General features: G+C 61.8%; 45 protein-coding genes, 6 tRNA genes and 1 rRNA gene (1 of these 52 running past the window's edge). 32 read left to right on the top strand and 20 right to left on the bottom strand.

The window, feature by feature from the left end:
* Positions 1 to 191 precede the first annotated feature (191 nt).
* The 4 genes from rrf to ACYCCG_RS08860 all read left to right on the top strand — a co-directional run bounded on the left by rrf (position 192) and on the right by ACYCCG_RS08860 (position 4169).
* Positions 192 to 307 (top strand): 5S ribosomal RNA (rrf, locus tag ACYCCG_RS08875).
* Between the two features lie 299 nt (positions 308 to 606).
* Complete coding sequence (locus ACYCCG_RS08870; protein ID WP_209968147.1) at positions 607 to 1266, top strand: paraquat-inducible protein A; 660 nt, start codon at positions 607 to 609, stop codon at positions 1264 to 1266.
* Positions 1253 to 1876 (top strand): paraquat-inducible protein A, encoded by a 624-nt coding sequence (locus ACYCCG_RS08865; RefSeq protein WP_209968145.1) that lies wholly within the window; start codon positions 1253 to 1255, stop codon positions 1874 to 1876. The genes ACYCCG_RS08870 and ACYCCG_RS08865 overlap by 14 nt, the downstream gene beginning before the upstream one ends.
* Complete coding sequence (locus tag ACYCCG_RS08860) at positions 1869 to 4169, top strand: PqiB family protein (RefSeq protein WP_209968143.1); 2301 nt, start codon at positions 1869 to 1871, stop codon at positions 4167 to 4169. The genes ACYCCG_RS08865 and ACYCCG_RS08860 overlap by 8 nt, the downstream gene beginning before the upstream one ends.
* Before the next feature lie 247 nt (positions 4170 to 4416).
* On the opposite strand, the gene rpsT is transcribed toward ACYCCG_RS08860, so the two are convergent.
* Entirely contained in the window at positions 4417 to 4695 is a 279-nt protein-coding gene (gene rpsT / locus ACYCCG_RS08855) for a 30S ribosomal protein S20 (RefSeq protein WP_003247625.1), read from the bottom strand.
* 250 nt (positions 4696 to 4945) lie between these two features.
* Between rpsT and murJ the strand changes: the two genes are divergently transcribed.
* The 6 genes from murJ (at position 4946) to ispH (ending at position 12281) form a co-directional block, all read left to right on the top strand.
* On the top strand, positions 4946 to 6484 hold the full coding sequence (gene murJ / locus ACYCCG_RS08850; protein ID WP_129933645.1) for a murein biosynthesis integral membrane protein MurJ: 1539 nt from the start codon (positions 4946 to 4948) through the stop codon (positions 6482 to 6484).
* 118 nt (positions 6485 to 6602) lie between these two features.
* Positions 6603 to 7553 (top strand): bifunctional riboflavin kinase/FAD synthetase, encoded by a 951-nt coding sequence (gene ribF, locus ACYCCG_RS08845; protein ID WP_339444556.1) that lies wholly within the window; start codon positions 6603 to 6605, stop codon positions 7551 to 7553.
* Positions 7550 to 10381 (top strand): isoleucine--tRNA ligase, encoded by a 2832-nt coding sequence (gene ileS, locus ACYCCG_RS08840; protein WP_339444555.1) that lies wholly within the window; start codon positions 7550 to 7552, stop codon positions 10379 to 10381. The genes ribF and ileS overlap by 4 nt, the downstream gene beginning before the upstream one ends.
* The gene (lspA, locus tag ACYCCG_RS08835; RefSeq protein ID WP_176685739.1) at positions 10374 to 10889 is read left to right on the top strand and encodes a signal peptidase II; all 516 of its coding nucleotides are present in this window, start codon (positions 10374 to 10376) and stop codon (positions 10887 to 10889) included. Before ileS ends, lspA begins: the two co-directional genes overlap by 8 nt.
* Positions 10882 to 11319, top strand: coding sequence for an FKBP-type peptidyl-prolyl cis-trans isomerase (fkpB, locus tag ACYCCG_RS08830; protein ID WP_010951871.1), 438 nt, complete (start codon positions 10882 to 10884; stop codon positions 11317 to 11319). The genes lspA and fkpB overlap by 8 nt, the downstream gene beginning before the upstream one ends.
* A gap of 14 nt (positions 11320 to 11333) precedes the next feature.
* Positions 11334 to 12281 carry a 4-hydroxy-3-methylbut-2-enyl diphosphate reductase gene (gene ispH, locus ACYCCG_RS08825; protein WP_401102169.1) on the top strand — a complete coding sequence of 316 codons (948 nt, stop codon included), beginning with the start codon at positions 11334 to 11336 and terminating at the stop codon, positions 12279 to 12281.
* Positions 12282 to 12357: 76 nt separating this feature from the next.
* Here the strand turns inward: ispH and ACYCCG_RS08820 are convergent, their stop codons facing one another.
* Positions 12358 to 12840: a GspH/FimT family pseudopilin gene (locus ACYCCG_RS08820; RefSeq protein ID WP_339444553.1), complete on the bottom strand. Its 483-nt coding sequence runs from the start codon at positions 12838 to 12840 to the stop codon at positions 12358 to 12360.
* Between the two features lie 109 nt (positions 12841 to 12949).
* Here ACYCCG_RS08820 and ACYCCG_RS08815 point away from each other — a divergent pair, with 109 nt between their 5' ends.
* The 5 genes from ACYCCG_RS08815 to thiO are packed head-to-tail and all read left to right on the top strand — an operon-like array spanning position 12950 to position 15777.
* Entirely contained in the window at positions 12950 to 13132 is a 183-nt protein-coding gene (locus ACYCCG_RS08815) for a prepilin-type N-terminal cleavage/methylation domain-containing protein (RefSeq protein WP_014589583.1), read from the top strand.
* Positions 13129 to 13773, top strand: coding sequence for a PilW family protein (locus ACYCCG_RS08810; protein ID WP_176685741.1), 645 nt, complete (start codon positions 13129 to 13131; stop codon positions 13771 to 13773). The genes ACYCCG_RS08815 and ACYCCG_RS08810 overlap by 4 nt, the downstream gene beginning before the upstream one ends.
* A complete protein-coding gene (locus tag ACYCCG_RS08805; protein ID WP_176685742.1) occupies positions 13770 to 14234 on the top strand; it encodes a hypothetical protein in 465 nt (154 codons plus the stop codon). Before ACYCCG_RS08810 ends, ACYCCG_RS08805 begins: the two co-directional genes overlap by 4 nt.
* 1 nt (position 14235) lies before the next feature.
* Positions 14236 to 14625, top strand: coding sequence for a type IV pilin protein (locus ACYCCG_RS08800; protein ID WP_176685743.1), 390 nt, complete (start codon positions 14236 to 14238; stop codon positions 14623 to 14625).
* Between the two features lie 54 nt (positions 14626 to 14679).
* The gene (thiO, locus tag ACYCCG_RS08795) at positions 14680 to 15777 is read left to right on the top strand and encodes a glycine oxidase ThiO (protein WP_176685744.1); all 1098 of its coding nucleotides are present in this window, start codon (positions 14680 to 14682) and stop codon (positions 15775 to 15777) included.
* Between the two features lie 76 nt (positions 15778 to 15853).
* On the opposite strand, the gene ACYCCG_RS08790 is transcribed toward thiO, so the two are convergent.
* From ACYCCG_RS08790 to ACYCCG_RS08745, 10 genes are all read right to left on the bottom strand, one after another.
* Entirely contained in the window at positions 15854 to 17263 is a 1410-nt protein-coding gene (locus ACYCCG_RS08790) for an amidase (protein ID WP_339444552.1), read from the bottom strand.
* Position 17264: 1 nt separating this feature from the next.
* Positions 17265 to 18542: a Zn-dependent hydrolase gene (locus ACYCCG_RS08785; protein WP_392461573.1), complete on the bottom strand. Its 1278-nt coding sequence runs from the start codon at positions 18540 to 18542 to the stop codon at positions 17265 to 17267.
* Between the two features lie 152 nt (positions 18543 to 18694).
* The gene (locus ACYCCG_RS08780) at positions 18695 to 19390 is read right to left on the bottom strand and encodes an ABC transporter ATP-binding protein (RefSeq protein WP_020192256.1); all 696 of its coding nucleotides are present in this window, start codon (positions 19388 to 19390) and stop codon (positions 18695 to 18697) included.
* The gene (locus ACYCCG_RS08775; RefSeq protein WP_176685540.1) at positions 19390 to 20142 is read right to left on the bottom strand and encodes an ABC transporter ATP-binding protein; all 753 of its coding nucleotides are present in this window, start codon (positions 20140 to 20142) and stop codon (positions 19390 to 19392) included. The genes ACYCCG_RS08780 and ACYCCG_RS08775 overlap by 1 nt, the downstream gene beginning before the upstream one ends.
* On the bottom strand, positions 20142 to 21161 hold the full coding sequence (locus ACYCCG_RS08770; RefSeq protein ID WP_339444550.1) for a branched-chain amino acid ABC transporter permease: 1020 nt from the start codon (positions 21159 to 21161) through the stop codon (positions 20142 to 20144). The genes ACYCCG_RS08775 and ACYCCG_RS08770 overlap by 1 nt, the downstream gene beginning before the upstream one ends.
* Before the next feature lies 1 nt (position 21162).
* Complete coding sequence (locus tag ACYCCG_RS08765; protein WP_176685542.1) at positions 21163 to 22023, bottom strand: branched-chain amino acid ABC transporter permease; 861 nt, start codon at positions 22021 to 22023, stop codon at positions 21163 to 21165.
* 65 nt (positions 22024 to 22088) lie between these two features.
* Entirely contained in the window at positions 22089 to 23291 is a 1203-nt protein-coding gene (locus ACYCCG_RS08760; RefSeq protein ID WP_176685543.1) for an ABC transporter substrate-binding protein, read from the bottom strand.
* Positions 23292 to 23381: 90 nt separating this feature from the next.
* Complete coding sequence (locus ACYCCG_RS08755; RefSeq protein WP_020192253.1) at positions 23382 to 24146, bottom strand: FadR/GntR family transcriptional regulator; 765 nt, start codon at positions 24144 to 24146, stop codon at positions 23382 to 23384.
* A gap of 266 nt (positions 24147 to 24412) precedes the next feature.
* A complete protein-coding gene (locus ACYCCG_RS08750) occupies positions 24413 to 24643 on the bottom strand; it encodes a PP0621 family protein (RefSeq protein ID WP_014589594.1) in 231 nt (76 codons plus the stop codon).
* 92 nt (positions 24644 to 24735) lie between these two features.
* Positions 24736 to 25755 carry an outer membrane protein assembly factor BamD gene (locus tag ACYCCG_RS08745; protein ID WP_004577276.1) on the bottom strand — a complete coding sequence of 340 codons (1020 nt, stop codon included), beginning with the start codon at positions 25753 to 25755 and terminating at the stop codon, positions 24736 to 24738.
* Between the two features lie 147 nt (positions 25756 to 25902).
* Here ACYCCG_RS08745 and rluD point away from each other — a divergent pair, with 147 nt between their 5' ends.
* The 8 genes from rluD to ACYCCG_RS08705 all read left to right on the top strand — a co-directional run bounded on the left by rluD (position 25903) and on the right by ACYCCG_RS08705 (position 31221).
* Entirely contained in the window at positions 25903 to 26865 is a 963-nt protein-coding gene (gene rluD / locus ACYCCG_RS08740) for a 23S rRNA pseudouridine(1911/1915/1917) synthase RluD (RefSeq protein WP_003247554.1), read from the top strand.
* Positions 26862 to 27602: a peptidoglycan editing factor PgeF gene (gene pgeF / locus ACYCCG_RS08735; protein ID WP_459670057.1), complete on the top strand. Its 741-nt coding sequence runs from the start codon at positions 26862 to 26864 to the stop codon at positions 27600 to 27602. Before rluD ends, pgeF begins: the two co-directional genes overlap by 4 nt.
* 248 nt (positions 27603 to 27850) lie before the next feature.
* Entirely contained in the window at positions 27851 to 30415 is a 2565-nt protein-coding gene (gene clpB / locus ACYCCG_RS08730; RefSeq protein ID WP_176685545.1) for an ATP-dependent chaperone ClpB, read from the top strand.
* Between the two features lie 362 nt (positions 30416 to 30777).
* Positions 30778 to 30853 (top strand) — tRNA-Asn (locus tag ACYCCG_RS08725).
* 4 nt (positions 30854 to 30857) lie between these two features.
* Positions 30858 to 30934 (top strand) — tRNA-Pro (locus tag ACYCCG_RS08720).
* A gap of 6 nt (positions 30935 to 30940) precedes the next feature.
* Positions 30941 to 31016, top strand: a tRNA-Lys gene (locus tag ACYCCG_RS08715).
* Between the two features lie 47 nt (positions 31017 to 31063).
* Positions 31064 to 31140, top strand: a tRNA-Pro gene (locus tag ACYCCG_RS08710).
* Between the two features lie 5 nt (positions 31141 to 31145).
* Positions 31146 to 31221, top strand: a tRNA-Lys gene (locus ACYCCG_RS08705).
* A 187-nt stretch (positions 31222 to 31408) separates the two neighbouring features.
* Here the strand turns inward: ACYCCG_RS08705 and ACYCCG_RS08700 are convergent.
* From ACYCCG_RS08700 to ACYCCG_RS08685, 4 genes are all read right to left on the bottom strand, one after another.
* Complete coding sequence (locus ACYCCG_RS08700) at positions 31409 to 32704, bottom strand: NAD(P)/FAD-dependent oxidoreductase (protein ID WP_176685546.1); 1296 nt, start codon at positions 32702 to 32704, stop codon at positions 31409 to 31411.
* Positions 32705 to 32788: 84 nt separating this feature from the next.
* Entirely contained in the window at positions 32789 to 32962 is a 174-nt protein-coding gene (locus tag ACYCCG_RS08695) for a DUF3094 family protein (RefSeq protein ID WP_176685547.1), read from the bottom strand.
* Positions 32963 to 33094: 132 nt separating this feature from the next.
* Positions 33095 to 33724 (bottom strand): DUF1780 domain-containing protein, encoded by a 630-nt coding sequence (locus ACYCCG_RS08690; RefSeq protein WP_003247546.1) that lies wholly within the window; start codon positions 33722 to 33724, stop codon positions 33095 to 33097.
* 55 nt (positions 33725 to 33779) lie between these two features.
* Positions 33780 to 34211 (bottom strand): hypothetical protein, encoded by a 432-nt coding sequence (locus ACYCCG_RS08685; RefSeq protein ID WP_459670056.1) that lies wholly within the window; start codon positions 34209 to 34211, stop codon positions 33780 to 33782.
* An 86-nt stretch (positions 34212 to 34297) separates the two neighbouring features.
* On the opposite strand from ACYCCG_RS08685, the gene ACYCCG_RS08680 reads away from it, so the two are divergent.
* The gene (locus ACYCCG_RS08680; RefSeq protein WP_021784188.1) at positions 34298 to 35005 is read left to right on the top strand and encodes an energy-coupling factor ABC transporter permease; all 708 of its coding nucleotides are present in this window, start codon (positions 34298 to 34300) and stop codon (positions 35003 to 35005) included.
* Between the two features lie 193 nt (positions 35006 to 35198).
* On the opposite strand, the gene yacG is transcribed toward ACYCCG_RS08680, so the two are convergent.
* The 4 genes from yacG to ACYCCG_RS08660 are packed head-to-tail and all read right to left on the bottom strand — an operon-like array spanning position 35199 to position 38096.
* Positions 35199 to 35399 carry a DNA gyrase inhibitor YacG gene (gene yacG / locus ACYCCG_RS08675; protein ID WP_010951889.1) on the bottom strand — a complete coding sequence of 67 codons (201 nt, stop codon included), beginning with the start codon at positions 35397 to 35399 and terminating at the stop codon, positions 35199 to 35201.
* Complete coding sequence (gene coaE / locus ACYCCG_RS08670; protein ID WP_004575721.1) at positions 35396 to 36019, bottom strand: dephospho-CoA kinase; 624 nt, start codon at positions 36017 to 36019, stop codon at positions 35396 to 35398. The genes yacG and coaE overlap by 4 nt, the downstream gene beginning before the upstream one ends.
* Positions 36019 to 36885: a prepilin peptidase gene (locus ACYCCG_RS08665; RefSeq protein ID WP_459670054.1), complete on the bottom strand. Its 867-nt coding sequence runs from the start codon at positions 36883 to 36885 to the stop codon at positions 36019 to 36021. Before ACYCCG_RS08665 ends, coaE begins: the two co-directional genes overlap by 1 nt.
* Before the next feature lie 2 nt (positions 36886 to 36887).
* Positions 36888 to 38096, bottom strand: a complete 1209-nt coding sequence (locus tag ACYCCG_RS08660; protein WP_176685550.1) for a type II secretion system F family protein — start codon at positions 38094 to 38096, stop codon at positions 36888 to 36890.
* Between the two features lie 216 nt (positions 38097 to 38312).
* On the opposite strand from ACYCCG_RS08660, the gene ACYCCG_RS08655 reads away from it, so the two are divergent.
* The 8 genes from ACYCCG_RS08655 to ACYCCG_RS08620 form a co-directional block, all read left to right on the top strand.
* The gene (locus ACYCCG_RS08655) at positions 38313 to 38723 is read left to right on the top strand and encodes a pilin (protein ID WP_176685551.1); all 411 of its coding nucleotides are present in this window, start codon (positions 38313 to 38315) and stop codon (positions 38721 to 38723) included.
* Between the two features lie 71 nt (positions 38724 to 38794).
* Positions 38795 to 38870: transfer RNA gene (locus ACYCCG_RS08650), tRNA-Thr, on the top strand.
* A gap of 222 nt (positions 38871 to 39092) precedes the next feature.
* A complete protein-coding gene (locus ACYCCG_RS08645; protein ID WP_121160981.1) occupies positions 39093 to 40493 on the top strand; it encodes a PAAR domain-containing protein in 1401 nt (466 codons plus the stop codon).
* Complete coding sequence (locus tag ACYCCG_RS08640; RefSeq protein ID WP_003247529.1) at positions 40486 to 40875, top strand: hypothetical protein; 390 nt, start codon at positions 40486 to 40488, stop codon at positions 40873 to 40875. Before ACYCCG_RS08645 ends, ACYCCG_RS08640 begins: the two co-directional genes overlap by 8 nt.
* Positions 40876 to 41421: 546 nt before the next feature.
* A complete protein-coding gene (locus ACYCCG_RS08635; protein ID WP_209968113.1) occupies positions 41422 to 41649 on the top strand; it encodes a hypothetical protein in 228 nt (75 codons plus the stop codon).
* 417 nt (positions 41650 to 42066) lie between these two features.
* Positions 42067 to 42996 carry a malate dehydrogenase gene (locus ACYCCG_RS08630; RefSeq protein WP_209968111.1) on the top strand — a complete coding sequence of 310 codons (930 nt, stop codon included), beginning with the start codon at positions 42067 to 42069 and terminating at the stop codon, positions 42994 to 42996.
* Between the two features lie 118 nt (positions 42997 to 43114).
* A complete protein-coding gene (locus ACYCCG_RS08625) occupies positions 43115 to 43603 on the top strand; it encodes an Hcp family type VI secretion system effector (RefSeq protein ID WP_047605116.1) in 489 nt (162 codons plus the stop codon).
* A gap of 9 nt (positions 43604 to 43612) precedes the next feature.
* Positions 43613 to 44163, top strand: partial view of a hypothetical protein gene (locus tag ACYCCG_RS08620; RefSeq protein ID WP_209968109.1) — the 5' portion only. 427 nt of this gene lie beyond the right edge of the window; the window shows 551 of its 978 coding nt (coding positions 1-551); it begins with the start codon at positions 43613 to 43615; the stop codon falls past the right edge of the window.

The raw sequence follows: 44163 nt of genomic DNA, 5'->3' as shown, positions 1-44163 counted from the left end.
TGTGTAAGCGCTGTGAGGCGTTGAGCTAACCAATACTAATTGCCCGTGAGGCTTGACCATATAACACCCAAGCAATTTGCTGACGCAGATTGCGGTGGTGAAGACGAAAGACCCGAAAATTCGTAAGGCCACAAATATCGCATATCCGGATTCGCTGGGCTGTCCATCTGGACATTCTGGCTACAGAATTTCTTGACGACCATAGAGCATTGGAACCACCTGATCCCATCCCGAACTCAGTAGTGAAACGATGCATCGCCGATGGTAGTGTGGGGTTTCCCCATGTGAGAGTAGGTCATCGTCAAGATTCATTTCGCAAAACCCCTATCTGCGCATGCAGGTAGGGGTTTTGTCTTTGTGGGAAAAAAAGCCAGGGCTTGTTTGAATCACTGTGGGCATGCCGTGAAGCAGGCAACTCGGTGGAGGGCACCGGCTTCGCCGGTGTTCGCGGGTAAACCCGCTCCTACAGGGTTCGCGGGTAAACCCGTTCCTACAGGGAAGGGTGCAACGCCAGGCAGGGGCGCATACCCTCCAGGCCAACGTCGCCTCCCATAATTCGAGCCAGAACACTAGAATAGCCCTCACGCACCTATTCAGAAGCGCCCTATGTCCAATTCTGTCGAACCTGAAACCCTGGCCCAGCTGCCGTTGGACGAGCTTGTCGCCTGCCATGAATGCGACCTGCTGCTGCGCAAGCCAGTGCTGCAGCACGATGAGAAGGCCCAATGCCCGCGCTGCGGCTACGAGCTCTATGCCCACCGGCACAATGTGGTCAATCGCAGCCTGGCCCTGGTACTGGCAGCCCTTTTGCTGTTCGTGCCGGCCAATTTTCTGCCGATCATGCAGTTGCACCTGCTTGGTCAGACTTCGGACGATACCGTCTGGAGTGGCGTGCTCGGCTTGTACAACTCGGGAATGCGCGGTGTTGCCGTGGTGGTGTTGCTCTGCAGCATGGTCATTCCACTGGCGAAACTGCTCTGCCAACTGGCCGTCCTGTTGAGCATCCGCCTGAACTTCGGGCGTGACTACGGCCTGGTCTTCTACCGCATCTATCACCACCTGCGTGACTGGGGCATGCTCGAGGTCTATTTCATGGGGGTGCTGGTGGCCATCGTCAAACTGGTGGATCTGGCCGAACTCACCGTGGGCCTGGGGCTGTTCTGTTTCATCAGTCTGTTATTGATCCAGGTGTGGCTCGAGGTGGTGATGTCGCCCCACCAGATCTGGAGTGCGTTATCAGGGGAGGACCTGCATGCGGGCGATTGACGCAGGCATTCTTGTCTGCAATGAGTGTCACGAACTGAACAGGCGAGAGGACGGCAGTACTGCGCAAACCTGCACACGCTGCGGCGCTATTGTGCATGCACGCCGGCCGAACAGTATTGTGCGTACCTGGGCGTTGCTGATTGCGGCGTCGATCCTCTACATCCCGGCCAACATACTGCCGATCATGACCGTGAGCACCCTCGGTCAGGGCAGTCCGGACACCATCATGTCCGGTGTCATCACCCTGCTCAAGCACGGCATGGTGCCCATTGCGGCTGTGGTGTTCATTGCCAGTATCCTGGTCCCCACCTTCAAGCTGGTGGGCATCGGCCTGCTGTTGTACTCCGTTCAGCGGCGGCAACCGCTTTCAGCCCGACAGCGGATATTGATGTACCGCTTCATCGAATTCATTGGGCGCTGGTCCATGCTGGACATCTTCGTCATTGCCATCCTGGTGGCAGTGGTGAATTTTGGCCGAATAGCCAGTGTCGAAGCCAACCTGGGTGCTGTCGCCTTCGCAACTGTGGTGATCCTGACAATGCTTGCCGCTTTAACTTTCGATCCCCGACTGATTTGGGATAACACGGAGTCGGATGACGACCATGAGTGACCTGCCAACGGCTAAAACCCGCCCAGCCTCGAACTGGTCGGCCATCTGGATCCTGCCCTTGATTGCACTGATGATCGGTGGCTGGCTCGCGTGGCAGGCCTACCGCGACGCTGGCGTGGAAATTGAAGTCCGCTTCGAGTCGGGAGAGGGTATCGTCGCCAACAAGACCGAGGTCATCTACAAGGGTATGCCAGTTGGCAAGGTGAAAAGCCTGGTGCTCGACGCCAAGGGCGACACGCAGGGGGTGATCGCCACCATCGAGATGAACAAAGCCGCCGAGCCCCATCTGAACAAAGGCACGCGTTTCTGGCTGGTGAAGCCGAGTGTCAGTCTGGCCGGTATATCTGGCCTTGAAACACTGGTGTCGGGTAACTACATCGCCGTTAGTCCGGGGGAGGGGGAGCGTACCAAGCGCTTCATTGCATTGGAGGTGGCGCCACCGCTCTCGGACTCGGAACCAGGCCTGCACCTGACCCTCAAGGCCGACAGGCTGGGCTCGCTCAACCGGGACAGCCCGGTGTTCTACAAGCAGATTCAGGTTGGCCGGGTGAAAAGCTACCGCCTGTCCGAGGACCAGAGCACCGTAGAGGTGAAAGTCTTCATCGAGCCGGCCTACGCCAGCCTGGTGCGTAAGCACACGCGTTTCTGGAACGCCAGCGGTGTCAGCATCGATGCTTCACTTTCGGGTGTGAAGGTGCGCAGTGAGTCGTTGTCGAGCATTGTGGCGGGTGGTATCGCCTTCGCCACGCCGGAGTACCGCAAGGACAGCCCACCCACCGATCCGAGCCTGCCGTTCCGCCTGTACGAGGACTTCGATGCCGCCCAGGCGGGTATCCGGGTAAAAGTGAAGCTGAACGATTATGAGGGGCTGCAGGCGGGTCGCACGCCCGTCATGTACAAAGGCATCCAGGTGGGCTCGCTGAAAGCCCTGAAGATGGAAGACAACCTGGCCAGCGCTTCGGCTGAGCTGACACTCGACCCGCTGGCCGAGGACTACCTGGTAGAGGGGACGCAGTTCTGGGTGGTCAAGCCGTCGATTTCCCTGGCGGGAATCACTGGCCTGGAAGCGCTGGTCAAAGGTAACTACATCGCCATTCGTCCAGGTGAGAAGGGCGCACGGCCAGAGCGTGAGTTCGAGGCGCGTGCCAAGGCGCCGCCGCTCGACCTCAAGGCGCCGGGCCTGCACATGGTGTTGTTCGCCGACACCTTGGGTTCGCTGGAAATCGGCAGCCCGGTGATGTATCGCCAGGTGAAGGTGGGTAGCGTGCAGAGCTATCAGTTCGCCCGTAACAGCAACCGCATCTTGATCGGTGTGCATATCGAGAAGGAGTACGAGAAGCTGGTCAATGGTTCGTCGCGCTTCTGGAATGTCAGTGGGATCACCCTGACCGGCGGCCTGTCGGGCATCAAGATCAAGAGTGAGTCGCTGCAAACACTGATGGCCGGCGGTATTGCGTTCGATACGCCACGGCCCGATGTACCGCTGAAGCGACACATTCCACGCTTCCGCCTGCATGACAGTCAGGAGGCGGTAAACCGTGCGGGTACGTTGATCACCATCCGTGTAGAGCGTGCCGATGGCCTGAAGCCGGGCACGGCCATCCGCTTCCGCGGCCTGGATGTGGGCAGTATCGAGAGTGTCGACCTCACCGATGACCTGCAGGCGGTGCTGCTGCGGGCGCGGATTACCGAAGCGGCGGATCGTATTGCCCGTGCCGGGACGCAGTTCTGGGTGGTCAAGCCGGCCCTGGGCCTGGTGCGCACTGAAAACCTCGACACTCTGATTGGTGGGCAGTACCTGGAGGTGCAGCCAGCAGCCAAGGACCGTGGGCCACAGCGCGATTTCATCGCCTTGGCAGATGCCCCGCAGGTAGCAGGGCCAGAGGTCGGCCTGCCATTGACGCTCAGTGCGCCACGCCGCGGCTCGATCAAGCCGGGTGTGCCGGTTACTTATCGTGAGGTCAAGGTGGGCAAGGTGACAGGCTTCGAGCTGGGCCAGAGCGCTGACCGCGTGCTGATTCATATCCTCATCGAGCCGCGCTATGCCGCCTTGGTGCGCAGCGGTAGCCGCTTCTGGAACAGCAGTGGTTTCGGTTTCGACTGGGGGCTGTTCAAGGGGGCTACAGTGCATACCGAGTCGGTGGAAACCCTGATCGATGGCGGTATCGCCTTCGCAACGCCAGATGGCGAGCAGATGGGTAACCCGGCACGGCCGCGGCAGACCTTTGCCTTGTTCGACAAGGCCGAGGATGAATGGCTGCAGTGGGCACCGAAGATTCAGATCGCCAAGTGATGTAAAAGTAGGGCCGCCAAGCGCGGCCCCGCTTTTTTGTGGGAGCGGCCTTGCGTCGCGAAAGGGGCGCGTAGCGGCCCCTCGGTTTCAGCGCAGAAGCTGAGATTGCCGGGGCTGCTCCGCAGCCCTTTCGCGACACAAGGCCGCTCCCACAGAGATCGAGTCCCACATGGAGCTGTGCCTGCAAGCATAAATCGCAGGCAACAAAAAGCCGACCCTAGGGTCGGCTTTTCGACTTGCACGTCGCTTAGGCAGCTGCAGCTTCTTTCAGCGCCTTGATGTGGCCATTCAGACGGCCTTTGTGACGAGCAGCCTTGTTCTTGTGGATGATACCCTTGTCGGCCATACGGTCGATTACAGGTACAGCCAGAACGTAAGCGGCTTGCGCTTTTTCGGCGTCTTTTGCGTCGATGGCTTTGACTACATTCTTGATGTAGGTGCGAACCATGGAACGCAGGCTGGCGTTGTGGCTGCGACGCTTCTCAGCCTGTTTTGCACGTTTCTTGGCGGAAGGTGTGTTGGCCACCGTCGAGCTCCTCGAAAGACTTTAGGTAAATAGCAAACAAAATAGGCCGCGAATCATGCCGATCAGTCGAGCGGATGTCAAGGCCACCTGCAAGGTTCCGCCGAGCGGTGCGCCAACAGGTAGGAAAGATTCCTTTCTGCTGCGCGACCTGTACACTCGGGAATTTTTGGCTCCCCTGCGAAGGCGCGGGAGTATCGCACATTCGGACGCTGTCTGGCAGCGTCCTCTGTCATTGGCGTGAATCTTTTCGATGAACCTGCTCAAATCCCTGGCTGCAGTAAGCTCGATCACCATGATTTCGCGGGTGCTGGGCTTTGTTCGCGACACCATCCTGGCCCGTATCTTCGGTGCTGGTGTCGCTACCGACGCCTTCTTCATCGCGTTCAAACTGCCCAACCTGTTGCGGCGCATCTTCGCCGAAGGTGCATTCTCCCAGGCCTTCGTGCCGATTCTGGCCGAGTACAAGACCCAGCAGGGCGAGGAGGCGACGCGAACCTTCATTGCCTATGTCAGCGGCCTTCTGACCCTGGTGCTGGCCCTGGTGACCGCCATCGGCATCCTCGCTGCACCGTGGGTGGTGTGGGCGACTGCCCCGGGTTTTGTCGACAGCACCGAAAAATACGAGCTGACCACCGACCTGTTGCGGGTGACGTTTCCTTATATATTCCTGATCTCGCTGTCTTCCCTGGCCGGCGCGATCCTCAATACCTGGAACCGCTTTTCGGTGCCGGCCTTTACGCCCACCCTGCTGAACGTGGCGATGATCGCCTTCGCCGTGTTGCTGACGCCGTACTTCAACCCGCCAATCATGGCGTTGGCCTGGGGCGTGCTGGCGGGTGGCCTGGCGCAGTTGCTGTACCAGCTGCCAGCGCTGAAGAAGATCGGCATGCTCGTGCTGCCGCGTCTGAATCTCAAGGACGCGGGTGTGTGGCGGGTACTGAAGCAGATGCTGCCGGCGATCCTGGGGGTGTCGGTGAGCCAGATCTCGCTGATCATCAACACCATCTTTGCCTCCTTCCTGGTGGCCGGCTCGGTGTCGTGGATGTACTACGCCGACCGCCTCATGGAGCTGCCTTCGGGCGTGCTGGGCGTGGCCCTGGGCACCATCCTGCTGCCCACCCTGGCCAAGACCTACGCCAACAAGGATCGCGAGGAGTACTCGCGGATTCTCGACTGGGGCCTGCGCCTGTGCTTCTTGCTGGTGCTGCCCTGCACACTGGCTTTGGCCATTCTTGCCGAACCGCTGACCGTTGCTTTGTTTCAATATGGCAAGTTCAGCGCGTTTGATGCGGCAATGACCCAGCGAGCGCTGATCGCCTATTCCGTGGGCTTGCTGGCGATCATTCTGATCAAGGTACTGGCACCTGGCTTCTACGCGCAGCAGAATATCCGCACGCCGGTGAAGATCGCAGTCTTTACCCTGGTCTGCACCCAGCTGTTCAACCTTGCCCTGGTCGGCCCGCTTGCACATGCCGGCCTGGCATTGGCGATCAGCCTCGGTGCCTGCCTGAATGCCGGTTTGCTGTTCTGGAAGCTGCGCAGTCAGCAGCTGTTCGAGCCTCAGCCAGGCTGGGCAGTGTTCCTGCTCAAGCTTGTGTTGGCGGTGGCACTGATGTCGGCAGTACTGCTGGCGGGCATGCATTATATGCCGGCCTGGGAGCAGGGCATCATGCTTGAGCGCTTCCTGCGGCTTGGGGCGCTGATCCTGGCGGGTGTCGTGACGTATTTTGGCTGCCTGTACCTGTGCGGCTTCCGGCCCCGGCATTTCGCTCGCAAGGCCTTGCACTGAGGCTTTGGGCGGGTCAGGCGTCGGTTTTTCGCATTCCACGCCGCCCTTGGGCGCTGCTGCCTGTCACCAGCGCCCGGGTGTGGTTATAATCGGCCACTTTATGAGCAAGAAGCGCGTTATGCAGCTGGTTCGAGGTCTTCACAACCTGCGCCCCGAGCACCGGGGCTGTGTCGCCACCATTGGCAACTTCGACGGGGTTCACCGCGGCCACCAGGCAATCCTGGCGCGCCTGCGCGAGCGCGGTCAGGCCTTGGGCCTGCCGACCTGCGTGGTGATCTTCGAACCGCAACCACGCGAGTACTTCGCACCCGATACCGCGCCGGCACGCCTGGCTCGGCTGCGCGACAAGATCGAGCTGCTGGCGACCGAAGGCATCGACCGGGTGCTGTGCCTGGCGTTCAACCAGCGTCTGAGCAAGCTCAGCGCCGATGCCTTCGTCAAGGCCATTCTGGTCGACGGTCTGGGCGTGCGTCATCTCGAAGTGGGCGATGACTTCCGCTTCGGCTGCGATCGCGCTGGCGACTTCGTTTTCCTGGTCGAGGCCGGCAACGCGTACGGCTTTACCGTCGAGGCCGCCAACACGGTCATCCAGGATGGCCTGCGGGTCAGCAGCACCGAAGTGCGCAAGGCCTTGTCCGAGGGCGACTTCGAGCTGGCCGAACACCTGCTGGGCCGCCCGTACCGCATTACAGGCCGCGTGCTGCACGGCCAGAAGCTGGCCCGCCAGCTCGGCACACCAACCGCCAACATCCAGCTCAAGCGCCGCCGCGTGCCGCTGTCCGGGGTATACCTGGCCAGCATCGTGATCGACGGCAAAGCTTGGCCGGGTGTCGGCAATATCGGCGTGCGCCCCACCGTTGCCGGTGATGGGCGCCCGCACCTGGAGATTCATCTTCTGGACTTTGCCGGCGATCTTTACGGCCGGCGCCTGACGGTGGAGTTCCACCACAAGCTGCGTGAAGAGCAGCGATTCGCCTCCCTGGAGGCGCTGAAGTCGGCGATCGATGCGGATATCGCCGCCGCACGTGCACATTGGCACGCTCAACCGCTAACGAAGAGCCTGAAATGACCGACTACAAAGCCACGCTTAACCTTCCGGACACCGCCTTCCCCATGAAGGCCGGCCTGCCTCAGCGCGAACCGCAGATCCTGCAGCGCTGGGACAGCATTGGCCTGTACCAGAAGCTGCGCGAAATTGGCAAGGATCGTCCCAAGTTCGTCCTGCACGACGGCCCGCCCTATGCCAACGGCAAGATTCATATCGGTCATGCGTTGAACAAGATCCTCAAGGACATGATCGTCCGTTCCAAGACCCTGGCCGGCTTCGATGCGCCGTACGTGCCAGGCTGGGACTGCCACGGCCTGCCGATCGAGCACAAGGTCGAGGTTACCCACGGCAAGCACCTTTCCGCTGATCGTACCCGCGAGCTGTGCCGCGAGTACGCTGCCGAGCAGATCGAAGGGCAGAAGACCGAGTTCATCCGCCTGGGCGTACTGGGTGACTGGGACAACCCATACAAGACCATGAACTTCGCCAACGAGGCCGGTGAAATCCGCGCCTTGGCCGAAATGGTCAAGCAAGGCTTCGTGTTCAAGGGCCTGAAGCCGGTGAACTGGTGCTTTGACTGCGGTTCGGCGCTGGCTGAAGCGGAAGTCGAGTACGCCGACAAGAAGTCGCAGACCATCGACGTGGCCTTCCCGGTTGCCGATGACGCCAAGCTCGCCGCCGCCTTCGGTCTGGCCTCGCTGGCCAAGCCGGCCGCCATCGTGATCTGGACCACCACCCCGTGGACCATCCCGGCCAACCAGGCCCTGAATATCCACCCGGAGTTCACGTACGCCCTGGTCGACACCGGCGAGCGCCTGCTGGTGCTGGCTGAAGAGCTGGTCGAGTCGTGCCTGAAACGCTACAACCTGGAAGGCTCGGTCCTGGCCACCGCCCAAGGTTCGGCGCTGGAACTGATCAACTTCCGCCATCCGTTCTACGATCGCCTGTCGCCAATCTACCTGGCCGACTACGTCGAGCTGGGCGCCGGTACCGGCGTGGTGCATTCCTCGCCAGCCTACGGTGAAGACGACTTCGTCACCTGCAAGCGCTACGGCATGGTCAATGACGACATCCTCACCCCGGTGCAGAGCAACGGCGTGTATGTCGATTCGCTGCCCTTCTTCGGCGGCCAGTTCATCTGGAAGGCCAACCCGGCCATCGTCGAGAAGCTGAGCGAAGTCGGTGCGCTGATGCACACCGAAACCATCAGCCACAGCTACATGCACTGCTGGCGCCACAAGACCCCGCTGATCTACCGCGCCACCGCGCAGTGGTTCGTGGGCATGGACAAGCAGCCGACCACCGGCGAGCCGCTGCGTGAGCGTGCGCTTAAAGCCATCGAAGACACCAAGTTCGTTCCGGCCTGGGGCCAGGCGCGCCTGCACGCGATGATCGCCAACCGCCCGGACTGGTGCATCTCGCGTCAGCGCAACTGGGGTGTGCCGATCCCGTTCTTCCTGCACAAGCAGACCGGCGAGCTGCATCCACGCACTGTCGAGCTGATGGAGGAAGTGGCCAAGCGTGTCGAGCAGCAAGGCATCGAGGCCTGGTTCAAGCTGGACGCCGCTGAACTGCTGGGTGCTGAAGCCGACCAGTACGACAAGATCGCCGACACCCTCGACGTGTGGTTCGACTCGGGCACCACCCACTGGCATGTGCTGCGTGGCTCGCACGACATTGGCCACACTACCGGCCCGCGCGCCGACCTGTACCTGGAAGGTTCGGACCAGCACCGCGGCTGGTTCCACTCTTCCTTGCTGACCGGTTGTGCCATCGATAACCATGCGCCATATCGCGAGCTGCTGACCCACGGCTTCACCGTGGATGAAAACGGCCGCAAGATGTCCAAGTCGCTGGGCAACACCATCGAACCGGAGAAGGTCAACAACACCCTGGGTGCCGATATCCTGCGCCTGTGGGTTTCGGCCACCGACTATTCCGGTGAAATGGCCGTTTCCGAGCAGATCCTGCAGCGCAGTGCCGACGCCTACCGGCGTATCCGCAATACCGCACGCTTCCTGCTGTCCAACCTGTCCGGCTTCGACCCGGCCCGCGACCTGCTGGCCCCGGAAGACATGCTGGCGCTGGACCGCTGGGCCGTGGACCGTACCCTGCTGCTGCAACGCGAGCTGGAAGAGCACTACAGTGAGTACCGTTTCTGGAACGTCTACTCCAAAGTGCACAACTTCTGCGTACAGGAGCTGGGCGGCTTCTACCTCGACATCATCAAGGACCGCCAGTACACCACCGGCGCCAACAGTGTCGCCCGCCGTTCCTGCCAGACTGCGCTGTACCACATCAGCGAAGCGCTGGTGCGCTGGATCGCGCCGATCCTGGCATTCACCGCCGACGAAATCTGGCAGTACCTGCCGGGCGAGCGCAACGAGTCGGTGATGCTCAACGGCTGGTACGAAGGCCTGAGCGAGCTGCCGGAAGGCACCGAGCTGGGCCGCGCTTACTGGGACCGCGTGATGGCGGTGAAGGCATCGGTGAACAAAGAGCTGGAAAACCAGCGTACCGCCAAGGTCATTGGTGGCAACCTGCAGGCTGAAGTTACCCTGTACGCCGACGAAGGCCTGAGTGCCGACCTGGGCAAGCTCGGCGACGAGCTGCGCTTCGTGCTGATCACCTCGGCCGCCAGCGTGGTGCCATTCGCACAGGCGCCGGCCGAAGCCGTAGCCACTGAGGTCGAAGGCCTCAAGCTGAAAGTGGTCAAGTCCGGCCACACCAAGTGCGGCCGTTGCTGGCACTTCCGCGCCGACGTTGGCAGCCATCCGGAACACCCGGAAATCTGCGGCCGTTGTGTCGACAACCTGACCGGCTCGGGTGAGGTACGCCACTATGCCTAACCCTGCAGCGGGGCGCTTCGGGCGCCTTGCATGGCTGTGGCTGAGCTTGCTGGTCCTGGTCGTCGACCAGGCCACCAAGCTGTACTTCAACAACACCCTGACCATGTACCAGCAGATCGTGGTCATTCCTGACTACTTCAGCTGGACCCTGGCCTACAACACCGGTGCTGCGTTCAGCTTCCTGGCTGACGGTGCGGGTTGGCAGCGCTGGTTGTTCGCCCTGATCGCCGTGGTGGTCAGCGCGGTGCTGGTGGTGTGGCTCAAGCGCCTGGGGCGCAACGAGACCTGGCTGGCCGTGGCGCTGGCGCTGGTGCTGGGTGGGGCGATTGGCAACCTGTACGACCGCATCGTGCTGGGCCATGTGGTCGACTTCATCCTGGTGCACTGGCAGAACCGCCATTACTTCCCGGCCTTCAACGTGGCCGACAGCGCCATCACCGTTGGTGCGGTGATGCTGGCGCTGGATATGTTCAAGAGCAAGAAGTCTGAGGATCCGGTCCATGACTGACACCCGTATCGGCCAGAACACCGAAGTCACCCTGCACTTCGCGCTGCACCTGGAAAATGGCGATACCGTCGACAGCACGTTCGATAAAGCCCCGGCCACCTTCAAAGTGGGTGATGGCAACCTGCTGCCGGGCTTTGAAAACGCCCTGTTCGGCTTCAAGGCTGGTGACAAGCGCACCGTGGCAGTGGCCCCGGAGAACGCCTTCGGCCAGCCTAACCCGCAGAACGTGCAGGTCATGCCGAGGTCCAACTTCGAAGGCATGGAGTTGTCCGAAGGGCTGCTGATCATCTTCAACGACGCCGCCAACACCGAGCTGCCGGGTGTGGTCAAAGCGTTCGATGACGACCAGGTCACCATCGACTTCAATCACCCACTGGCTGGCAAGACCCTGACCTTCGAGGTGGAGATCCTCGAGGTGAAGGCCCTGTAAGCCTGGAGCCGAGCATGCAAATCAAACTCGCCAACCCTCGCGGCTTCTGCGCCGGGGTCGACCGGGCGATCGAGATCGTCAACCGCGCGCTGGAAGTCTTCGGCCCGCCGATCTATGTGCGTCACGAAGTGGTGCACAACAAGTTCGTGGTGGAAGACTTGCGTAACCGCGGCGCCATCTTTGTCGAAGAATTGGACCAGGTGCCGGACGATGTCATCGTCATCTTCAGTGCCCACGGTGTTTCCCAGGCTGTGCGCCAGGAAGCTGCTGGCCGTGGCTTGAAAGTGTTCGATGCCACCTGCCCGCTGGTGACCAAGGTTCACATCGAAGTGGCCAAGTACAGCCGCGATGGCCGTGAGTGCATTCTCATCGGCCACGAAGGGCACCCGGAAGTCGAAGGCACCATGGGCCAGTACGATGCCAGCAACGGCGGCGCCATCTACCTTGTCGAAGACGAGGAAGATGTGGCCAACCTGCAGGTGCGCGACCCGGACCACCTGGCTTTCGTCACCCAGACAACACTGTCGATGGACGACACCAGCCGCGTCATTGATGCTCTGCGTGCGCGTTTCCCGAACATCGGTGGCCCGCGCAAGGACGACATCTGCTACGCCACCCAGAACCGCCAGGATGCCGTCAAGCAACTGGCCGGCGAGAGCGACGTGGTGCTGGTGGTGGGCAGCCCGAACAGTTCCAACTCCAACCGTTTGCGCGAGTTGGCTGAGCGCATGGGCACCCCGGCCTACCTGATCGACGGTGCCGAGGACCTGCAACGCAGTTGGTTTGACCAGGCCGCGCGGATCGGCATCACCGCCGGTGCTTCTGCGCCCGAAGTGCTGGTGCGTGGCGTGATCGAACAGCTCAAGGCCTGGGGCGCCACTGGCGCTGAAGAGCTGGACGGGCGCGAAGAGAACATCACCTTTTCAATGCCCAAAGAGCTGCGGGTTCGCTCGCTGATCTGACGGGCAGCACCACCGCCAATGCAGGGGCTGCTTTGCAGCCCCTTCGCGACACAAGACCGCTCCTGCAATGACCGCGCTAGCAGCGGTCATTGCTCTGGTCCTCCGTAAGCAACCTGACTCTGCCGCTTGATGCCAGCGCCACCTGATTTCGGCTGCGAGCAGCGGCGCGTTCGCATATTTCCAGTGTTGCGCCCAACCAGCCGTTGCCCGATATCATTGGCACGCCCAGCGCACTGAATTTGAACTGCTCACCGCGGTTGCTGGTTATTTTCAGCGGCTTTGAAAGGCGCTGTTCGCGCAGCACCTGCCGGTTATGCTCCAGCACTACCCGCCAACCATTCCCCCAATTACCGTCCAGCGCCAGCACCAGCACCGGCTGGCCTTGCAGCATGGCATGGCTGCGTGCACTGCGCAGCGCCTGCGCCAGATCACGGGCAGCCGCCGCCCGGTGTAAGTCATCGCTCATTCTGGCGTAGGCCGGCATGCCCAATTGGGTCAGCAAAACCGCCACGGCCAAGGCCGACAAAATTTGTATCAGTGTTACGCCGCGTTGCTTCACCGTGCATTCCTCCCTGGACGTGCTTGGCTATAGCTTCCTGGCGGTTGGGCAAGAGGTCCAGTCGCCCAAGTTGAAAGCAATGACGGGAAAAGTCGCAGGAGGTGCAGGGATGCACGAAAGGCAAGGGGGCATGACGCTTCTGGAAGTGCTGTTGGCGGTTGTGGTCGTGGCCGTGGGTATGTTCGCCGCAGCGGGGCTGCAACTGCAGGCCTTGCAGGCTGTGGACAGTGCGCGTCGCAATGGGCAGGCGGCAATGGCGGCGCACAGCGAGCATGAACGGGGGCGTCGATGAGGCGCGGCCAACGTGGTTTGGGTTTGGTTGAGCTGATGTTGGCGCTGACGATCGGGTTGATGTTGTTGGCGGCCGCCAGTCAGCTCTTTGCATCGGCTCACCAGGCCTGGCGCCTGCAAAGTACTGCGCTGCGCATGCAGGATGAGGCGCGGCAGGCGTTGCTGCGCATGGCCCAGGATATTCGCATGGCCGGCATGTTTGGCTGTTTGCGCCTGAGACCTTCCGATTTCGATGACCCGGCATTACAGCAGGTCTTCGCTCGCCCCTTGGTGATCGAAGCGTCCACCCTCAGCCTGATCGTGGCGGAGTTGCCTGGGCAAGCTGGCCGACCTGACTGGTTTCTGCACACCGATTGCCTGACCAAAGCGTCTGTCGATGCAGCGCGCAAGGCTGGGGACCCACTGGTGTACCCGGTCAGCAGGTATGTCTACCAGTTCCAGGGCGATAAGCTGAGGTTCAAACGCGGAAACAGCAAATTTCAACCGTTGGTTGATAATGTGCAGGCGATGCGTGTAGAGCGTGTGCAGATGGTGGGGGGGGAACGGGTGGATATCAGCCTGACGCTTTACGAACCCACGCTCAAGGTTCAGCAGCGCCATGAGTTGAGCGTCGCAATCCGCAACCCGGTCCCCGCTTCATGACTCACCAGCGTGGCGTGGTTCTTCTACTGGCCTTGGTCCTGAGCGTCCTGCTGGGCCTGCTTGCCACATCTGCCCTGCGCGACGCGCTGGTGGAAACGCGGATGACCGGCTACCTGAGCGATGGCCTGATGGCGCTGGAAGAGGCTGAGGCCACTTTGCTGGCTGGGGTACGCGAACTTGAACGGGCGCCCCCTGACGTTTGTATCGCGTGCCTGCCACCGCCCAGGCCGCACGATCTGGTTGGGCAGTGGCAAGGTACCCAGACCGGCTTTTTCCAGCTGCAGAACCTGGGTGTCAGCACACGTGCCGCGCACATGCCCGAAGGGCAGCCGGTTAGCCTGTTCCGGATTACCGCCGTCAGCAAGCAAAGCCGCTCACGGCATGTGCTGGAAGCGGTCTACGCCGTGGCCGGCAATCAAACCCAACGCATCACCTGGCGGCAAAGATTGCGAGGAGACTGACATGCAGCAAGGCTTGAGCCTGATCGAGTTGTTGATTGTGCTGGCCGTGACCGGCATTCTGGCAGCCATTGCCTACCCCAGTTACAGCGACCAGCTTCGGCGAGCCGCGCGCAGCGAAGTGGTTGGCCTGCTGCATGATGCCGCCCTGCGCCTTGAGCGCCACCGCGTGCGCACTGGCCAATACGCCGAGGGCGACCTGGTCTTGCCCGAAGGTACCCGCTACTACAGCCTGCAGGCCCAGCGCGACAGTGACACCTTCACGCTGCGCGCCCGGCGGCTACCGCATGGGCTGATGGCGCAGGATGGCTGTGGCGATTTCCAGCTCGACCAGGCTGGCGTGCAGCACAATCCGGGCGCCGTTGAGCACGGCCCGCACTGTTGGGGAAGTTGAAGGTTCAATGATGCCCGGTGCATCGCGGTTTTACTTCAGGTGTTGGATCGACAGATGAGCAAGCAAGTAGTGGTGGTTGGTGGCGGGGTGATCGGCCTGCTGACGGCATTCAACCTGGCAGCCAAGGTCGGCCAGGTGGTGGTGTGCGATCAGGGCGAGGTTGGCCGAGAGTCGTCCTGGGCTGGCGGAGGCATTGTCTCGCCGTTGTACCCGTGGCGTTACAGCCCCGCCGTGACCGCTCTGGCGCACTGGTCGCAGGACTTTTATCCACAGCTGGGCGAGCGTCTGTTCGCCAGCACCGGGGTCGACCCCGAAGTTCACACCACCGGGCTGTACTGGCTCGACCTGGACGACGAGGCCGAAGCATTGGCCTGGGCCGCGCGCGAGCAGCGGCCGCTGAGTGCCGTGGATATTTCCGCGGCCTACGATGCGGTGCCGGTGCTGGGCCCGGGCTTCAAGCACGCCATCTACATGGCTGGCGTGGCCAATGTGCGCAACCCGCGCTTGGTCAAGTCGCTGAAGGCGGCGTTGCTGGCGCTGCCGAACGTGAGCTTGCGCGAACACTGCCAGATCACCGGCTTCGTGCAGGAAAAGGGGCGCGTGGCTGGTGTACAGACGGCTGATGGCGTACTGGCGGCGGATGAGGTTGTGCTCAGCGCAGGCGCCTGGAGTGGCGACCTGTTGCGTACCCTTGGCCTTGAACTGCCGGTGGAGCCCGTGAAGGGCCAGATGATCCTGTTCAAGTGCGCAGAAGACTTCTTGCCGAGCATGGTGCTGGCCAAGGGGCGCTATGCAATCCCGCGACGTGACGGGCACATTCTGGTGGGGAGCACGCTGGAGCATGCCGGGTATGACAAGACCCCGACCGGGGATGCTCTGGAAAGCCTGAAGGCATCGGCAGTGGAGTTGTTGCCTGAGCTTGAAGGCGCCACAGTGGTGGCGCACTGGGCGGGACTGCGGCCGGGGTCGCCAGAAGGCATCCCTTACATTGGGCCTGTGCCGGGGCATGAAGGGTTGTGGCTGAACTGCGGGCATTATCGCAATGGGCTGGTGCTGGCGCCGGCTTCGTGCCAGCTGTTTACCGATTTGCTGACAGGGGCCGAGCCGATTATCGACCCGGCGCCGTATGCGCCAGAAGGGCGTTTGGGCTGAGGACCTTTTCGCGGGTAAACCCGCTCCTGCACGAGCGGGTTCACCCGCGAAAGGGCCGCAGAAGCCAATACAGATTTCAGCCAGTAATCGGTGCTTGCAGGTGCCGGCTCGGATAATGCTGCTCATACACCTTGCACACCCGCAGCACTTGCTCATCGGCAAAGCGCCCGGCCACCACCTGCAGGCCCACCGGCAACCCTTCGCGGGTAAACCCGCAGGGCACCGAGGCTGCCGGCTGTTGGGTCAGGTTGAACGGATAGCTGAACGGCGTCCACTCCATCCATTGCGCCATCCCCGACCCAGGCGGCACGTTGTGTCCGGCTTCGAACGCCACCAACGGCAGCATCGGCGATACCAGCACGTCATATCGCTGATGAAAGGCATTCATCTTCGCAATCAATTCTGCCCGTGCCTCAAGCGCCTGGGTGTATTCGCCAAGGCTGATCTGTGCACCTTGTTCGGCAATCCAGCGCAGCCCCGGGTCAAGCAACGCTTTCTGCTCATCGCTCAAGGCACTGGCCAACCGCGCCGCACCGGCAAACCACAGGGTATTGAAGGTTTCCAGCGGGTCGCTGAAGCCCGGGTCCACTTCCTCTACCTGCGCACCCAGCCGCGCCAGGCGCTGCACCGCTTGCGCCACCAGTGCCTGGATCTGTGGGTCGACCTGCACGTAACCGAAATTGGCACTGTAGGCGATGCGTAGGCCGCTCAGATCTTGCTGCTGGCTGAGCCACGGCGCCTGCCGGGGTGCGCCGGCCAAACCGTCGCGGGCATCGGGGCGCGCTACGCAGTCGAGCATCAGCACCGAGTCGTCCACGGTACGCGTCATCGGCCCCAGGTGCGACAGCACGGTCATGGCGCTGGCCGGCCATTGCGGCACATAGCCGAAGGTCGGTTTGATGCCGAAGGTGCCGGTAAATGCGCAGGGGATGCGAATCGAACCACCGGCATCGCTGCCCTGATGCAGCACCCCCAGATTTAGCGCGGCTGCTGCTGCTGCACCGCCAGACGACCCCCCAGCAGTCAGCCTGGTATCCCACGGGTTGCGGGTAATGCCGTACAGCGGGTTGTCGGTCACGCCTTTCCAGCCGAACTCTGGCGTGGTGGTCTTGCCCACCAGCACTGCACCGGCTTCACGCATGAACGCAGAGACGGGCGCATCGACCTCCCATGGCCCGGTACCCGAGGTCGTACGCGAGCCCTTGCGGGTAGGCATGCCGCGGGTCAGGGTCAGGTCCTTGATCGAGGCGGGTACGCCATCCAGTCGGCCACAGGGCTGGCCGCGCTGCCAGCGTTGTTCGCTGGCGCGGGCGGCGGCGCGGGCACCCTCGTCATCCACATGGCAGTAGGCGTTGACCGCCGGGTTATGCAGGTCGATGCGCGCCAGCACATCGTCGACCACCTCGACGGGTGACAGCTGGCGGCGCTGGTACAGTTCAAGCAGTTCGGCGGCGGTGAGTTCGCCAATCGCGGTTTTCTGGGTCATCTTAACGGGCTCCCGGGTTGGCGGCCTGGAACATGGCGCGCAACAGGACGTCGCAGCCATCGGCCAGGTCCTGGGGCGCGGCATTTTCGATTTCGTTGTGGCTGATGCCACCTTCGCATGGCACGAAGATCATCCCGGCCGGGCCCAGTTCAGCGAGGAAGATCGCATCGTGACCGGCGCCGCTGACGATATCCATGTGGCTCAGGCCCAGCGCGCGCGCCCCCTGGCGCACGGCATCCACGCACTGCTCGGCGAAGTACAGCGGCGGGAAGTCGGCTGTCGGGGTCAGCTGATAGCTCAGGCCATGTTTCACCGTGCTGGTTTCGATGGCTGCGCGCACTTCGCTGACCATGGCGTCGAGGTGCCCAGGGTCGAGGTGGCGCAGGTCGATGGTCATGTGCACCTGGCCGGGGATAACGTTGCGAGAGCCTGGGTGCAAGGTCAGGCAGCCGACCGTGCCACAGGCATGTGGCTGGTGCGCGTGAGCGACGCGGTTGACCGCAGCCACCACCTCGGCAGCGCCGACCAATGCGTCCTTGCGCAGGTGCATGGGCGTGGGGCCAGCATGCGCCTCGACACCGGTCAGTACCAGGTCGAACCATTTCTGCCCCAGGCAGCCTTGGACCACGCCGATGGTGGTGCGTTGGTCTTCCAGCACCGGGCCTTGTTCGATATGGGCTTCGAAGTAGGCGCCCACGGCATGCCCGGTAGGCAGGCGCGCGCCGGCGTAACCGATGCGCTGTAGTTCCGCGCCAACCGACAGGCCTTGGTCGTCTACCTTGTCCAGGGTTTCCTGCAGGCCGAACTTACCGGCAAACACGCCCGAGCCCATCATGCAGGGCGGGAAGCGCGAACCTTCTTCGTTGGTCCATACCACCACTTCCAGCGAGGCCTCGGTGGTCAGGTGCAGGTCGTTGAGCGTACGCATCACTTCGAGGCCGGCCATGACGCCGTAGCAGCCATCGAACTTGCCGCCGGTGGGTTGGGTGTCGATGTGGCTGCCGGTCATGATCGGCGGCAGGGCAGGGTTGCGCCCGGGGCGGCGTGCGAAGATGTTGCCGATGGCGTCGACGCTGACCGTGCAGCCGGCCTCTTCGCACCAGTGGACGAACAGGTCGCGAGCCTGGCGGTCGAGGTCTGTCAGGGCCAGGCGGCATACGCCGCCCTTGGCAGTGGCGCCGAGTTGGGCCAGGTCCATCAATGATTGCCACAGGCGTTCGCGGTTGACCAACGGGCCTTGGCCGAGCAGGTGCTGCGAGGGATCGATGCGGGTGTTCATGGTTCATCTCTCCTGAAATTACGGGGTTGCTTGTACTGGCCTATTCGCGGGTGAACCCGCTCCTATAAAGGCCTCGCAGGGCTGAGGGTGGTGACACCCTTGTAGGAGCGGTTTTACCCGCGAATAGGCCGGTACAGGTAGGCACGGTCGGGTCAGGCGCTAAGGGCCAGGTAACGGTTCTTGATGCTCGGGTCCTCGCGGAACTGTGCCGCACTGCCCTGGTAAGCGACGCGGCCCTGCTCCAGCACATAGTGGCGATCAGCAAGGGCATCGCAGACCATCAGGTTCTGCTCTACCAGCAGGATCGACAGCCCTTCGTCCTTGATCCGTCGCAGGATCTTCACCAGTTCATCGACAATCACCGGGGCCAGGCCCTCGGTGGGCTCGTCGAGGATCAGCAGCCTGGGGCCGTTGAGCAGCGCGCGGGCGATGGCCAACATTTGCTGTTCGCCACCGGACAGGGCGAAACCACCGTTGCGGCGCCGCTCCTTGAGCCGCGGGAACATGCTGTACACGTCCTCCAGCTGCCAGCGACTGGCCTTGCGCACGGCAATCTTCAGGTTCTCCTCCACGCTGAGCTGGCGGAAAATGCCGCGGTGTTCCGGCACCAGAGCAATGCCGAGCCGGGCGATATCGAAAATTTCGCGGCCGACCAATTGCTGGCCGTTGAAGCTGATCTGTCCCTGTCGTGGGCGGACGATGCCGAGGATGCTGCGCAAGGTGGTGGTCTTGCCTGCACCGTTGCGCCCCAGCAGCGTTACCAGTTCGCCTGCCTCGACCTTGAGCGAGACACCTTCGAGCACATGGCTCTTGTCGTAGTAGGAATGGATCGAATCGACGTTGAGCATCAGGCGGCCTCTCCAAGGTAGGCGGTGCGTACGCGCTCGTCGTTGCGCACCTGTTCAGGGGTACCCTCGACCAGGATCTGGCCGTGACTCATCACCGTGATGCGCTGGCTGATCGACATGACAATGCTCATGTTGTGCTCGATCAGCAGCACGGTATGGTCGCGGCCAAGGTCGCGGATCAGGTCGGTCATCACCGGGATGTCGTCGATGCCCATGCCCGAAGTGGGTTCGTCGAGCATCAGCAGGGTGGGCTTGGCGCAGATCGACATGCCCACTTCCAGCACCCTTTGCTGGCCATGCGACAGCTCGCCCGCCAGGGTTTCGGCACGGGCGCTCAGTTTCAGGCGCTCCAGCACCTGGTCGGCGGTGTTCCAGTGGCTGCGCTTGTGCTCGACGCTACGCCAGAAGTTCAGCGCGCCCAGGCCATCACGGCCTTGGGCGGCCAGGCGCAGGTTCTCGCGCACTGAAAGGTTCTGGAACAGGCTGGTGAGCTGAAACGAACGCGCCATGCCAAGCGCCACCCGCCCGTGGGACGGCTTGCGAATGATGTCCTGGCCATTGAACAGGATCTTGCCGGCCGTGGCCTGACGCTCGCCGGTCAGGCAGTGGAACAGGCTGGTCTTGCCGGCGCCGTTGGGGCCAATGACGGTGTGGATGGTGCCGGCTCGCACTTTGAGGTCAACGCCCGCGACCGCCTTGAACGGCCCGTAGGCCAGCTCCAGGTGGCGGGTTTCCAGGAGGTAGTCGCTCATCACAGGGTCTCCTTGGTCTTGGCCTGGGGTTTGTCATGGGCATTGCGGGTGGCCAGCAGGCGCTTGCCCAGTTCGGTCAGGCCGCCCCACAGGCCGCCACGCATGAACACCACCACCAGAATCAGGATCACCCCCAGCAGCATCAGCCAACGTGGCCAAAGTTCCGACAGCACGTCTCCCAGCAGCACGATGGCGCCGGCGCCCAGCAGCGAGCCGAACAGTGAGCCGGTGCCGCCGACGATGGTCATGATCAGGATGTTCTCGCTCATCATCAGGTCGATGTTCGACAGCGGCGCAAAGTGCAGCAGCATGGCGTACAGCGCCCCGGCGATGCCGGTGATGGCGCCCGACAGCATGAACACCAGAATCTTGAAATGGCGGGTGTCGTAGCCGATGGCGGCGGCGCGGGTCTCGTTTTCGCGGATGGCCAGCAGGGTGCTGCCGAATGGCGAACGGATCACCCGCAGGGCTGCGGCGAAGATCAACAGGAACAGCACCGCGACGAATCCATAAAAGTGCCGCGGGTCGGCCAGGTCGACCAGCACATGGCCGGCGATTTCGATATTCGGCCGTGGCACATCGAGCAGGCCGTTGTCACCCCCGGTCCAGTCGCTGAGGGTATAGGCCAGGAAGTAGGCCATCTGGCTGAAGGCCAGGGTCAGCATGACGAAGTAGATGCCCGTGCGACGGATCGCCAGTGCGCCCACCAGCAGCGCGAGGAGTGCGCCGAACACAGCTGCGCCAAGCAGCGCGGCGAACATGCCCCACTGCAGGTGGATCATCAGCAGCGCTGCGCCATAGGCGCCCACGCCAAAGAAGATGCCCTGGCCGAACGACAGCAGTCCGGTGTAGCCGAGCAGCAGGTTGCAGGCCAGTGCGGCCATGGCAAAGATCAGGATCTCGGTGGCCAGGGTGGCCGATGGCAGCAACAGCGGCAGTGCCACCAGGCTGGCAATTACCAGCGACAGCAGTGCCGGGGCGCGGCCCTTGGCGACTGGCAATGGTTTTTTCTCGCTCATCTCAGGCTCTCCCGAACAGGCCGTAGGGACGGACCAGAATCACTGCTGCCATGGCGCCATAGATCATCAGGCTGGCGCCTTGCGGCCAGAGACTGGTCATCATGCTTTGCACCACACCCACCAGCAGGCCGCCAACCAGCGCCCCGCCGAACGACCCCATGCCGCCAATCACCACCACCACGAAGGCAATGCCGAGGATCTCTGGCCCGACGAAGGGCTGGGCGCCCCGTAGCGGCGCGAACAGCACACCCGCCACACCCGCCAGGCCCACGCCCAGGGCGAATGTCAGGGAGAACAGGCGGAAAATGTTGGTGCCCAACAGCGACACGGTTTCGGTGCTTTCGCTACCGGCCCGCACCAATGCGCCGAAACGGGTGCGTTCCAGCAGCAGCCACAGGCCAATACCGATCAGCGCTGCGAAGCCGATCAGGAACAAGCGGTAGTAGGGGTAGATGAAGTCGCCGAGTATCAGCACCCCGCGCAGTTCGGGTGGCACGGCAATGCTCTTGCCCACCGGGCCCCAGATCAGCACCGACGCTTCCTGGATGATCAGCGCGATGCCGAGGGTGACGAGGATCTGGAAGGTGTGTGGCAGGTGGTAGATGCGTTTGATCAACAGGCGCTCGACCGCCCAGGCCAGCGCGGCCACCACCAGTGGCGCAATCAGCAGTGCCAGCCAGAAGTTGCCGGTGACGGCCACGGCGGTGTAGCACAGGTAGGCGCCCAGCAAGAAAAACGCGCCGTGGGCGAAGTTGACGAAGTTGAGCAGGCCGAAAATGATCGTCAGGCCCACGGCGATGAGGAAGTAGATCATCCCCAGGCCCAGGCCGTTGAGCAGTTGGAACAGGTACAAATCGAGCATGAGCGTGCCCTCGACAGCGCGCTGGGCGGCTGCCTGTACAAGTGTTTGTGACTAACGCCGCAGCTTCAGGCCAGGGCGCAACCGGTGTGATCGACCTCGACGAACGAGCGGCCCGAACTGATGACTTCGGCCAGGTCGTCCTCGTCGCGCATCTGCCCCTGGGGCTTGCCTCGCAGCAGGTAGTAGTCCTTGAGCACCTGGTGGTCACCCGGGCGGATCAGTTCTTCGCCGGTCGGGCCCTGGAAACGCATGCCCTGCAATGCCGCAGACACGGCGGCCCCGTCCAGGCTGCCGGCCTTGACGATGGCCTCGAGCATCACCTTGGTGCCGATGTAGTCGGCGGCCAGCGGGTAGTTGGGGTTGATGCCATAGGTCTTGCGGGTGGCGGCGACCAACTGTTTGTTCAGCGGGGTGTCGACCTGGTGCCAGTACTGCGCGCCCAGGTACACGCCCTCGAGCACGTCGCTGCCCAGCTCCTGGAACTGGTCGAGGCCGGCAGACCACACCATCAGCACTTTCATGCGGTCCTTGATGCCGAAGTTGACTGCCTGGCGCAGGGCGTTGGAGGCCTGGCTTCCGAAATTGAGCAGCACCAGCACGTCGGGCTTGGCGGCGATGGCGTTGGTCAGGTAGCCGGAGAATTCCTGCTCCTGCAACGAGTGATAGCTGTTGCCGATGTGTTCTACGCCGAGCTCGGCGAACACTTTGCGGGCGTTGTCCAGCAGGGCATCGCCGAATACGTATTGCGGGGTGATGGTGTACCAGCGCTTGGCCTGGGGCAGTTGGCGGCTCATCGGCACCAGGGTTTCGCGGATGGCACCATAGGTGGGCACCGACCAGCGGAAGGTTGAGGCATTGCAGTCCTTGCCGGTGATTTCATCGGCGCCCACAGGCGTCATGAACACGCCGCCGGCTTTGTGGATCTCCTTGGACACCGCCAGTGCCGAAGACGACAGGGTGCAGCCCTGGAAAAAGCGTGCGCCATCCTGGCCGATGGCTTCCTGTACCTTGCGCACCGCCTTGCCGGCGTTGCCTTCGGTGTCGATGACTTTGTATTTGAGCGGGTGCCCGAGCAACTGTGGGTGCTCGGCGATGGCCAGGCGCGAGCCCATGTCGGCGTACTTGCCGTAGCTGGCGAAGGCGCCCGACATGGACTTGAGCCCATAGAAGGTCAGCGGTTGGTCGGCGAATGCTCGGTGTGCCCCCAAGGGGAGGCTACCTAAGGCACCCAGGGCAAGGCCTGCCTTGAGCAGGGTACGTCTTTGCATGAGTAACTCCTTGTTTGTGGTTATTAGGCAGGAGTGGCAATGACAAAGCGGGTACGGCCGGGCCTGTGTGCAGGCCTCTTTACAGGCGCATCAGTGGTGGTGATCGAACTCCAGCAGGAAGTTACGGGCAACCTCGCCTTCCAGCGCGGTCATGTGGTGCTCGGCGTCGCACATGTGTTCGTGCATCAGCCGGCGTACGGCGGGTTCGTCGCTGGCGCGCAAGGCGGTCAGCAGTTGCTTGTGGTAGTCGATGTTGGCGGCGGCGAACTGCTGGCGCTTGGGCAGGTAGGCCTTTTTCAGCACCACCAGGTCGCGCAGCAGGTCGTTGAGGAACACCGCCATGAAACGCAGCAACGGGTTGGGGCAGCGATTGGCCAGCAGGGTGTGGAATTCAAGCTCCGCCAAGCGCTGCTCACGCTGGCCTTCTTCGCTGTCTTCCGGCGCGCTGCAGAAGTCGATATTGGCCTGCAGCGCGGCGTAATCGGCTTCGCTCAGCTTGCCCATCACCGACACCGCCAGTTCTACCTCGATGACTTTGCGCAGCTGGTACACCTGCTCGCCGTCCAGGTGCTGGAAGTGCAGGTAGTTGCGCAGCGCGCGGCTGGCTGGCTCGGTGCCCACTTCGTTCAGGTAGGCACCCCCGGTCGGGCCGGTGCGGGTGCTGACCAGGCCTTCCACCTCCAGTGCCTTTAGCGCTTCGCGGGCGGTGCCCTTGGAACATTCGAAATGCTCCATCAGCTCCCGCTCGGTAGGCAGGCGGTCGCCGGGGTGCAGCGCTTCGGTGACGATCGAGCGCTTGACTGATTCGACGATCACATCGGACAGCTTCTGGCGCTTGCGTTTGGGTTTGAGCATTTCGCTATTTTTCATATTTATGCGGATAAATAGGATTTAGCGAATTTTGGCCGGATGGGTCAATGCTGGCCGGGGGGAGGGGTCGTAAATGGTGTGAAAGGGTCGGGGAGGGATATGTGGAACACGAAATTGCAGATAAAAACTGTGGGAGCGGGCGTGCCCGCGAACACCGGCGAAGCCGGTGCCATACACCGTGGTGCCTGCTTCGCGGGCAAGCCCGCTCCCACAGATTTCGAATTGGTTTCAGGATTGAACAGACATCGTGTTCAGCCTTGGTGGCCAGGGCCCTGCTGCAGGTGGGCCTGGCTGCAATACCACTCATTGCCCTGCTGCAGCGCCCGGTCGTTGGGCAGGTGCACACCGCAATGGGCACAGCGCACCATCTTCAGCGGCGCATCCAGCTTCGCCTCGGGGTGCGACTGCTGGCTGACTTTGTATTTGCGCCACAGCCAGAACGCGGCGGCGATCAGGGCGATCCAGAAAAGTAGGCGAACCATGATGTCCAGCTTGTCGGTTGAAGAAGCCGACAGTCTAGGACGCGGCCATAAAAAAAGGGAGGCCTGGCCTCCCTTTCATTTACCGCTGTGGGTCAGTCGAACAGACCAAAGGTCATGTAGCTGAACCAGGAACGGTCTTTCTCGGCTTCTTTCGGGCCTTCCGGCACGATAGGGTCGCCGTTCTCGTCTTTAGGCAGCAGCTCTCGCGGCATCTCGTCGCGCGCGTCCTGGAACTGCTTGACCACGTCCTGGTTGGCGCGGGTTTCGCCTGGCGGCAGCGGGGTATCGGTTTCGATCAGGCCCAAGGTGGCCTTGGACAGCCAGCCGCGGCCGTCAGACTCGGTCTGCTTGGGCTGGAACTCGCCATCGACCAGGCTCGGGTGGTCCGGGTAGTTGAGCTTGAGGGTTTCCAGGCTCGTGGCGGCCAGTTCGTCCAGGTGCAGCTTCTGGTACGACTCGACCATCACCGCCAGGCCGTCACCGACGGACGGGGTTTCCTGGAAGTTTTCCACCACGTAACGGCCACGGTTGGCAGCCGCTACATAAGCCTGGCGGCTCAGGTAGTAGTCGGCCACATGGATTTCGTAAGAAGCCAGCAGGTTGCGCAGGTAGATCATGCGCTGCTTGGCGTCTGGCGCGTAGCGGCTGTTGGGGAAACGGCTGGTCAGCTGGGCGAACTCGTTGTACGAGTCGCGGGCGGCGCCCGGGTCACGCTTGGTCATGTCCAGCGGCAGGAAGCGCGCCAGCAGGCCACGGTCCTGGTCGAACGAGGTCAGGCCCTTGAGGTAGTAGGCGTAATCGACGTTCGGGTGCTGCGGGTGCAGGCGGATGAAGCGCTCGGCGGCCGATTTGGCTGCCTCGGGCTCGGAGTTCTTGTAGTTGGCATAGATCAGCTCGAGTTGCGCCTGATCGGCATAGCGGCCGAACGGGTAGCGCGACTCCAGGGCCTTGAGCTTGTTCACGGCGCTGGTGTAGCTGGAGTTGTCCAGATCAGCCTGGGCCTGCTGGTACAGTTCGGCCTCGCTGAGGTTCTCGTCAATGACCTCTTTATTAGAGGAACAGGCCGCGGTAAGCCCGAGGATGGCGATCAGCAGCAGGTGTTTCACTCGCATGGCGGCTTGCGTCCCTTTGACGGCCGCTGTCTTGGGCGGTGCCGTCCTGTTATGATGAGCGCCCCGGCCAACCCCGGGACAAAAGAAGCCGTATTTAACCACAAGCTCGCAGCCGAAACCAAAGGCTGTGCGCCCGCCGAATCGAGCATGTCCGAGATCATTCAACTTAGCGCAGAGGTACCGTCCGAACTGGGCGGCCAACGCCTCGACCAGGTCGCCGCCCAATTGTTCGCCGAGTACTCGCGTTCGCGGCTAACTTCGTGGATCAAAGAGGGCCGCCTGACGGTCGATGGTGCAGTCGTGCGCCCTCGAGACCTTGTTCATGGTGGTTCTCTGCTTGCCCTGGAGGCCGAGCAAGAGGCCCAGGGCGAGTGGATCGCAGAAGATATCGAACTGGATATCGTCTACGAAGACGACCACATCCTGGTGATCAACAAGCCTGCCGGGCTGGTTGTGCACCCGGCGGCCGGGCATGCCAGCGGCACCCTGCTCAACGCGCTGCTGCACCATGTGCCAGACATCGTCAACGTGCCGCGCGCCGGTATCGTGCACCGCCTGGACAAGGACACCACCGGCCTGATGGTGGTGGCCAAGACCCTGCAGGCGCAGACCAAGCTGGTCGAGCAGATGCAGGCCCGCAAGGTCAGCCGCATCTACGAGTGCATCGTGATTGGCGTGGTGACTGCCGGTGGCAAGATCGATGCGCCCATCGGCCGCCACGGCGGCATGCGCCAGCGCATGGCTGTAACTGACGGCGGCAAGCCGGCGGTCAGCCACTACCGCGTACTCAAGCGCTTCCGCTCGCACACCCATGTGCGGGTCAAGCTGGAAACCGGCCGTACCCACCAGATTCGCGTGCACATGGCCCATGTGGGTTTCCCGCTGGTTGGCGACCAGACGTACGGCGGGCGCTTCCGTATTCCGCCCGCTGCCAGCCCGACTATGGTCGAGGCGGTCAAGACCTTCCCGCGCCAGGCGCTGCATGCGCGTTTCCTCGCCTTGGCCCACCCGATTACCGGTGAAGTCATGAAGTGGGAATCGCCACTGCCGGATGACTTCGTCTGGTTGCTGTCGCTGTTGAACCAGGACCGCGAGAGTTTCATCGGATGAGTGACCTGACGCAGGCGTTGCTATTCCCCGACTGGCCGGCCCCGGCCTCGGTTCGCTCCTGTGTCACCACCCGTCAGGGCGGCGTCAGCCTGCCGCCCTATGAAACCTTCAACCTCGGCGACCATGTTGGGGATGACCCTGCCGCAGTCGCCGAGAACCGCCGCCGCCTGAGCGAACAGTTCGCCATCCAACCGGCCTGGCTCAAGCAGGTGCATGGCCTGGTGGTGGCGGATGCCGACCCGGGTGTGGTGGCCGAGGCCGATGCCAGCTGGACCCGCCAGCCAGGCATTGCTTGCACCGTGATGACCGCCGATTGCCTGCCTGCGCTGTTCTGCGACCGCGCGGGCACCCGCGTGGCGGCGGCACATGCGGGCTGGCGCGGGCTGGCGGGTGGCGTGCTGGAAGCCACGCTGGACCGGCTGGCGCTGCCGCCAGAAGAGGTGCTGGTGTGGCTGGGGCCTGCCATCGGCCCGCAAGCGTTCGAAGTGGGGCTGGAAGTGCGTGATGCCTTTACCGCCGTGCACCCGCAAGCAGCTCGGGCATTCGCCGACGGCGAACGGCCAGGCAAGCTGTTGGCGGATATCTATGAGCTGGCGCGTATTCGCCTGGCTGCCCGTGGCGTGACTGCTGTTTATGGCGGTGGCTTGTGCACGGTCAGTGATGCACGGTTCTTCTCCTATCGCCGTACCCCGCAGGGTGGGCGTTTTGCATCGTTGGTCTGGCTGGACCCGCGCTAGCCGGTACCGGCCTCTTCGCGGGCATGCCCGCTCCCACAGAGATTCCACAAACGTTGAAACCGGTGGTGTACCTGTGGAAGCGGGCATGCCCGCGAATGGCCCCATTAATCCAACAGGTTGACTTCGGTCAACCCCGCTAAGCTTGAATCTTCCAGAATCAGCCTTATCTATAAGGTCATCTCAGGCAGGTTTCTTCATAAACAGGCGCTGTCCATCGCTCCGACCTGCCCTTTAAAGGAAGGTACACCATGCGAATAGACCGTTTGACCAGCAAGCTGCAACTTGCAATATCCGATGCCCAATCGTTGGCCGTTGGCATGGACCACCCTGCCATCGAGCCCGTGCACCTGTTACAGGCGCTGCTCGAACAGCAGGGCGGCTCCATCAAACCGCTGCTGATGCAGGTGGGCTTCGACATCAATAGCCTGCGCCAGGGGCTGGTGAAAGAGCTCGACCAACTGCCAAAAATACAGAACCCGACCGGCGACGTGAACATGTCGCAGGACTTGGCGCGCCTGCTTAACCAGGCAGACCGCCTGGCACAGCAGAAGGGCGACCAGTTCATTTCAAGCGAGCTGGTGCTGTTGGCCGCCATGGACGAAAACAGCAAGCTCGGCAAGCTGCTGCTGAGCCAGGGCGTGAGCAAAAAAGCGCTGGAAAATGCCATCAACAACCTGCGTGGCGGCGCGGCAGTGAATGACGCCAACGCCGAGGAATCGCGCCAGGCGCTGGACAAATACACCGTCGACCTGACCAAGCGTGCCGAAGAGGGCAAGCTGGACCCGGTCATTGGCCGTGACGATGAAATCCGCCGTACCGTGCAGGTGCTGCAACGCCGTACCAAGAACAACCCGGTGCTGATCGGTGAGCCTGGCGTGGGTAAAACCGCCATCGCCGAAGGCCTGGCCCAGCGCATCATCAATGGTGAAGTGCCGGACGGCCTCAAAGGCAAGCGCCTGCTGGCGCTGGACATGGGCGCGCTGATTGCCGGTGCCAAGTACCGCGGCGAGTTCGAAGAGCGTTTGAAAAGCCTGCTGAACGAACTGTCCAAGCAGGAAGGCCAGATCATCCTGTTCATCGACGAACTGCACACCATGGTCGGCGCCGGCAAAGGCGAGGGCGCCATGGACGCCGGCAACATGCTCAAGCCGGCCCTGGCCCGCGGCGAGCTGCATTGCGTAGGTGCCACCACGCTGAACGAGTACCGCCAGTTCATCGAGAAGGACGCCGCCCTGGAGCGCCGCTTCCAGAAGGTGCTGGTAGAGGAGCCGAGCGAGGAAGACACCATCGCCATCCTGCGTGGCCTGAAAGAGCGCTATGAAGTGCACCACAAGGTGGCCATCACCGACGGTGCAATCATCGCTGCGGCCAAGCTCAGCCACCGCTACATCACCGACCGCCAGCTGCCGGACAAGGCCATTGACCTGATCGACGAAGCGGCCAGCCGCATCCGCATGGAGATCGACTCCAAGCCGGAAGTGCTCGACCGTCTTGATCGTCGCCTGATCCAGCTGAAGGTGGAGTCGCAGGCGCTGAAGAAAGAAGAAGACGAAGCGGCGAAAAAGCGCCTGGAGAAGCTGACCGAGGAAATCGAGCGGCTGGAGCGTGAGTATTCCGACCTGGAAGAAATCTGGGCTTCGGAGAAAGCTGAAGTGCAGGGCTCGGCGCAGATCCAGCAAAAGATCGAGCAGTCTCGCCAGGAGCTGGAAGCCGCCCGTCGCAAAGGCGACCTGAACCGCATGGCCGAACTGCAGTACGGGGTGATCCCGGACCTGGAGCGCAGCCTGCAGATGGTCGACCAGCACGGCAAGACCGACAACCAGTTGCTGCGCAACAAGGTCACCGAGGAAGAAATTGCCGAAGTGGTGTCGAAGTGGACTGGCATTCCTGTGGCCAAGATGCTTGAAGGCGAGCGCGAGAAGCTGCTGAAGATGGAAGAGTTGCTGCACCAGCGCGTGATTGGCCAGGGCGAAGCGGTAACCGCCGTAGCCAACGCCGTACGCCGCTCGCGTGCCGGGCTGTCCGACCCGAACCGGCCAAGTGGTTCGTTCCTGTTCCTCGGCCCGACTGGTGTGGGCAAGACCGAACTGTGCAAGGCGCTGGCCGAGTTCCTGTTCGACACCGAAGAGGCGATGGTGCGCATCGACATGTCCGAGTTCATGGAGAAGCACTCCGTGGCGCGCCTGATCGGTGCACCACCAGGCTATGTAGGGTATGAAGAGGGTGGTTACCTGACCGAGGCCGTGCGGCGCAAGCCTTACTCGGTGGTGCTGCTGGACGAGGTGGAAAAAGCCCACCCGGATGTGTTCAACGTGCTGTTGCAGGTGCTGGAAGACGGCCGCCTGACCGACAGCCACGGGCGCACCGTGGACTTCCGCAACACCGTGATCGTGATGACCTCCAACCTGGGCTCGGCGCAGATCCAGGAACTGGTGGGTGACCGCGAGGCACAGCGTGCGGCAGTGATGGATGCAGTGGGGGCGCACTTCCGTCCGGAGTTCATCAACCGCATCGACGAAGTGGTGGTGTTCGAGCCATTGGGTCGCGAGCAGATTGCCGGTATTACCGAAATCCAGCTCGGCCGCCTGCGCAGCCGCCTGCTGGAGCGCGAACTGTCGCTGAGCCTGAGCCCAGAGGCGTTGGACAAGCTGATTGCTGTGGGTTACGACCCGGTCTACGGCGCACGACCGCTGAAGCGGGCGATCCAGCGCTGGATCGAAAACCCGCTGGCGCAACTGATCCTGGCCGGCAAGTTCCTGCCCGGTACGGCGATCACCGCCAAGGTGGAAGGCGACGAAATCGTCTTTGGCTGATTGTGTTGCACCATGAGCCCCGCGTTTGCGGGGCTTTTTTTGCCTGTTGCCAATGCCGGCCCAGCCCAGCTATTTCGGGCCTTTGCGCCAACCCCGGATAACCGACTGAAATTTTTGAAATTTTTGCTTGCATCAAATTTAGAGTGCCCCTAATATACGCCGCGTTGTCAGGCACTAAGCGAATCACCAGCAACATCAGTGATCGCAAAACAACTTACAAATCAGTAAGTTGAATGAAAAAAAGTGGTTGACAAGCAAAACGAAGAATGTAGAATAGCCGGCCTCAGCAGCGACAACGCGAAAGCGAAGAAGCTAAAGAGTCCGAAGCGAACACAGTCTTCGGAGTTGTACCGAAGTTCAGTTCCGCGATAGCTCAGTCGGTAGAGCAAATGACTGTTAATCATTGGGTCCCTGGTTCGAGTCCAGGTCGCGGAGCCAATCTCGGGGTGTAGCGCAGTCCGGTAGCGCGCCTGCTTTGGGAGCAGGATGTCAGGAGTTCGAATCCCCTCACCCCGACCATTTTCCGGGTCGTTAGCTCAGTTGGTAGAGCAGTTGGCTTTTAACCAATTGGTCGTAGGTTCGAATCCTACACGACCCACCATGTAGAAAAGGGCATCTCCAAAGAGATGCCCTTTTTTTTGAAACACTCGGGGTGTAGCGCAGTCCGGTAGCGCGCCTGCTTTGGGAGCAGGATGTCAGGAGTTCGAATCCCCTCACCCCGACCATTTTTGGGTCGTTAGCTCAGTTGGTAGAGCAGTTGGCTTTTAACCAATTGGTCGTAGGTTCGAATCCTACACGACCCACCATGAACAAAGGGCATCTCGCATGAGATGCCCTTTTTCATTTGCCCTGAATAAATGCGCCCATCGGTGCAAATCCCGCCTGTTTGCCACACCGCCCCTTTGTAGGAGCGGGTTCACCCGCGAATGCGGCAGTGCAGCCACCATCGCATTCACAGGTAAACCCGCGCCATACAGGGCATGCGGGCGCCTGTTAGTGCAGCTTCAGGCGCGGCTCGGTACCCCGGCCAATCTTGCTGCCCAGCATCATCAACGCCGTGCGGAAGAACCCGTACAGCGCCATTTGGTGCATGCGGTACAGCGACACATAGAACATCCGCGCCAACCAGCCTTCCAGCTTCACGCTGCCCATCAGGTTACCCATCAGGTTGCCCACCGCCGAGAATCGCGACAGCGAAACCAGCGAGCCGTAATCCTTATACTCGTAAGTGGGCAGGGCCTTGTTCTCCAGGCGCGCCTTCAGGCTTTGCGCCAGCATCGAAGCCTGCTGGTGCGCCGCCTGTGCACGCGGCGGCACGTTGCGGTCGCTGCCTGGTTGCGGGCAAGCGGCGCAGTCACCGAAGGCGAAGATGTTGTCGTCGCGGGTGGTCTGCAGGGTAGGGCGCACGACCAGCTGGTTGATGCGGTTGGTTTCCAGGCCATCGATGTCCTTGAGGAAACCTGGCGCGCGGATACCGGCTGCCCACACTTTCAGGCTGGCCTGGATCACTTCACCGTCCTTGGTTTTCAGGCCGTCCTCGGTCACTTCACTGACTGCGGCGTTGGTCATCACCTTCACCCCGAGTTTTTCCAGGGTCTTGTGAACCGGGACGCTGATGCGCTCCGGCAGCGCCGGCAGAACGCGCGGGCCCGCCTCGATAAGGGTGATGTGCATGTCCTTGGGCTGGATGCGGTCCAGGCCATAGGCCGCCAGCTCGTGGGCCGCGTGGTGCAGCTCGGCAGCCAGCTCTACACCGGTGGCACCGGCGCCGACAATGGCAACGCTGATTTTCTCGCTGGCCACGTCGCCGGCGTGGGCACGCAGGTAGTGGTTGAGCAGTTGCTGGTGGAAACGCTCGGCCTGCTTGCGGGTATCCAGGAACAGGCAGTGCTGCGCTGCGCCCAGGGTGCCGAAGTCGTTGGTGTTGGAGCCCACGGCCATGACCAGGGTGTCGTAGCCTAGGGTGCGCGCGGGCAGCAGCTCGCGGCCCTCTTCGTCGAGGGTGGCTGCCAGTTGAATCTGCTTGCCTTCACGGTCCAGGCCGCTCATGCGCCCCAGCTGGAAATTGAAGTGGTTCCACTTGGCCTGAGCCACGTAGTTCAGTTCGTCTTCCGAGGAGTTCAGCGAGCCGGCGGCCACTTCGTGCAACAGTGGCTTCCAGATGTGCGTGAGGTTGGTGTCGACCAGGGTGATTTCGGCCTGCTTGCGCTTGCCCAGGCTTTTACCCAGGCGGGTCGCCAGTTCCAGGCCGCCGGCGCCGCCGCCGACAATCACGATGCGATGAGTCATGGGAATATCTCATAAGGTTTACGGAATTCGTGGCCCTGGGGGCCGGCCGCAAACTGCACGAGGGGAGGGCGAGCGCGAAGCAGCTCATAGCACCAGTCCACTCAGCAGGCGGCTGAGGAGACCCAACCCGATGGTCACGGCCAGCACCAGCACAAGGAGCAGCCACGGCCGGAAGGGCCTGCGCTCGACTTGGTGCTGGGGGGCTCGCAGATACTCATCGACACGACGCTGATCTTCCGGGTTCAGGCGGCTGGTCATGGTGGGCCTCGTCAGGTAGACGTTTGTGACTGTGCAAACGCTACAGCGTTCGCGCAGGCGCTTGAAACAAATGATAATGCTTTCTATCCCTGGCGCCGAGTGTACGCCATCGCAAACAGTCGCTGCACTGGATCAAAGACTGATGCCTACGTCGAAGACGATGCTGCGGCCCAGGTTGCCGCGCAGGAAATCTGGCGCATCGGGGTGGGCAAACAGTACCCGGGCAAAGGTTGGCCCGACCAGCGACAGCGAGCGCCAGCCTTGGCGCAGGTATTCGGTAGGCGGCGGGAAGTGGGTGTTGAGGTCGAGCACTTCGCGCTTGAGGCTGGAGAACGCGATGATGTCCAGCTCGTTCAGCTCCAGCCCGCGTTCCCGGTAATTGTGCGCCTTCTTGCGCAAGGTGGGCGCCAGGCGCCCCAGCAGTTCGGTGGCACTGATGCGCCGTGGGCGTGCTTCGCGGCGTACCAACTGCGCCAAGGAAAACGCACTGCGTCGCCGCTGCAGCTCCTCGCGCCATTCATCGTTCAGCCGGCGGCCCTCGTCGAGCACGAAAAACACCTCGAAGGCGGCGTCACGGAACAGCACGTCTGGTGGCTCCTGCCCCGCCGGGGTGAAGTCCTCGCTGCGGTAGGGAATGTTCAGCCCCTGCAACAGGCGCTGGCACACCCATCGCTCCCGCTCCCACTTACGGGCGTTGGAGAGAAAGGCATTGGCTTGTTCGGCCTGGATGGTAAGCAGGCGCAGGTAGTCTGAGTCATCCATGCAGACAAGCTTAGCCGCTAATCGATGACGGTAAGATGCTGTTTAAGCGTGAGAATCAGCCCAGCACCGGCCACTGCTGCACCAGCCCGACCAGATGCACCAGGCCAAAGCCCAGGCAGATCAGCGAACTGACCACGATAAAACGCTGCGAACGCCCGGTGCCCGCCAGCAATACTGGCCCCAGCAGACCGCGTAGCAAATACACCAGGGTGATCAGGCAAATGACTGGCAGCAGCAAGGGCAGCCGCCCGATCGCCCCGGCAGCCGACAGCGCATAGGCCGACCAGGCCAGCAACACGCAGGCGATGGCGGCGGTGATCAGCGCCGGGTAGCAGCGGCCCTTTTCGGCGGCCACCGCCATGCGCTCACCGGCCCCGAACAAAAGGTACCAACGCGGCCCCACGGCGATGATGGCCAGGTGAATTACGCCGATGATGGCGTTGAGTGCCGCTGCCAGTAGCAGGGCGGGGTTGGTTCCTTCCAGCATGACCAATGCTTCCTGCATCGAATGGAAGCGTCAGCCTACCGCAGCCGAAGGCAGGGGAGAATGGGTGTAGACTCGGTTTTATCCACATGGCTGCAAAGGGTATTGTTCAGGTGATCAGCGCGCAGGTGTTATCCGGCACCACCCTTACCCTTGGCTGGCTGGGTTATGTGCCGTTGCTGATCTGGGCGGTCAGCCAGGTTCGCTGGGTTGAACTGTTTACCGACCGGCGCCGCCAGCATTTGCTGTTTGGCACGGTGTTCTGCCTGTTTGCGCTGTGGCTGGTGCGGCGCGACTTTGATACCGGGGTGTCGTACCACTTTATTGGCATGACGGCGGTCACCCTGTTGCTGGACTGGCCGCTGGCAGTGCTGGGTGGGTTCATGGCCCAGCTCGGCTTGCTGGCGCTGGGGCGTCAGGACCTGGCGGCGCTGGGGTTGAATGGTTTGTTGCTGGTTGGCTTGCCGGTGCTGATTACCGAGGTGTGCGCGGTATTGGTGGAGCGTGCCCAGCCCCGCAACCTGTTCGTTTACATCTTTTGTTCGGGTTTTTTTCCGGCAGCGCTGACCGTGCTGGTTTGCGTCCCCGCAGCGCTAGGGGTGTTGTGGCTGGACGGGCGGTTTGCCCTGCCGGAGTGGCTCAGCGACTTTGTGGGCTACCTGTGGCTGATGATGTTCCCCGAGGCGTTCATCAACGGCATGGTGATCAGTGCGCTGGTGGTGTTTTGCCCCGAGTGGCTTGAAACCTTCAACCGGACGCGGTACCTGCAGGCGCCCTGGAAGGAAGATGAGCGGTGAATGTGTGGTGGCTGTGCCGGCCTCTTCGGGGGTAATGCACAGCACTCAGAGGTTGCACTCTCACTGTGGGAGCGGGCATGCCCGCGAACACGGGCGAAGCCCGTGCCATCCACTGCGCCGCCTGCTTCGCGGGCTTGCCCGCTCCCACAGGTACCGCGCGGGTTGTGGGCCCGCGTTGTATTTGTGGATCAGCTCAATGCCGCGGCTCCAGGTCCCCCGAATACAGCTCATCTTCGGACTCTTCCGACCCCGCAATCTTGTGCTCTTCGGCTGCCCAGGCCCCCAGGTCGATCAGCTTGCAACGGTCCGAACAAAACGGTCGGAACGCGTTTTTTTCGCTCCATTCCACAGGCGCGCCGCAAGTTGGGCAATCGACGGTCAATGGCTGGCTCATGGCTGGCCTCCTTTCAAAGTCAGGTAAAAGTGGTGCAGGCGGTCAATCTGCTCATGCAGCGCGGCCAGGCCGCCGTCGTTGACCACCACATCATCGGCATGGCGCAGGCGATCCTCACGGGCCAACTGCGCCTGCAAAATGGCCTGCACGTGCTCGGCACTGGTGTTGTCCCGCGCCAGGGTGCGGGCTATTTGCAGGTCCTGCGGCGCATCGATCACCAGTACACGTTGGGTCTTATGGTGCTGGCCCGATTCGATCAGCAGCGGCGAAACATAGACCGCATAAGGCGACTGTGCCTTGGCCAGATAGCTGAAAATCTCCTGACCGATCAGCGGGTGCAGCAGTTGTTCCAGCCATTTGCGTTGCGCCGGGTCGGCGAAAATCAGCTGGCGCAGGGCTGCGCGATCGAGCTGGCCGTCGCCCTGCAGCACGCCCGGGCCGAAGCGCTCGACGATGCTGGCCAGAGCCGGACGACCAGGTTCGACAACCCAGCGCGCCGCCTGGTCGGCATCGACCAGGTGCACGCCAAGCTCGACAAAGCGCTCGGCAGCGGCGCTTTTGCCGCTACCAATGCCGCCGGTCAGGCCGAGAATCCAGGGGGTAAAGGCCGCAGTGGTCATCAGTATCCAAGCAGTTGCATGTATGAGGCGTATATTTCATCACCCCAGAGCACGGCAATCCACCCCGCAATTGCCAGATAAGGGCCAAACGGGATAGCCGTGCCCAAGGCATGCCGGCGAAAACGCAGCAGGCACAGGCCAAACAGCGCCCCCACCACCGACGACAACAGCAGCGTCAACGGCAGCACCTGCCAACCCCCCCACGCCCCGATCAGCGCCATCAGCTTGAAATCGCCATAGCCCATGCCCTCCTTGCCGGTGACCAGCCTGAACACCCAGTACACCGTCCACAGGCTGAGGTACCCGGCCACTGCGCCCCACAGTGCGTCGGCCAGGGGCACATGGATGCCAAAGGCATTGACGATCAGCCCTAGCCACATGGTCGGCAACACCAGCACATCCGGCAGCAGCTGGTGGTCCGCATCGATCAGGCTCAGCGCCAGCAGGCACCAGGTCAGCGGCAGAGCCACCAACGCCTCTACCGAAGCGCCGAAGCGCCAGGCCACTACCAGCGACAGCAGCGCGCTGGCCACTTCCACTACCGGGTAACGCAGGCTGATGCGGTTTTTGCAGGACGAACAGCGCCCGCCCAAGGCCAGGTAGCTGATGACCGGAATGTTCTCCCACGCACGAATCCGGTGCGCGCAGTGTGGGCACCGGGAGGCGGGCAGGCACAGGTCGAAACGCGCGTGCTGCGTGGTCGGCAGCCCCAATACCTCTTGCGCCTCACGCTGCCATTGGCGCTCCAGCATGATCGGCAGGCGATACACCAGCACGTTGATAAAGCTGCCCACCAGCAGGCCGAGCACCGTGGCGAAAGTAAGGAAGTACGCTGGTTGTTCAACCAGCAAAGCCCATAAAGTCATGTTCAGATCAAACTACCCAACTGGAAGATCGGCAGGTACATCGCCACCACCAGGCCACCCACCAGCAAGCCCAGGATCAGCACGATGGCCGGCTCCAGCAGGCTGGTCAACTGGTCCAGCGCCTGGCTGACCTGTTCCTCGTAATGGCTGGCGGCTTTTTCCAGCATCTGGTCCAGCGTGCCGCTGGATTCACCGATGGCCGTCAACTGCACCAGCAAGGGGGGAAACAGCGGTTCACCGGCCATCGCCTGGTTCAGCCCTTGCCCATTGGCCATGCCTTGGCGCAGCCGCAACACCGCCTGCTCGTGCAGGTCGCCACCCGTTACCCGAGCCACCGTCCCCAGCGCATCCAGCAACGGCACCCCGGCGCCGTAGGACGTTGCCAGGCTGCGCGCAAACCGCGCCAGCGCGGCCTGCCCCAGCAACTTGCCAAACACCGGCAAGCCCAGCACCCGCCAAGATATCCACAGGCGCGCTGGCGCGTGCTGCCGGTAAAGCTGGCGCGCGGCAACACCCAGCACCAAGCCCATCACCAGCAGCAGCGGCGCAAACCGGCTCAGCCCTGTGGACAAGTTGATCACCCATTGGGTAAATGCCGGCAACGCCGCGCCCATGCCCGAGAACATGCTCTCGAATTTCGGAATCACCTCCAGCAACAGGATCGCCGACACCCCCAGCCCGGTCAGCAACAGCAGCAGCGGGTAGATCATCGCCTTGCGCACCTTCTTGTGCAGCACCCGACGCTGTTCCAGCATGCCGGCCAGTTGCTCCAGTTGCCGGTCGAGCGTACCGGACTGCTCGCCCACCCGTACCAGGTTGCAATACAGCGCATCGAACCATGCCGGGTGACGCTGCAACGCATCCGCCAGCCCCAGGCCCGAGGCCACATCCTGTTTCAATCTTTCCAGCAACGCCGCCTGCGCCGCATCGCAACCACTGCGGCCCATCACCTCGAACGCCTGCAGCAGCGGCACCCCGGCCTTGAGCAACGTCGCCAACTGCCGGCTGAACCCCGCCGGGTCAGCCTTTTGGCGCCGCTTCGGCAAGCTGAACGCCAGCCCGCTGGCCGGCCGCAAACTTGCCACCGTGATGCCCTGGCGAATCAGCCCGGCGCGCACATAAGCCGGGCTGCGCCCGGGTGTTTGGCCGCTGACCGGCGCGCCATTGGCGTCGGTGCCGTGCCAGCGGTACAGAAGTGAAGATGAAGTCATGCAAAGGTCCTTGTTCAGCCCCGGCGACAAGCCTGGAAACAGCTTGCCGCGTCCCTGCAAGGGCGCGCGTCCGTGATGCTCACTAGAGTAGTTCAGCGAAGATGACGCCCGTGCGGGCAGGGGTGACAAAAGGTGTCTGTTCAGGCCTACTGCGCCGCTGCCGGTTGGGGCGCAACTGACCTCAATGTGTAAGCGAATCAAAAAGGAACTACGTTCATGAAAGGGCAACGCGGTATCACCCTGATCGAACTGATGATCGTCGTCGCGATCATCGGCATTCTGGCGACCATCGCCTTACCGATGTACACCAACCACCAGGCACGCTCCAAGGCCGCGGCCGGGTTGCTGGAGATCAGCGCGCTGAAGACGGCGATGGATCTGCGGCTGAATGATGGAAAGGATGTAGCGGATGTAGCCGCGCTGGGTGGCCAGCCGGCGACGGCGCATTGTGCGATCACGGCGAGCGGCAAGGCCGCGGATGGTAGCGGCAGCATTGTCTGCACCCTGGTGGATGCGCCGGCCAACGTGCTGGGCAAGGCCCTGACCCTGACGCGTTCGGCCAGCGGCTGGGCGTGCACGACCGACATCGAGGAAGACCTCGCGCCCAAAGGGTGCAAGGGGGCTTGAGGGCAGGGCAATAAACCAGCGGAAACAGGGGTTTGCGTTACGGGTGTGAGCAGTGGTACGTTGCGCTACACGCCGGTGTAGCTCAGTCGGTAGAGCAGCGCACTCGTAACGCGAAGGTCGCAGGTTCGATTCCTGTCTCCGGCACCAGAATCAGTTGGCCTATGGCGATTTCTCGCTACCTGGCACCAATAGAAGCCCGCCTTGTGCGGGCTTTTTTGTTCCCGCTGTCCCGTTCTCAAACCGCTAGGTCGTGCCTAGTCCTAAATCCGCGTTGCTTGTAGGAATCGTCTCGTTAGCTGCTCGAGGCCTTATTTGCCCCTTCTTAGCTGTTAGGTTCTTTCGCTCCTACAGTTCGCAAGGGACTCTGAAATGCGCGTCAGTCTGGATGGGCTTGGCCAAGCAGTAGACGGTGATGTGACCACCACAGGTGCGATTTGCATCGCCACCGGGGAAGGTTACCTCGACGAGGGACGAATGGTCCTGAGGATGGGAGATCCCACCACACCTTGTCCACTTTGCGGGCTGGAAGGAAAGGTCGTCGAAGGGGTGTGGCACTTCATCTCGGATGGCCAGCCAGTCGCGATGGATGGCGCGTTAGTTGATTGCGGTTGCCCAGAGGGTAGCAACCGGGTGGTGGCGCCTTTAGGGGAAATGCCCCCGCCGCGGCTGCCGGTTGCCGTACGCACTAGCCTCAAACCCGCTGGCCCTGGGAGCTCTAGCGCTTTGGCAGGGGCTTCGCCCGCCATGGTTGGCGGGTTGCCTGGGCAGATGCAGCCGGGATTCTATGTGGTGCCCCGGAGCATGTCGTTCCCGCAGATTCTGTTGGAGCTGGCTAGCCATGATTCGACCTTGCCCATTTCGTACCTGCAACGCCTGAACCCTACTTTCGAGCAGGGGTTCAAGGCAGGGGAAATCTTCGTCATCGGCGATCCGGATAACGGTTATGCCTGCACCCAGGAGGAGGGCCAACTTATGGCGGCCGCCGAGCGCGCGCGACGTTCCTTGGCTGTACTCGATTTTGCCGAGTCAGATTTCATGATGGAGTATCAGGCTGAAATTGCCGGACTGCTTAGTGACGCCAGTCTCTCCATGGGTGTGGGTAAGGACATGATGGACCACGGCCTCCGGCAGCTTCGCAGCACACTTGGCAACATCGAGCGTTTGCATCAGCAAGAATTTCTGCGCCATGGCCATCTGAATAGTCCATCCTTCTTCGCCGAACGACGGCTATTATTGGAGCAGCTAGATGGTCAGTTGAAGGCGACTTTTCTAAATAAACATCTGAATCTAGGGGCCTACGAGCGGCTGAAGAAAAGCTTGAATATCTCGACCAAGAGCCTTGTGCATCATTGGTCAAAAGCCGGTGGGCCAGGGCAGATTCCTGGGTACGCCACATACTTGGACAAAGTGGCGAAGCTTAGTAAGTACCTTCGGTATGGTGGGCATGTCGGAATTGGCTTAGGTGGTACATCTTCCTATCTGAAAGTCCAAGAGGCCTGCCGTGCAGGGGAAACCGAAGGCTGCAAAAAAATTCGTTTGTCTGAGGCAGGTGCTTTCGCTGGGGGGCTGGCGGGAGGGATCGTGGGTGGCAAGATTGCTGGGATCACTGCGCTCGCTGTATGTGGGGTGTTCTCTGCTGGTACCGCGGGTTTCGGGGCGCCGGTATGTGGCATTGCGCTGGTCGGGGGAGGGGCTTTTGCTGGGAGCATCGCCGGTGCGGAGGGCGGTGAGCAAATGGGCGAGCTGATCTACGAATCACATTATGACTGAGTTCGAGAGTTGGCCCGTGTGGCTGAAGTGGATAATGCTGGCGTGTCCGTTCGTGATCGCGTTGGCCGGTTGTGCGGTCAGTGCATTCATCGCGGGTACAAGAAATTTCACTGTTGCAACCTCGGCTATCCAAAGTCATCCGGGCCTGGAGCAAATGAAACTGTTTTTGGGCACGCGGCGCTTTGGCGCTCGGTGGCTGCTGATAACGTTTCTTTGTGGAATACTCATTTGGCCTGGCGTACATATGCGCCGAGGGCATCTGGACATCGAAGAACTAGAAAACTTCCCTGCAAAACTTAAGTTGGCTCTACAGGTATCCACGTGGCTGACGGCCTTTGGCTTCGCTTGGATGTGGGTGACCTATGGATTCATCAAGGCGTGAACGTTGATGCCACGGCGGTCGTAGCTCTCACGCAGATTAGCGATTAACCCCTAGCAGATCGCTATAGGCCTAGAAATCGAAGGTTGTCATCCTATTCGGCGCGATTCATGCATTATTTGTAGGCATTTCCTACAAGTTACCCTATTGCCCGATTAAACAATGTGAGGCTAAATTTCTCCGTCACGGTAAAACCCGTGACCGGGCGTAGGAACCCGTTGGTAAACTTGGCGCACGCACTAGGCGCCCCTGCACCACAGCTGGCGCTTTTTTTGCGTCTGCTGTGCTGTGTCATGGCGGCTGTGTGTGGGCAGGCTTCGGCCTGGCCGGGTTTCCAAGTTTCCCGGTATTCCTACCCCGCACACAGCTGCCACCCAATCCCGTAGGAAGGATCGTGGCAGCTCCAACTAAAACTTGGAGCCTCATGCATGCTCATCTCAAGTCCAAGCAGGATCCTCGCATCCGTTCTCCTCCGCCGTTCTTCAACGGCCCCCAGCTATTTCACCCTCAGCCAACCCCGCTTCGTCGCCACCCAACCGGAGGCCCGCCATGTCTGACCAAGAACGCCTCTCCACCATCCAAAGCTACGCCTGGACCCTCGAACTGCTGGGCGAAGCCCTGGTCCAGCACGACGAAATGCTCGAGTGCGAACACAACCCGCGTCTGAGTTTTCGCAACACGGCCGGTATCCATCAGGCGATCCGGATCATCAGCCGGTTGGCCAGTGAGCAGTGTGGGAAGGTAATGGAACGAAGCGAGCAGGGTCTGGAGCGTTAGGCCAGATCGTCGATCAAGGGTGGGGCCAGATAGCAACAGTGAGGCTGGCCCTCAACTGACAGCGATCTGGTCCTTTTTGCCTGTGAAGCTGGCTGCGTGGCGGATGGAAAGGGCTTTGCCCGTGTTCGCGGGGCAAGCCCGTCGCCCATGGTGATGGCGCTAGCTTTTGAGTTTTGTGCATGACAGTTGCTCTCGCAAGGCCAATGGCAAGTCCTGGTACTGAGACCATTCCACAACCCCCGAGCCCCGGAAAAACGCGGGGCTGGAATCTTTCCAAGCCGGCGCTAGCCTCAGAAGCCCCAGCGTCCTCTCAGCTACCAGCCATCAGCCTTCGGGTGGCCTTTTCGCAGGGGCGGTCAATACTTCTCTCTATACGCAGGCGTGTTCCTGGTGGCGCGCGCCGCTGGGAGGTGTCTGGTGAACAAATTAACGATTGTGGGTGCCGGCCTGGTCGGCGAGGCGGCGGCGCAGATCATCGCCCGGGATGAGTTGTGCCGTGAGCTGGTGTTGATGGACGTGCAGGGTGAACTGGCGCAGGGCAAGGCGCTGGACGTTTGGCAGGCGGCTGTGGATTCAGGTTCCGATACCCACGTTCACGGCGGGGCCAAAGCCGAGATGCTGGAGGGCTCCGAACTGGTGGTGATCACGGCGGGCGTGCCGCGCAAGCCCGGCCAGTCGCGTCAGGATGTATTGAGTACCAACCTGCCAATCATCGACAGCATCATGGCGGATATCAAGCACCACGCGCCGACAGCGACGGTGCTGGTGGTGTCCAACCCGGTCGATGTGCTCACCTACCGCGCCTGGAGCGTCAGCGGGCAGGGGCGCGACAAGGTGTTCGGGCAGGCGGGGGTGCTGGATACCGCGCGCATGAAGTGCTTCATCGCCGAGCAAACCGGGTTTTCTGCACGGGATATCACGGCGCTGGTGCTGGGCGGGCATGGCGACAGCATGGTACCGCTGATGCGCTACTGCCAAGTCGGCTCGGTGCCGCTGTCGCACTTCCTGTCCAGCGAGCAGATCGAACAGATTGTCGAGCGCACCCGTAAGGGCGGCGGCGAGATTCTGGGGTTGAAGAAGACGGGGAGCGCCTGCGATGCGCCGGGCGTGGCTATTGCACAGATGGTTGATGCGATCGCCAATAGGAGGAACCGTATTTTGCCGGCGGTGGCGATTCTTGAGGGCGAGTATGGGCGAACGGATATCGCCATGGGTGTGCCCTGCGTACTGGCAGAGAAGGGGCTTGAGCGGATTATCGAGTTGCCGCTGGATGCGCAGGAACAGGCGATGTTCGACCACTCGGCAGACCAGGTGGCGCGGGATATTGCAGAGATGAAGGCGTTGTAGGGCTTGAAGCGTCATGCATCGGGTGTGGCGGCTCGGGCAGTGGGGGAACATTTTGCCTCCGTACCTGTCACACCCGTTCATTGGGATTCAGACCCACCATTACCAAGGAGAGGTAGGCATGGCTTTCGACGCTTTTATCCAAATCGACGACATCGCTGGCGAAGCGCTGGATGAGCAGTACACCAACTGGATCGAGATCAACGGCTATAACTTCGGTGTCAATCAAAGCACGTCCGCTACCGCAAGCTCTTCCGGCGGTGCAACGTCGGGGCGTACCACCTTGACCAACTTTACGTTCACCAAGTTTCTCGACAGCGCGAGCTGCAAGCTGCTGGAAGCCAGCTGCTCGGGCCAGCATCTCAAGGAAGTAAAACTTGCGCTTTGCCGGGCAGGCACCGACAAACTCAAATATTACGAGATCGTGCTGGAAGAGGTCATCATCGCCGACTACTCGCAGAATGCAAGCTCGGGCGTTCCCATCGAAATCGTCCAGTTGAACTATGGGCGTATCAAGACCACCTATACCCGCCAGAAACGTTCCGACGGCAGCGGTGGCGGGAATGTCGCCGGCGGTTGGGACCGGATCAACAACAAGAAGTACGCGTGAGGTAGGGCCATGTCCGAAGCACGCAGCTTCATCAACCCCAGAACCCAGTCTTATCAGTCGCTTAAAGCCAGCACACCGTTGTCGGGGTATGCCAAGAGCAAGTTCGATGTGTTGAATGCCCACATTGCCAACAGCGTGGTCATGGCCGGGGAGTTGGTCATCCTGGGTGACGCTGGTACTCCTTCCTGCACCAGCCACGAAGCATTACTGATGGCCAAAGCTGTCGAGGTGCACGCTGGCCTGCTAACTAGCGGCGTAGACGCGGATGATTTTTTTCTCGAGCACTTCGACTTGCTGCAGAGCTTGCTGGCTAACGCCTCGATTGGGGCGGGCGCCGCTAGCGAGGGCTGGAGCAAGCACCTGACCAATATCAAGACCACCCTTGTAGAAATCGAGAAACTGCACCGCGACTACCTCAGTTCTGGCACTCTCGCTGCCCGTGATGCCTTCTACGCCAAGCGCTCTGCACTTTTCATGAAGCTTGAAAAGCAATTGGGCAACGTTGCTGCGTATGGTTCTGGTTTACGCCGTCAGGGCAAGATCAAGCAGGCATTGGGCAT

It is taken from the genome of Pseudomonas sp. VEM90 (assembly GCF_054611535.1).
This window is presented reverse-complemented; position numbering and strand designations above follow the sequence as displayed.

What these genes read in the sequence shown, in the direction of transcription:
- rluD (WP_003247554.1), top strand. Translation starts at nt 25,903, where the DNA reads ATGTCCGAGATCATTCAACTTAGCGCAGAGGTACCGTCCGAACTGGGC.
- ACYCCG_RS08760 (WP_176685543.1), bottom strand. Translation starts at nt 23,291, where the DNA reads ATGCAAAGACGTACCCTGCTCAAGGCAGGCCTTGCCCTGGGTGCCTTA.
- ACYCCG_RS08745 (WP_004577276.1), bottom strand. Translation starts at nt 25,755, where the DNA reads ATGCGAGTGAAACACCTGCTGCTGATCGCCATCCTCGGGCTTACCGCG.
- ACYCCG_RS08780 (WP_020192256.1), bottom strand. Translation starts at nt 19,390, where the DNA reads ATGCTCAACGTCGATTCGATCCATTCCTACTACGACAAGAGCCATGTG.
- ACYCCG_RS08695 (WP_176685547.1), bottom strand. Translation starts at nt 32,962, where the DNA reads ATGACCAGCCGCCTGAACCCGGAAGATCAGCGTCGTGTCGATGAGTAT.
- ACYCCG_RS08770 (WP_339444550.1), bottom strand. Translation starts at nt 21,161, where the DNA reads ATGAGCGAGAAAAAACCATTGCCAGTCGCCAAGGGCCGCGCCCCGGCA.
- ACYCCG_RS08860 (WP_209968143.1), top strand. Translation starts at nt 1,869, where the DNA reads ATGAGTGACCTGCCAACGGCTAAAACCCGCCCAGCCTCGAACTGGTCG.
- ACYCCG_RS08680 (WP_021784188.1), top strand. Translation starts at nt 34,298, where the DNA reads ATGGCTGCAAAGGGTATTGTTCAGGTGATCAGCGCGCAGGTGTTATCC.
- ACYCCG_RS08765 (WP_176685542.1), bottom strand. Translation starts at nt 22,023, where the DNA reads ATGCTCGATTTGTACCTGTTCCAACTGCTCAACGGCCTGGGCCTGGGG.
- lspA (WP_176685739.1), top strand. Translation starts at nt 10,374, where the DNA reads ATGCCTAACCCTGCAGCGGGGCGCTTCGGGCGCCTTGCATGGCTGTGG.
- ACYCCG_RS08665 (WP_459670054.1), bottom strand. Translation starts at nt 36,885, where the DNA reads ATGACTTTATGGGCTTTGCTGGTTGAACAACCAGCGTACTTCCTTACT.
- ACYCCG_RS08655 (WP_176685551.1), top strand. Translation starts at nt 38,313, where the DNA reads ATGAAAGGGCAACGCGGTATCACCCTGATCGAACTGATGATCGTCGTC.
- ACYCCG_RS08810 (WP_176685741.1), top strand. Translation starts at nt 13,129, where the DNA reads ATGAGGCGCGGCCAACGTGGTTTGGGTTTGGTTGAGCTGATGTTGGCG.
- ACYCCG_RS08815 (WP_014589583.1), top strand. Translation starts at nt 12,950, where the DNA reads ATGCACGAAAGGCAAGGGGGCATGACGCTTCTGGAAGTGCTGTTGGCG.
- ribF (WP_339444556.1), top strand. Translation starts at nt 6,603, where the DNA reads ATGCAGCTGGTTCGAGGTCTTCACAACCTGCGCCCCGAGCACCGGGGC.
- ACYCCG_RS08660 (WP_176685550.1), bottom strand. Translation starts at nt 38,096, where the DNA reads ATGACTTCATCTTCACTTCTGTACCGCTGGCACGGCACCGACGCCAAT.
- ACYCCG_RS08790 (WP_339444552.1), bottom strand. Translation starts at nt 17,263, where the DNA reads ATGACCCAGAAAACCGCGATTGGCGAACTCACCGCCGCCGAACTGCTT.
- ACYCCG_RS08865 (WP_209968145.1), top strand. Translation starts at nt 1,253, where the DNA reads ATGCGGGCGATTGACGCAGGCATTCTTGTCTGCAATGAGTGTCACGAA.
- ACYCCG_RS08685 (WP_459670056.1), bottom strand. Translation starts at nt 34,211, where the DNA reads ATGCTGGAAGGAACCAACCCCGCCCTGCTACTGGCAGCGGCACTCAAC.
- clpB (WP_176685545.1), top strand. Translation starts at nt 27,851, where the DNA reads ATGCGAATAGACCGTTTGACCAGCAAGCTGCAACTTGCAATATCCGAT.
- ACYCCG_RS08785 (WP_392461573.1), bottom strand. Translation starts at nt 18,542, where the DNA reads ATGAACACCCGCATCGATCCCTCGCAGCACCTGCTCGGCCAAGGCCCG.
- ACYCCG_RS08690 (WP_003247546.1), bottom strand. Translation starts at nt 33,724, where the DNA reads ATGGATGACTCAGACTACCTGCGCCTGCTTACCATCCAGGCCGAACAA.
- ACYCCG_RS08750 (WP_014589594.1), bottom strand. Translation starts at nt 24,643, where the DNA reads ATGGTTCGCCTACTTTTCTGGATCGCCCTGATCGCCGCCGCGTTCTGG.
- ACYCCG_RS08805 (WP_176685742.1), top strand. Translation starts at nt 13,770, where the DNA reads ATGACTCACCAGCGTGGCGTGGTTCTTCTACTGGCCTTGGTCCTGAGC.
- ACYCCG_RS08645 (WP_121160981.1), top strand. Translation starts at nt 39,093, where the DNA reads ATGCGCGTCAGTCTGGATGGGCTTGGCCAAGCAGTAGACGGTGATGTG.
- ileS (WP_339444555.1), top strand. Translation starts at nt 7,550, where the DNA reads ATGACCGACTACAAAGCCACGCTTAACCTTCCGGACACCGCCTTCCCC.
- ACYCCG_RS08625 (WP_047605116.1), top strand. Translation starts at nt 43,115, where the DNA reads ATGGCTTTCGACGCTTTTATCCAAATCGACGACATCGCTGGCGAAGCG.
- murJ (WP_129933645.1), top strand. Translation starts at nt 4,946, where the DNA reads ATGAACCTGCTCAAATCCCTGGCTGCAGTAAGCTCGATCACCATGATT.
- thiO (WP_176685744.1), top strand. Translation starts at nt 14,680, where the DNA reads ATGAGCAAGCAAGTAGTGGTGGTTGGTGGCGGGGTGATCGGCCTGCTG.
- ACYCCG_RS08775 (WP_176685540.1), bottom strand. Translation starts at nt 20,142, where the DNA reads ATGAGCGACTACCTCCTGGAAACCCGCCACCTGGAGCTGGCCTACGGG.
- ACYCCG_RS08800 (WP_176685743.1), top strand. Translation starts at nt 14,236, where the DNA reads ATGCAGCAAGGCTTGAGCCTGATCGAGTTGTTGATTGTGCTGGCCGTG.
- pgeF (WP_459670057.1), top strand. Translation starts at nt 26,862, where the DNA reads ATGAGTGACCTGACGCAGGCGTTGCTATTCCCCGACTGGCCGGCCCCG.
- ispH (WP_401102169.1), top strand. Translation starts at nt 11,334, where the DNA reads ATGCAAATCAAACTCGCCAACCCTCGCGGCTTCTGCGCCGGGGTCGAC.
- ACYCCG_RS08755 (WP_020192253.1), bottom strand. Translation starts at nt 24,146, where the DNA reads ATGCTCAAACCCAAACGCAAGCGCCAGAAGCTGTCCGATGTGATCGTC.
- ACYCCG_RS08700 (WP_176685546.1), bottom strand. Translation starts at nt 32,704, where the DNA reads ATGACTCATCGCATCGTGATTGTCGGCGGCGGCGCCGGCGGCCTGGAA.
- ACYCCG_RS08635 (WP_209968113.1), top strand. Translation starts at nt 41,422, where the DNA reads ATGTCTGACCAAGAACGCCTCTCCACCATCCAAAGCTACGCCTGGACC.
- ACYCCG_RS08870 (WP_209968147.1), top strand. Translation starts at nt 607, where the DNA reads ATGTCCAATTCTGTCGAACCTGAAACCCTGGCCCAGCTGCCGTTGGAC.
- yacG (WP_010951889.1), bottom strand. Translation starts at nt 35,399, where the DNA reads ATGAGCCAGCCATTGACCGTCGATTGCCCAACTTGCGGCGCGCCTGTG.
- ACYCCG_RS08640 (WP_003247529.1), top strand. Translation starts at nt 40,486, where the DNA reads ATGACTGAGTTCGAGAGTTGGCCCGTGTGGCTGAAGTGGATAATGCTG.
- coaE (WP_004575721.1), bottom strand. Translation starts at nt 36,019, where the DNA reads ATGACCACTGCGGCCTTTACCCCCTGGATTCTCGGCCTGACCGGCGGC.
- fkpB (WP_010951871.1), top strand. Translation starts at nt 10,882, where the DNA reads ATGACTGACACCCGTATCGGCCAGAACACCGAAGTCACCCTGCACTTC.